A 57,671-nucleotide genomic window follows, 5' to 3' on the forward strand; every position below is an offset into this window, starting at 1 on the left:
CATTTGCTGGCCCCATCGACCTCGGCGGCTTCGTAGACGTCAGAGGAGATGGTTTGCAGTCCAGCCATGTACAGGATCATGTTGTAACCGAAGTAACGCCAGAACACCAGGAGGCAGACCAGAGGTTTGGTGTATTCCTTTTCGTAGAGCCACTTGATGTAGTTTTCGCCGGTTTTGTCAGGGATGAGCCAGTCGAAGAGGGGGAACTGGTTGAGGTAGAGCAGGAACTGGTTGATGGCTCCGCTGCGCTCACTGAACAGCACGGTGATCACCAGGGAGATGGCGACGGTGGAGGTGATGTAAGGGACGAGAAAAGCAGCGGTGTAGAAGTGCTTGAGGCGTTTGACCTGGGTGTGCAGGACGTAAGCGAGGGGGATGGCAACGAAGTGCTGTGGGAGGCCAGAGACGATGGCGATCCAGAAGGTGTTGTAGATGGATTTGAAGAACTCGGGTTCGGTGAAGATGAACTGGAAGTTGCTGAGTCCGACCCATTTGAAGCTGGTGATGCTGGAGGCGGAGTCCCACTGTCCGAAGGCAAGCATGAGGGAGAAAACGATGGGGAGGAGGCCGAAAATGGCGAAGGAGATAAAAAAGGGACTGGCGAAAACATAGGGTGCTGCGGCAAGGTTGAATTTGCTCCAGCTCCATTTCTTGTGTTCTACGTTTGTTTTGGTGGTGGTGGTCATAAAACTCCTTACACGAAAGCCTGTCCAGAACTGTCCGGAAGGGGAACGCTGTGATGGGGTTGCGCTCCGACAGCTTCTAAGCGTTTTCCCAGAAGCCTCCCAAGGGAGGCTTCTGGGAGGGAGCTCATTCGGATTTAGATCAGTTTCCGCGCTTGACGCGACGTTCAACGGCGGTCTGGGCTTCGTCCAGAGCGGCCTTGATGTCGGCACCATCGTTCAGCACTTTGTTGATGGCTGCACCCAGAGCATCGCTGGCCACTTGGTCAAACTTGTTGGCATCGATGGCTTTGGTTTTGTTGGCGGCATTCACCCACATGGGGCGGGCTTTCTGGTTGCCCAGGAAGGCCACGGGTTGGCTGAAGATGGGGTCTTTCTGAGCGGCTTTCAGGGAGGGCAGGGCGCTGATGGTTTTGAAGGAGTTCAGCTGCACATCTTTGTTGAGGGCGAAGAACTTGATGAATTCCCAGGCGAGGGCTTTGTTTTTGCTCTGTTTGGGGATGGCCATGAAGCTGCCGCCCCAGGTGGCGTAGTTCTTGCCGGGCAGGTCAGCAGCGCGCCATTTGCCAGCGGTGTCGGGAACCATGCCGCGCATGGTGCCTTCGAACCATGCACCAAAGGGTTGGGTGGCGACTTTGCCTTTGTTCAGGGCGTCGGTCCACTCGGGGCTCCACTCACCGATGTTCATGTCCAGTTTCAGATCGCGGGCTTTTTTGGCAAGGGTCAGGGCCTGCACGAAGCGGGCGCTGTTCAGGACAGGGTTGCCTTTGGCGTCGAAGTAGAGGTTCTCGCCAGCGGGGATGTTGGCACGGATGTAGGTCTGGGCAATGAAGCCCGCGTTGTGGAGCAGGTAAGCGCCGGTTTTGTCTTTGATTTTCTTACCAGCGTCGATGAAGCTGTCCCAGCTCTTGGTCAGGGCACCGGTGCTGACGCCTGCTTTGGAGAGGATGTCAGAACGGTAGAACAGGGTACCAGGAGCAATGTCCACAGGCAGCACGAACATGTTGCCGTCGGGGTTGGTGGCTTGTGCCCAAGCGTAAGCAGTCACCTGGTTTTGGTACTGTTTGGCGTTGTAGGGGGCTTTGGACAGGTCTTCCAGACCGCCAGACTCACCGAAACGGGCCACGAAGCCGATTTCCACGCAGGCCACGTCACCGGCACCGTTGCCAGAGGCAAGGGCGGTGGTCAATCCGTTGTGGTGGTCGCCGTAGTTGAGGGCGTTGACTTTGATGTCCACGTCGGGGTTGGCTTTTTTCCACAGGGGAATGGCGGCTTCAACGGACTCGTTGAGGTTGGTGAAGCAGGTGATGGTGAGGGTTTCTTTGGCAAAGGCGACACTACCAAGGGCGAGAACAGCGAGCAGACCAAGAGCTTTTTTCATATTTTCCTCCACTTCATTCCTCTGAAGTATTTGAAACGACTTGAAGAGCAAACGTTTGACCAGTTGAAACCGCTTTCAGGGGCTTTTATGTCATGGACCAAACAACCTCCGTGAAAGATCCTGAATGTCAGCGCAAAAGCGCCGTGGATTCACGAACAATCAGCTGGGCTTGGAAATTGTGCAGGGTGTAAGGGCGATTTTCCAGCATGAGCAAGATCACTCGGGCAGCTTCACGACCAAATTCAAGGGTCGGAAAGCGCACGGTGGTGAGGGGGGGCGTCATGTAAGAGCAACCGGGAAGATCATCAAAGCCAACCAAGGAAATGTCGTGGGGAACGCGAATTCCTCTGCGGTACAGGGCCAGTTTGGCCCCGAAGGTCATCTGGTCGTTGGCACCAATGATGGCCGTGAAATTGCGGGTTTTGCTGAAGAGGGCATCCATGGCCAGCACGCCGGATTGTTCGGTGAAGTTGCCTTCAACCACCAGATCCAGATCCAGCTGCAAACCGGCTTCCTGAATGGCTTTTTTATAGCCCTGGTAGCGGTCGTGGGCAGCTTTGTTGTGGAGGGGACCAGAGATGTGGGCAATGCGGGTGTGCCCGAGTTCGATCAGGTGCCGGGTCCCCACATAAGCGCCCAGGGTGTGATCGATGTCCAGACAGTGCCGTTCCATGCCTTTGATGCGACGGCCAATCACGATGATGGGCATGGATTTGGCCAGCAAAGCCAATTCCCTCTCGGGGACAAGCCCGTCCAGCACGATCATGGCATCCACACGTCTGCCACTCAAAACACGCAGGGCTTCTTTCTCACGGTCTGCACGCCAGTGCCCACTCGCAAAGATGGGGTGGTAAGGGCTGCCATCCAGACCCTGCTCGATGCCTTTCAGGATTTCTCCATAAAAAGGACTGGAGATTTCCTGGGTCACCACACCAATGCTGAGGGACTTTCCCTGTGCCAGTCCTTTGGCGAGAACATTTGGGCTGTATCCAAGTCGCTGGATGGCTTCCAGAACAGCTTTGTGTTTCTCGGGAGCCACTTGAGCGGTACCGTTGATCACCCGCGAGACAGTGCTGGGGGAAACTCCAGCTTCTCGGGCAACATGATTTAAGGTCACAGTTTCGCGCACAGGTCCTCCCTAAGGAACTTGCTTCAGGATTGGTTCAGTTGGTGTGCATCTAGTGAATCACGATTTGAAAGCGTTGTCAAGAGAGCGTTTGCTCAAACCATCAAAATTGCAGAGGGATTTGGTGGTTTCGTCGTGTAGAACAATGAATGTGGTTTTTCATGAACGTGGTGCAAAGGACGTTGCATGATGCGGTTTTCCGAAAGAAATGGAATCATTCAGAAATCCTTTCAAAGTTTCATTCTGTTTTTCATGGAATGTCTTTTGAAAGACTCGTGCTGGACGCAAGAGGTTCTGGGGCTGGGCTTTGGAGCTTTTGGTGAAAAGCTGAGGACCAGATGAAAGTCTGGTTTTTCAGAGGCAATCCATCTGTCAAAATTCGTTTTTCCAGGCTACAAAGTTTCTGTTGTGTAAAAACGTTACAAAATGTTAATCCAATCTTAATCCAATCAGGCATTTTTGATGAAGTGTGCGAGGACGGTTTAAGCCATTGTGATAGATGATTTCGATTTCATAAAGCCTGTACCAGCATCAAAACAACTCCACTTCATGCTCTGTACAACAGTGAAAAACAAGGAGGGGTTCGGGTGGTTTCACCACAAATGCAAGACATAAAAAAATTAACTTACACAAAGGTTTTCAGAAACATCATGAGAATAATGATAAAACATTGGATATATGGAAGCCTTTCCATTTGATGCTTGACTTCGTTCTGGTGCAGGTATTTAATCAATTCATACCAAATCACAAATGGCAAACACCTGTCCGAGGTGACAGGCTCGCTGTGGCCGTCTGAACCAGCAGAACGGCTGAAAGGGAAAACATGGTTTCAAAGCGCATGATGGGAGGGTTGCTGACCCTCGCACTGATGGTCAGTTCTTGTGGAAGTCAAGTCCCCGCTCCTGTAGAGCAAGTTCAGCCTGCTGCGGCAGGTGGATTGCAAGTCTATTTCAAAAAGCCAACCACCTGGGGAACCGCCAACATCCACTACTGGAACACGGTGGCTTCTCCTGCACTGGCTGCAACCACCTGGCCTGGTGTGGCAACCACTGCGGCTTCTGGTGGCTGGGTCACTTACACGCTTCCCAATGCCACATCCAGCAACTTGCTGTTTGTGAATGCCAGCAACACCACCCAGAAGACCGTGGACCTTTCCCGCAACCGGGATGGCTGGTTCAATGGAACCACCTGGTACGAAACCAACCCTGACGTGGCAGGTGCTGGTCTGACTGTGCATTTCAAGAAACCCACCGCCTGGGGCAAAGCCAACATTCACTTCTGGAATGTGGCAGCCCAACCTGTGATTGCCAACACCACTTGGCCCGGTGTTGCCATGGTGGACGAAGGCAATGGCTGGTTCAAATACACCTTCGCCAATGCATCATCGGCCAACTTGGTGTTTGTGGATGGCAACAACACGGCCAACAAAACCGGTGACCTGTTTCGTGTGGTGAAAGAAGGCTGGTACGATCCAGCCACCAGTGCCTGGAGTGACACCTCTGGGGTCTGCTCCAACACCACCACAGTGGGCAATCCCACCGCTCTCACCAGCACTGCTGGTGACAAGCAAATCAGACTGACCTGGACCCCCTCCAGCGACTGTCAGGTGACGGGCTACAGGGTGTACCAGAAAACCAGTGCCCAGACCACCTACACTTTGCTCACCACCACCCCTCTGGCCAAAACCGCCAACACCTTCACGGCCACAGCCCTCACCAACGGCACCACCTACAATTACAAAGTGGTGGCCATCAACAGTGCAGGCACAGAATCCACGGGAGCCACTGCCTCTGGAACCCCCGTTGCTCCCCCGAGTGGCATCACCCTGAATTTCAAAAAACCCAGCAGTTGGAGCAATGTCAATGTGCATTACTGGAGTGTCACGGCCAGTCCTGCGATTGCCAACACCACCTGGCCAGGTGTACCCACCACTGCCATTGGTTGCGGCTGGTACCGTCAGACCTTCTCTGGAGCCACCAATGTCAATGCATTGTTTGTGGATCCGGCCAACACGGGGGTCAAGACTCCGGACCTGACCAACCGCACAGCAGATGGCTGGTATGACGGCAATACCATGAGCTGGGTGGCTGCCCCGACCATCCCTTCAGGCGCATTGACCAATCCTGCTTCCCTTGCAGCCGTGGGTGGAACCGGACAGGTGGCCCTGAGCTGGACGGCACCCAACGACTGCCGCCTCACCAATGTGAGGGTGTACCAGAAAACCAGTGCCCAGACCACTTACACCCTTGCCGCCACCTTGCCTGCCACCGCAACTTCATACACCGCCACAGGGCTGACCGGAGGCACCACCTACAACTTCAAAATTGCCAGCACCGATGGCAGTGCTGAATCCTCTGGCGTTCTCGTCAATGGGACGCCCACCGTGTGCGCCACTGGACCTGTGGGCAACCCCTCCGGTCTGACAGGCTCTGCGGGACCCAACAGCTTTGCCTTGAGCTGGACGGCATCCACCGACTGTCAGGTGACAGGTTATCGGGTGTACCGCAAACTCAGCACCGAAACCAATTACACCCTGGTGACCAGCACCCCTCTGGCCAAAAATGCAACAAGCTATACTGCCAGTGGCCTGACTGCGGGTCAAACCTACAATTTCAAAGTGGTTGCCGTGAATGCTTCCGGAACGGAATCCACAGGTGTCACCACCAGTGGCGTGCCGCTGCAGCAAGCCCCGAGAACCGATTTCCGTGAAGAGTCCATCTATTTCGTGATGACCACCCGTTTCTACGACGGAGACACCACCAACAACACCGCCTGCTGGGACGATTCGGTGGCAGGCAATGTCGGTGATCCTTGCTGGAGAGGGGACTTCAAAGGCCTGATCGAGAAGCTGGATTACATCAAGGCTCTGGGTTTCTCGGCGATCTGGATCACGCCAGTGGTCAAGAACATCTCGGGTTACGACTACCACGGCTACCATGCCAGCAACTTCAAGGAAGTGGACCCCCGCTACCTGTCTCAGGGCATCAGTTACCAGACCCTGATTGACGAAGTGCACAAACGGGGCATGAAGATCATTCAGGACGTGGTGTTCAACCACACAGGCAACTTTGGTGAAGAGAACCTGTACCCCCTCTTCAAGAAAGACCCCACCAAAGCAGACACGGCTGCCAACTTGCTGAACATTGCTCCTGCTGGACTTTTGCCTTCCAACTACAGCACGCTGACGCCTGCTGCACAGTATCAGGCACGGATTGCTGCCATGAAGGAAGACACCAAGGACACCACCTTCAAATACCACCATGAGAAGTCCCTGTCTTGGGAAAGCTACACCGTCCAGACCGGACAAATCGCTGGGGACGCAGTGGACCTGAACACCGAAAACCCCACCACCTACAACTACCTGATCGATGCGTACAACCGTTACATCGACATGGGTGTGGATGCTTTCCGCGTGGACACCGTCAAACACATCTCCAGACTCACTTTCAATAAAGTGTTCAATCCTGCGTTCAAAGCCAGAGGCGGATCCAATTTCTACATGTTTGGTGAGGTGGCGACCCGTTACCGTCAGGTCTGGAACAGTGGCATTCCGGCCATTTCCACCCCCTTCTACACTTGGGCAGAAAGCAAAGCCTACCCTTGGAGCAGCACCGACCGCACAGTGAACGAAGCCGCTGTCTTGCAGCACTGGAATGAGAACACCAATGTGGCCACCCAGCCCACCAGCACCAACCACCTGCTCAACGGAAACGCTTACAGAGCGGTGAACAACAGCTTGCGCAGTGGTCTGGATGTGATTGACTTCCCCATGCACTGGAACTTCGCCAATGCCAGAGACGCCTTTGGTGTGGCCGTTGGGGGAGACCAGTACTACGCCGATGCCACCTGGAACGTCACCTATGTGGACAGCCACGATTACGCTCCAGACGGTGCTCCAGAGAACCAGCGTTTCTCCCTCGGGCAGGACGTGTGGGCCGAGAACCTCAGCCTGATGTTCACCTTCCGTGGCATTCCCACCCTGTACTACGGTTCTGAAGTGGAGTTCCAGAAAGGAATGGTCATCGACGTGGGCCCCAACAAACCCCTCGCACAGACCGGACGTGCGTACTTCGGAGACCGCATCACAGGTGCCATCAGCGTCAGCAACTTTGGCAAATACAGCGGTGCCACGGGCAACATTGCCACCACCCTGGAATACCCTCTGGCACAGCACATCCGCCAGTTGAACCTGATTCGCCGTGCGGTCCCTGCACTGCAAAAAGGACAGTACAGCCTGGATGGGGTTTCGGGAACAGCCATGGCCTTCAAACGCCGCTTCACCAGCAGCAGTGTGGACAGTTTTGCTCTGGTTGCAGTGTCCGGCGATGCCACCTTCACTGGCATTCCCAACGGCACCTACACCGATGCGGTCACTGGTGACGTGAAAACCGTCACCAACGGCACCCTCACGGCCAATGCTGCGGGCAAAGGCAACCTCAGGGTGTACGTGCTCAGCACCAGTCTGACCCCTGCCCCCGGCAAAGTGGTGGACCGTGCAGGCCTGACCTACCTGAAATAACTTCTTCTGAGAAAAGCCCCCTTCACTCCGGTGAGGGGGGTTTGTTTTTGGCCATGGGAATGCCAGAGATCTCTAGAATCCTCTGAAAACTTTCCTGTTTCAATTGTTCAATCCAGCGCTGAATTTCAGGGGTGCTTTTTGACTTTGCAGAGGGTTGCTCCAGCAACTGAAGCCACCTGAGGTGGGCCAGCACATCAAACACCTCCAGATGGTCTGTGGACTCTGGGTTTTGCTGACCATACTGTGCTGTGAAGGCTTCACACAGCTCTGGTTGCTGGGATTTTTGCAGAATCAAGCGGGTCCATGCCACATCCTGACGGGGATCTCCAGTGCTCCAATCCCAATCCAGCACCACCAACTGGTTTTCAGGGGTCAGCAGCACGTTCCAGGGGTGGTAGTCCTGATGAAGCAGAACCCGAGTGACGCTTTGCACATCTTGCTTCCGCAGCCAATCAAAGGTTTGCTGATGTTCTTTTTGAAAAGGACGGTCAAACCGGGAAATCAGACTTTCGAAAGCGCTTTCAGAAAGAAGGATGCTCTGTGGTGTTTGCTTCGCTTCAATCTGGTGAATTTGAATCAACTGCTTCACAAACCGCTCCAACCAGAGTGTTTGGTCTGATCCTGACAAGACCTCCATGATGGGACGGCCTTCGATCAGCTCCATCAAGACACTTGAACCAGAGTTGTCTTGAAATGCTCCCAACAAATCTGGAACGGCAACACCAAGTTCGTTCAAATGCCCCAATGCCCAGCTTTCCCGAAAAAAATGTTCCTCAAAGCCAGGAGGATACCTTTTCAGCACCCCCTGCGTTTGGACGCCATGCTGCTCCCATGTGACATTGTGGATGGGAAACGCCATGCCACTGGAAAAGGTGCTGGATTCCAGAAGTTTGACCTCTGGACCAAGCATGTCTTGCAAGAGCCGTTCAAGGTCTTTCACAGCAACTGAACCACATACACCCGAGCGGTTTCAAAAGCCACACCCAGACCGAACAGCATGATCAACCACATGAAGCGGGAACCCACTTTGGGATCGGTGAGTTTTCCTGCACCGAGCAGGTGGGCTGCAACCACGGTCAGCAACTGGCAGATCACATAACGCAAATGCCCGCCAGAGCGCCCAGAAGGAATCTGGTGACCAGAGGCCACAGTGTAGAAGTGCAGCAGCACTGCAACTCCAGTGAACAGGTACATGACCAGACTGGACACCAGAAAAGCTCTGGAAACCCGGGGCTTTTGAAAAAGGAAAACACTCCAGACGAACAGGATCAGAAACAGGCCGGTGTTGACCAGTGCAAGGTTGATGTTCAGGTAGTCCAGAGGGACAAGGGGATCTGTTCCATTCATGCTGCTGCCCATTATGGCACCCTGAAGAACAAAAAACAGAGGATGCTCTTGCAAAGAACATCCTCTGGGAAACCCGGTTGTGGGTTGGGAGGTTTATTTGAGGGCTTTGATGACCGCTGCGGTCAGGTCGGTGGATTTCTCCTCGGCGTAGACCACCAGTCCAGAAGAAGCAGCCACATTTTTGCTCATCACAATCTGGAAACCCTGGGCTTTTGCCACTTTTTGTACAGCGGTGTCAATGCTCTTGGCCATGGCGTCCAGTTTCGGTTTGAGCTGCTTCTGGTACTTCTCAAAGGTGTTGTTGTACTGGGTTTGCAGGTCCTTGTATTGCTTTTCCTGGGCTGCAGTGGGCTTGCTGGAGCCTACGGTCTTTTGCAGATCGGTAATTTTTTTGCGGATGGGGTCAAGGGCACTGCTGGCTTCCTTCTCCAACTGGGTGATGGTTTTGTTGGAAGGATGCTGGGCCTTGATCTTCTCCACATCGATGAAGCCGATTTTGGTGGCAGAAGCAGCCAGACCCGAGCCTGCCAGCAGCAGGGTCAGTGTGAGAAGGGATTTTTTCATGGTTACTTGAGGGCTTTCATCACATCAGAAGTGAGGTTGGTGGCCTGTTCATCGGCATAGATCACCAGACCGGATTTGGCAGCAGATCCACGGTTCAGGATCACACTGAAACCCTGTGCTTTGGCCACATTGGCGATGGCACGGTTGACATCGGTGTCAACAGGCTCTTGCAGTGCAGTGATTTGCTTCTGCCATTTTGCCCCAGCCGCATCATAGGTTTTCTTGGCGGTTTCGAAATCCTGTTTGTCCTTGGCAGAAGCATTGGCAGCTTGTGCTTTGGCAGCCAGATCATTGATTTTCAGTGTGGTTCTGAGCTGCTCCATTTCGGCGTTGGCTTTGTCTCCGAGTTCAGACAGATCTTTGTATTTGGGGTGAGATGCGAAGACAGCATCGACATCCACCAGACCCACTTTGGTGGGTGCATTTTGCGCTTTGAATGTGGACCCCATGAGGGCGAGACCAGCAATGGCCGTGACAGCAAGCAGTTGAGAACCTTTCATGTTCTGGAGCATACTTTACGGCTGTTTGAGGAACATGAAGTGTAAATGTACTTGCTTCCCCCTGCCTTCATCTTTCATGATTGTGTTATACAGGACAAGCTGAAGGAGGCGCATTTTATGCTCGTACGTGACTGGATGACTCCGAACCCGACTGTCATTTCGCCAGATACCCCTGTGCTGGAAGCCCTGAAACTTTTGGGGGCCCACCATTTCCGACGTTTGCCCATTGTCAAAGATGGGGCCCTGATTGGGATGGTCACAGATAAAGACCTCAAAGATGCCATGCCATCCAAAGCCACCACGCTCTCGGTGTGGGAATTGAACTACCTGCTGTCCAAATTGACGGTGGATGAAGTGATGGCTTCTCCGGTGGTCACGGCTTTTGACCATGAATTCATGGAAGATGCCGCCTTGCGTTTGCAGGAACACAAAATTGGTGGCATGCCTGTGCTGGACAAGGAAGGCAATCTGGTGGGCATGATCACCATCACCGATGTGTTGCGGGCTTTCACGCAGATTATGGGCTTGCAAGAAGGAGGAGAGCGCATCACCATTGATGTGCCTGATGTGCCGGGCAGTCTGAACCGTGCCATTGAGGCCATCAAGCCCTCCAACATCATTTCGGTGGCCACCTCGGGCAGCCAGTTCCAGAGGCGCCGTTTTGTGATCCGTGTGGTGGGGGAAGGCAGCGATCAGGTGCGAGACCGACTCACCGACGCTGGCATTCTGGTTTACGAGTAAACAACCACAGAAAGTACACCGTTTCCCGCTCCTGTCCTCAGGGAAATCCCCAACAAATCGCCCAATTCGGGCGGTTTTTCATTGTGTGGCATGGTTCATGTGCAGAGACCCGGGACGATCCGCCCTTGAGTGGTTTACCGCAGGTATAGTACACTGCGTTCACCCAATCAGGAATGCACCGTCAAAGGGGGAAGGTTATGCCCGCTACGATCCGTTTATTTGGTCATGAAGCCACTTACCACTCTGGCAAGTGGGAATGCGCAGATGTTTCACTGCAGGCCATGCTGCAAAGCCTGGTCAATCCACTTGAAGCCCACTCACCAGAAGCAGACATCCGCAACGCAAAATACGCCATCAAACGCTTCGGTGGGGTGTGGGTGTCTCCAGAGTTGCCTCCAGAGCCAGAGCCTGTTGCCGAGCAAGCTCCAGCCCCTGAGCTGGCAGCCCCCAAACCCAGGCCCGGATTTGGCGCATTTTTCCGACGTCTGGTCAGCCGGGCATGACCCCTTGAGCTCACCCTGATTCCTGATTGATTTTGCCCCTGCTCAACAGCAGGGGTTTTTTGTTGAGGTTCAGAGCGAACGGTTTGCATTTTTTGCTGGCATTCTGACCTCGGGCTTTCGGTATGATCTTGGCATATGGTTGACCCTGACCTGCTTGCCATCCGCAAAACACGGGCCAAAAAAGTGCTCAAAGCCATGAAAACCCTTTATCCAGATGCCAAAACCGAACTGGAGTACGGCAGTCCATTCCAACTGCTGGTGGCTGTGGTGATGTCGGCACAGGCCACCGACAAGAGCGTCAATGTGGCCACAGAGAAACTGTTTCAGGTGTTTCCAGATGCTTTCAGCATGGCCAGAGCCTCCACAGAAGAAGTGGAAAGCCACATGATGAACGTCAATTTGCACCACAACAAGGCCAGAAATGTGGTGCGGCTTTCCCAGCTTCTGGTGGAAAGGCACAATGGCGAGGTGCCCAACGACTTTGATGCCATTCTGGCCTTGCCCGGTGCGGGGCGCAAGACAGCAAATGTGGTGCTCTCCAACATCTATGGCATGCCTGCGATTGCTGTAGACACCCATGTGGGTCGGCTTTCCAGACGCCTCGGGCTTTCAGAGGAGATGAATCCAGACAAGGTGGAAAAAGACCTCATGCAGGTGTTTCCCAAAAAAGAATGGATCTTTCTGCACCATTCGTTGATTCTGCATGGCAGAAGGGTGTGTTTTGCCCGAAAGCCCAACTGCCCTGGGTGCCTGATGAAAGGTTTTTGTCCCAAAATTGGTGTGGATGAGATGGCCAGCGGACAACCCCAGAAGGACTGAACTCTGGTTGAATTGGGGAAGATGTGCGGAATTTCCCATGTTTCTCTGGCACTCTGGCGGCCTTCACGGTGTAAAGTAAAAGAGATGAATGCTTCTTCGATGCTGGAAACGCTCTACGTCATTCAACAGATGGACCTGGAGCTGGATCGTTTAAAGAGCGACGAGACGCGCATTCCGGGTGACCTTGCCAGTGCACGCAGTGAACAGGAAGACCTTCAAGAGAAACAAGAAGGTTGCCGGAACCGTCAGCGTGAGACCCGCAAGGAAATCCAGAGGAATGAACTCGAACTGGAAGACTACCGCCAGAAGCTCGGCAAAGCCAGAGAAGAGCAAAGCAAAAATGCCTTCGATGCGCGCACCCAGGTTCAGTACGAGAACCAAATTCAACAGTTGTCAGATCGGGTGACCGATCTGGAAGAAATCCTCGCGCCTCTCTATGCCCGTGCAGAGGAACTGACCGCAGAGTGGAACAGCCTGGAGGAACAGGAAGACCGCCTGAACCCACGCCTCACCGAACTGGAAGCCATGGATGAGAACCGCATTCAGGCCCTGCGCGATGAACACGACACCAAAATGGCCAAGCGCACGGAACTCCTCAAGACCATCGACATCCGTCAGGTCAAGGAATACGAGATGATCCGCAAAGCCCGCAAGGGTCTGGCGGTGGTGGCCATCCAGAACAGCCGGTGCACCGGTTGCAATGTGCAGTTGCCCGTCACCATCCAGCAGCAGGCCAAAGCCAAAAAAATCCCTGCCGTGAAGTGCCCTTCTTGTGGCCGCATTCTGGTCCACCTGTAAGGGATGCCCATGCACATCCGACTTGCCAACCGCAAAGACAGCCAGATCCTGACCGAGCTTTGTCTCGGTTGGGAAGGGGCTCCGGCCACCCGGAATCCCGAGCTGCTGGAAGAACTCTGGTTTCAAACCCTCACCGATGACGACAGCAGTGTGTACATTGCTCAAGACGATCAGGTGAGGGGTTTTGTGCATGTCACCTATCAGGCCAGACCTGCCCGTCTGGGTTGGCGGGCCACCATCGAGGAACTGCACACCCTGTCAGACCATCCCGAGGTGTACCACAAACTCCTGGAAGCTGTGGTGGCAGAATGCCGCCGCAGGGGAGATGTGATCGCCCTGTACCTGCTGACCCAGCCAGATCTGGAACCCAGCCTGAGCACCCAGCAGGTGTATCAGGATCTGGGATTCAGGAAAAGAGGCAGAGACGTGCTGATCTGGACTGGAGAGCTTTAGGGGTTCTGAAAAGCCACGACATCTTGGAGGCTTTCTCGTGCGAGAAGGCCTTTTTCTTTGCAGGCCCTCAGGATTTGATGGGCAAAAGTCAGAGTCAAAACTGAAGATCAGCTGAATTTCGGTCTGGACATCATCCGAGGTCTATGTAGAATGGTCGTGGAGGCAAAACACATGAAAAAAACCACTCTCATTCTCGGGGCCGGTCTTCTGCTCAGCGTTGCCCACGCCCAGGACTTCTCTGCAAACGTCGCTTTCCATGCCCCCACTCTGGGTGGCAGTGTTGGCCTGACCGCCAAAGGTCTGGTGGCTTTTGACGACCTGAGCGTGGATGCCCGTCTGATTGGCGACATCACCACCAAAGGTTTTGCTGTGCAGGCTGATGTGCTGCCCAACCTGTATGTCACCGATGACGTCAACCTGTACTTTGGTCCCTCTCTGGGCATGGGTTTCAGCAACGGAGGCGCCAGTTTCCTGTTTGGTGGTGTGGGCGGTCTGGCTTACCCGGTCACCGATGCTTTTGATGTGTTTGCCGAAGGCAAATGGAACAACCTGAGCGGTTTTGGTCTGCGTGTGGGCCTCAGCTACTACTTCTGATTTGAATGTTTTGCACAGAAAAACCATGGGTCTGATGCCCATGGTTTTTTGTTGGTTTTCTGGCTTTCAAGGTTCTGAAGATGCAAACCCTTTCATGCTGCGCAGCACTTCAAAAGCCCCAATCACCCTTGGAAAACCCAGATAAGGGATGGCAAACAACAAGGCTTCTTCGATGTCTTGCAATGTGCCTCCAGCGGCCACCACACCCCTGAAGTGCGTTTTCAATTCCTGAGGGTTGCCCAGAGACACCAGCATCACGATGGCAAGCAATTCTTTGGTTTTCAGGTCCAGACCCGGACGGTCATACACTGTTTCATAGGCAAAGCTGGCAATGTATTTTTCGAGGTCCGGGTGGAAAGCCTTCAGGCGTTCTTCGATGGCCTCCTTGTGGGTGCCCCAGATGGTGTCTCTGGAGCTCACAGGGGTTCCTGTGCGGCCCACCTTGCCTGAACCGCCTCATTGAGCCAGACCACAGGTTCATCCAGACTGCTGCCCGGCGTGAAGACTCTGGAAACCCCCAGCTCGGCCAGAGCAGGCAGGTCCTGATCGGGAATGATGCCTCCACCAAAAAGCAGGATGTCGGTGGCCTGTTTTTCTGCAAGCAATTGATGCACTTCCCTGAAAAAATGCATGTGGGCTCCGGAGAGCACAGAAAGTCCAATGGCATCCACATCTTCTTGCAGTGCGGTGGCCACGATCATCTCTGGGGTTTGCCTGAGGCCGGTGTACACCACTTCCATTCCAGCGTCCCTGAGCGCCCGTGCCACAATTTTGGCCCCACGGTCATGTCCATCCATGCCGGGTTTGGCGATCAAAACCCGTATTTTGCGGTTCATGTTGTCCTCCTTTTTGGGGTATCTTAACGTTTTTGCCTGAGGTTTGTCAGTGAATTTCTAAGGTCAGCACTGCAAATCCACTTGAGAATTCACAGGCTGCGGTCTTGCCTTCCAAATGTACGGACTTCATGGTGGGTGCAGGGTACAGAAAAACCCTGTCCACAGGTATACTGATGGGCGTGAAGCGAGTTTTCTCTGGCATTCAACCCACCGGTGAAATCCACATCGGGAATTACTTCGGAGCCATCCTCAATTACGTCAAGCTTGGTGAGGAACTCGGCAAGAATTCCATTTACTGCATTGTGGATTACCACGCCATCACCATCCCCCACGAACCTGAACTGCTCAGAAAACGCACCTTTGACGCTGCCCTCGTCAACATGGCTGCGGGTCTGGACCCCAACAAAGTGATCCTGTTCGCCCAGAGCGACGTGCGAGAGCACACCGAATTGGGCTGGATTTTCTCCACCCAGACCCCCCTCGGGGATCTGGAACGCATGACCCAGTTCAAAGACAAGTCCAGCCAGCACAGCGTTCTGGCCGGTCTCTTGATGTACCCCACCCTGATGGCCGCAGACATCCTGCTGTACAAAGCCAACACGGTGCCTGTGGGCGAAGATCAGGTCCAGCACATCGAACTGACCCGAGAAATTGCCCGCCGGTTCAATGGCCGCTTTGGTGAACTGTTCCCAGAGCCTCTGGCGGTCCACAACAAGGATGCTTTGCGGGTGCCCGGCGTGGATGGACAGGGCAAAATGTCCAAGTCCAAAGGCAACACCATCGGTGTGCTGGAAGACATCGAATCCATCTGGCAGAAACTGCGGGTGGCCCCCACCGATCCTGCCCGTGTGCGCCGCACCGATCCGGGCAACCCCCATGTTTGCCTGATTTTTGATTACCACAAACTGTTCAGCGATCTGGACACCATCCAGATGGTTGAAGTGGGATGCAGCACTGCTGGCATCGGATGCATCGACTGCAAAAAGACCCTGATGAAAGGCGTGGAGCGCACCCTTGTGCCCATCCAGCAAAAAGCACAGGAGCTTTACAGCACCCCCGATGTGGTCAAAGATGCCCTGCATGAAGGGGCCAGAGAAGCCAGAACCATCGCCCAGCAAACCATGCAAGAAGTGCGGGATGCTCTGGGCCTCCTGAACCCCTGATTTTGATGGAACCCCTCACCCTGGACTTCCCCGGGTTTTCTGGCAGCCTTCCAGAGCTTTTGCAAGCTCTGAAGCAGCATCGCCTTGAGCCCGGGGGTGTTCCCCTCACCACCATCACCGAAGCGGTTCTGGGCCGCTTCTATGCCCTCAGGGCCATGGATGCAGAGTTGGCAAGCGAAGCTTTGCCTCAACTGGCTGCGGTCATTGCCCTGAAGACCTCGTTGCTGTTGCCCAAAATCCCCAGAGATGAACCTGAAGACTTCACCGAAGACTTCGACGACATGCCTTCCGATGTGATCAACAGTGTGCAGGCTTTGCAAGAGTTGGACGCTCTGGTGCGTTTTCTTTCTGAAAAACGCAAAGGAAGAAGCCAGATCATTCCCGCCAGAGGCCTTGATCTGCCTTATGAGCGCAAGAAACCCAGAGAGCGGATGGTGCTCACCCAGCTTCTGGCCGCCGCCAAAAGCGCCGTGCGAGAGGTGCAGGCTGCACACATGGTCAAAGACCGCCTGACCCTTGAAGACGCACGCAAGGCCATTCTGGCTTTTGTGAAGAACATCCAGACCTTTTTCTTTGGTGCTATTGTCACCAAAGACTGGGGTGAAAAAACCGTTTACTTTGCAGCCCTCTTGGAATCGGTCCGGCTTGGCGAGGTGGAACTCACCCAGGAAACCCCTTACGGTGAAATTCACGTCGAGGCCCTTCAGGTGCCTGAAACCCAGCCTGAGCAGGTTTGACTCAGATCTCTGGGGCGTCTTCGGTCACGATTTTCAGGTTGTTGAAGACCCTCAAGGCGGCTTCAACGATGCGGGGATCGAAGTGGGCTCCGCTGTGTCTGGACAGTTCCTCCAGAGCATTTTTCAGGCTCCACGCCTGTTTGTAGGGCCTGCGGTGGGTGAGGGCATCAAACACATCGGCCACAGCCACAATCCGGCCAGAGAGGGGGATCATTTCACCCATCAGGCCAAAAGGATAGCCCCGTCCATCCCAGCGTTCATGGTGCGAAATGGCAATTTCCTGTGCCAGTTGCAGCAGTCTGGATTTCCCCCCTGAGAGGATGCGCCCACCAATCACCGTGTGGGTCTTCATCTGGTCGTATTCCTCTGGGGTCAGGACACCATGCTTCATCAGGATGCTGTCCGGGATGCCAATTTTGCCCACATCGTGCAATCTGGCAGCCAGACGGATGATTTCCACTTCTTCTCTGGGAAGGCCAATCTCCTGAGCAAGCATGGCGGCATTGCGACCCACGCGCCAGGTGTGGGCTCCGGTCACATCGTCTCTGGACTCTGCTGCAATGGCCAGACGGGTGACGATTTCCACCTGGGACTGTTCCAGCTCTTGGGTGCGCTCAAACACCAGAGCCTCTGCGGCTTTGCGGGCCAGTTCGTTGGTTTCGTTCTGGAGGCGGTACATTTCGGCACGTTGTTCGGTGCGTTCCAGTTCAAAACGCATCTTTAAATAACGTGAACGCCGTTCCCCTTCTTCGTTCTTCAATTCCTGATCGATCCTGTGAAAGGTTTTGAAGTGTTCCAGAGCGGCTCTGGGGTTGCCCATTTGCTCAAAACAACCCGAGAGGCATTCGTGCACGCTGGCCATGGCTTTCATGCGGCCACTGTTTTCTGCGAGGGTCAGGGCCTGCATGAAATACCCGTGGGCTTCGTTCAGTTTCCGGAAGGCCAGATACTGCTTGCCCAAGCCAATCAGGGCATCCAGTTCTGACTCTTTGTCCGAAGACTGTCGTGCCAGAGCCAGCGCATCATAGTAGGTGGTCTGGGCCTTTTTGTGGTTTCCCTGCCAGTTGTAGATGTGCCCCAGATTGTTGAGGGCAGAGATGATGTTGGAGGTCAGGTTCAGGCGGGTGCTCAGCCGATGGGCCCGTTCAAGGTGATCCATGGCTTCACGGATGTTCCCTTTGATTCTCAGGGTTTCACCCAGATTGACCAGAGCCGTGGCATGCAAAGCGGGGATGTTGGCCCCCACGCCGATGTTCAGGGCATCTTTGAAATAACGCAGGGCATCTTCATGGTCACCCAGTTGCTGGTAAAGCACCCCGATGGAAATCAGGCAGACCCCCTGTGTGCGGGGGTCATGGTCGGTTTCGGCCAGCAGTTGGTGGGCACGGGTCAGGTAAGAAAGGGCTTCAAAATACTGTCCAATCTGGGTGTGTAAGGCCCCGAGATTGGACAGCAAATTCACCACTTTGGTGGGGGTGTCCAGCTTTTCACGCAGCGGCAAAGCGGTTTCCAGAGCTTCAATGGCTTTGATCTGGTCGCCCTGAATGGCATACAAACTGGCAAGTCCATTCAGGCAGTCTGCTTCAGCTGTAAAATGACCAGACTCTCGGGCCATGTTCAGGCCGTGGCTGAACATGCCGTTGGCATAATCGTATTTGCCCTGATCCCGATACACTTTGCCCATGGCGATCAGGGCTTCGATCTGGTCCTGGGTGTTGTGGTTGATGGTGAAGCGGTTCAGGGCCTGAATCAGGTATTTCTCGGCGTTGCTCAGGTCTGAAAGCTGGTAAGAGGCCATGCCAGCCACCAGCATGGCACTGGCATACAGGTCTTGCAGGTTTGCTTCAAGCGCAATTTTGGCCGCTTGCAAGGCCATTTTTTGTGCTTCGGAATAATTCGAGCCCATGAACCTGCGGGCCAGATCCAAAATGCCCTGTGCATTTGAAGCAGAGTCCAAACCGGTGGTCATGATTCAGGGCCTGGTGGTTTCCACGAAAGTGTGAACATTCAGCAGACCTGCACCCAACTGATTCTGGAACGTTGGATTGTAAGCGTTGAGGGGGATTGCTGAATTTTTCAGGGCTTGGACAGCAGATGAACTGGAGAGGTTAGCATTTTGACCCAGCGCCAGAGCCAGCGCACCTGCCACTTGTGGAGCTGCAAAGGAAGTGCCGTAGCCTCTGGACTTCAAGCCACCGGGATAGGCCACATAAATGTTTTCTCCCAGTGCAGAAAGGGTCAAGGTTTCGTGGTAATTGCTGAAGATGGATTTTTGGAGGTTGGTTTGTACACTTCCCACACTGACCACCAGCGGATTGCTGTCAGAGTAACGGGCAGGGGAGTTCAGGCCATAAAGGTTGCTGTTTCCTGCACTGCTGACCACCAGCACGTTTTTGGATGCTGCATAACTCAGGGCCGCTTGCAAGGCTGCGGATTTCTCGGGCAGACCCACACTGAGGTTGATGATTCTGGCACCTCGGTCCACCACGTGGTAAATGCCACGCACCAGGTCTGACAGGTCGCCTTTTCCATCTGAATTCAAGATGCGCACGGGCAAGAGTTTGATTCTGGGTGCCACTTGCAGCACAATGCTGCTCACCGCTGTTCCGTGACCATAACCGGTGTTGCCCGGAACGCCCACTTCTTGTGGGAGGTTGTCGTTGTCCACGAAATCTTTCCAGGCGTTCTGGCTGGTCAGGACCTGTGAGGGAAAAGCAGGGTGTTGAAAATCCAGCCCTGAATCCAGCACCGCCACAGTGATGCTGTTTCCGGCAGATGGGGTGCTGAGTTGCGCTTCTTTCAATCCCAGTTGAGACCATGAAGCCGTGTTCTCTGGAACAGGACCATACAGCCCATCGCCCCAGAGGACTGGACCATCGCCCCAGAGCACTGGACCGTCACCCCAGAGGACCGGACCATCGCCCCACAACACTGGACCATTGGCGTAGATGGTGGATTCCGGAACCTGAACCACACCTTGATCGGGTTCGAGGGTGCCTGATGTGCTTTGCTTGAGCAGTGCAGATGTTTTCAGACCCACCAGCAAAGTACGGCTTTCAGGATGCCAGAAGACCACCTGCCCTCCCAACGCATGGGCCACCTGAACGGGATCTTCAGAAGCCGAGAGGGTTTTTTGCTGGATGTAATGTGTAGGCTCTGATGAAGGTCCAGAGTCTGGCATCCGGGAAGTGGAACATGCGCTGAGGGCGAGGGTAAGCAGACAGAGGGTGGAGAGATGAGAAAGTCTGGACATGGGGAACCTCGATGGCTGGCGCGTTTGAAGCATCACGTCAGGAAATGCGTACTTAAGAGAAGTTTAACAGGTATTTCGCATTTGCAAATTGTGAGTGTAAAAAAAGTGTAAAGCAATCGTGCTGGATTCACAAGTTTGGCATCTGTACAAAACACTCTCTCTGGTCTCCAATGGGCTGCACAATTCTGTCGCGCCAACCCCCTACAATGGTCATCATGCGCATTCTCCACACCGGGGATTTTCATGCCGGACGACAGCTTCGTGGTCTGGACCGCACCCCCGAAATTCGAGCCACCCTCAATGAAATCCTTTCCATTGCCAGAGATGCCCGCGTGGATGCGGTGCTGGTCTCTGGAGATGTCTTTGACACCGTCAACCCGAGTGCCGCCGCCGAAGACGCCATCTATGAATTCTATCTGGGCCTCAAAGAAGCGGGCATTCCCAGCGTGACCATTGCTGGAAACCACGACAGTGCAGAACGCCTGCGGAGCATCCGTGGCCTCCTCAGGCATGTGGGTGCCCACATGGTGACCCACGTGACCCCCGACCTGAAAGAACTGGTGTATCCTGTGCAGGCCAGAGATGGAAACGTGCTGCAGGTGCTGGCTTTCCCGTTCCTGTCTGAGCGCAGACTGGTCAAGTTGGCCGATGTGGCCGAAGGCAATGTCAGCCAGTGGCGTCAAAAGTATCAGGAAGGCATGAACTTTTTCCTGCGTCGAATGGGCTCTTTGTTGAAACCTGACGCTGTCAACATGTTGATGATGCACCTGACCTTTGATGGCAGTGCCCCTTCAGGCAGCGAGCGGAACTTCATTTTTGACATCACCAACAGCTATACGGTCAGTGCCCGCATGCTCCCTGAAGCGTTGCAGTATGTTGCGCTAGGGCACATCCACAAGCCCCAGCAGGTGTCGGAGTTGCCGCCAGCCTATTATGCAGGAAGCATCATCCAGCTGGATTTTGGCGAAGCAGGCGAGAAAAAATACGTGAACCTCATCGAAGCCGAGCCGGGCCGTCCCATCAAAATGCAGCAGGTGCCCCTCACCAGTGGCAAGCCCTTGAAAACCGTGCGGGTTCAACTCGACCAGATTGAGCAGATGGACAGTCTGGTGCACTTTGAAGGCTTGCTGCGTGTGATTGTGGAATTGCCTGCCGGAATGGGATCTGCAGGCCTCAAAGAACGGGTGGCCAAGGTGCTGCCCAATGCTCTGGCCATCGAAATTGAGGTGTCCCAGCAGGAAGTGAAGTCCAGAGCGGCGGCCCGTGCCCACCTGTCGGATGTGCAGCTTTTCGAGCAGTATTATCTGGACCGGCATGGTGCCTTGCCAGAGGACATCCGTGAAGCGTTTCTGGAAGCTTCACGCCTGATTCAAGAAGGAGAAGAGCCGTGAAGCCCCTGAAACTCACCCTGCAAAACTTCACCTGCTTTCGGGAGCACACCGAGGTGGATTTTTCAGAGTTGTCCCTGTATGCCATTCAGGGACAGACCGGCAGTGGAAAGAGCAGTTTGCTGGATGCCATCTGCTTTGCCCTGTACGGTGAAACCCCCCGTCTGGGTGCCAAAGGACTGGATGCCCTGATTTCTCAGGGGGCCCAGAGCCTTTCCGTGCGTTTTGAATTTGAGGTGGGACAAGAGCGTTTCGAGGTGGCCCGTTCCAAGGGACGCAAAGCCAGCGAAAGCGAAACCCGCCTGTCCAGAATTCAGGATGGCAAAGCCGTGACGGCTGTGGAAGGCAACAAGAAAAAAGACATCCAGTCGGAAATCGAGAAAGTGGTGGGATTGTCCTTTGACTCGTTCACACGGGCCATTTTGCTTCCACAGGGTCAATTTGACCGTTTCCTGAAGGGCAACAGCCGGGAAAAACAGGAATTGCTCGGGAAGTTGATCGGACTGGACCGTTTCACCCGCATGCAAAAAGTGGCTTCTGAAAAAGCCCGTTCTGCACGCACCCAGCATGACCTCCTGCAGCACCGGCTGGACACAGAGTTTGCCGAAGTGACCGATGAACGCCTGAAGGAACTGGCCACCCAACTGGACACCACCCTGCACACCTTGCAGGAGCAGGAACAACAACAAACCCAGTTGTCTGAGGCTCTGGTGGTGCAAGAAGAACTTGCAGCCCTGCATCAACAAGAAACCCGGCACCAGAGGGACATGCAAACCCTGCTCTCCAGCCAACCTGCCATGGAAAAGCTGGAACAGCAGGTGCAAGCCGCTCTGGAGGTGGCAGGCGTCCTGACCTTGATCCGAACCACAACCTCTTTGCAGGAAAAATGGCAACAGGCCAAACTGAACCATCAGAAAAGCCAGCAGGCCCATCAGCAGGCCACCCTGAAACTTCAGGAAGCTGAAAAAGCTTACCAGCAAGCCAGAGGGCAAGCGCTTCAGGTGCCAGAGCTGGAGAGCCAGATGTCTGCTTTGCAGGACGCTCAGGGTCTGTATGCCCGCTTGAAGCAACTCGGGGGGCAACTCAAAGCAAGCCCTGTGGTCTTGCCATGGTCTGAAGACGCGTATGCACAGGCCCGCAACATGGTGGAACTGAAAGCCCAACTGGAAGCAGAAGCTTTGCAGATCGGGCAGGAACAGCAGCGCATCCAGCAGCAAAAGCAGCAACTCCTCAAAGAGCAAAAAGAACAGCAACGCTTGCGTGACCTGATGGAGCAATTGATTCCACAAGGCAAAGAAGCCCGCACCGAAGTGGAGCGCCTGAAAACCCTGCTGGAAACCTCCAGAGTGCAGCATCAGGCATTGCACCTCAAAGCCCATTTGAAAGTGGGAGAACCCTGTCCGGTCTGCGAACAACAGGTGCGGTCCTTGCCTGTTCATGTTCCGCAAGACATCACGGCCCTTGAAAAGCAGGTCAAACAAGCCGAAAAACATCTGGAAACCATCGTTGAAAACTATCAAAACGCCAAAAACCAGTTGCATGCCGTCACAGCCCGCATGCAGCAGGGGCAGGAGTTTCTGACCGAACGGGAAACCGAACTCAAGAAACGACAGCAGGGTTTTCAAGCCAAACAGGGTGGGCTCACCACCAGTGACCCACAGCAACAGATGCAGGCGTTGCTCTCTGGCTTGGCGCAAACCATTTTGCAAAAGAGTGGGGGAGACGACCCCGAGAAACGCTTCAAGGCATTGCAGCAAGAGAAAGCCCGTTTCCAACAAATGGAGCAGAACAGCTATCGCCTGCTTTCTGCTGCAGAAAGCCAGACCTCTGCCCTGAAAGCCCAACTGGACCTCCAGAGCCAACAGGTGACCGAGCGTGAACAGGAGTGGCAGGAAGCCCACCGTGGCTTGCAAGAAGCCCTGAGCACCCTTGCCATGACGCAAGAAGAGGCTCTGGCCTGTGCCATGACGCCAGAGCAGATGCAAGAAGCCAGACAAAAAGTTCAGCAGTGGCGAACCCGTTTGGCTGGTGTGCAGGCCCAACTGCAAGAAGTGCAGGAAAAAAAGGCCGGACGTGAGTACCAACCAGAGCTGCACCTGCAACAAAAGTCAGCGTTGCAGACCCTGACCGTTTCTCTGAAAGGGCTCAGTGTGCAGGTCGGACAGTTGCAGTCCCAGCAAAGCCATCTGAAAGAAAAGCTGGACCTGAAGCGCACGCTGGTCAAAGAAGCAGCCCTGCACCAGAAGACCCTGAACACCTGGGATGCTCTGGCCAAAAACCTCCAGTTGGACCGCTTTCCCAAATTTTTGCTGGAAGAGGTCGAGGAACAGTTGCTGATTGGTGCTGGAGCCCTGCTGACCGACATCAGCGATGGCCGTTATGCTTTGCACCTGCAAGATGGGGAATATGTGGTTTCAGACCACTGGAATGCCGGCGAGACCCGCCCGATTCGGACCCTTTCTGGCGGAGAAACCTTTCTGGCAAGCCTGTCTCTGGCCATTGCCCTGAGCGATTATCTGGCTGGCAACAAACTGCTGGGTGCCCTCTTTCTGGACGAGGGTTTCGGAACCCTTGATCCACAGGCCCTGGATGCTGTTGCCCGAGCACTGGAAAAGCTGCAGATCTCTGGTCGCATGGTGGGGGTCATCACGCACGTGCCTGCTCTGGCGGCAAGGCTTCCTGCCAGAGTGTTGGTGGAAAAACGCATGTCGGGCAGTTTTGTGCGCATCGACAGTGAAGAGATTTCAGCCTGAACATCAAAGGCAAAAGTCCTGTCTTTATCGGACTTTTGCCTTGATTTATGGCATGGGGATCTGTCAAACCTGAAGAATAGCTTAAGACCAAAAAATGAAGAAAAGTGTAAGAAAAATGAAACCAAACTCATGAGAAAAAAGCAGAGGGCTTCCTCTGCTTTTTAGCATGTTCTGGTGAAGAATGCTGTGACGAAGGTCTTACATCACCCGTTTGGCAAGGGCTTTCAGGCTGTCGGTTTCTTGCCACTTCAGGCCTTGCTGCACGTATTCACGGGCTTTGGCTTTGTCGTTTTGTTGCAGACGCATGTAAGCCAGTTTGGCAGCGGTTTCGGCAGCCCAGACTTTTTCTTCGTCGGTCAGGTCGCCAAGCTCAACCCAGATGCGGTAGCCATTGATCCACCACTGGGTGGTGGTGTACAACTGGCCCAGGTAAGAGCGGTACTCGCGGTTGGCATCGCCTTTGACGGCCATGTCTGCTTCCGAGACGGCGGCTTTCCAGAGGTCGCGGTCATAGAAGGGAATGGGGTAAGCCACTTCTGCCTGTGCAGCAAGCTCCTGAGCACGGGCATAGTGCTCTTCAGGAGAAACCGCAGCAGTGGTGGTGGCCACATCGGTGGTGGGGGCAGTGGTGGAGTCAGAGGTTTGAGCAAAAGCGCTGCCAAAGACGATCATTAAACTGGTGATGAGAATCTTTTTCATACACCTGCATTATATATTGGGTATGCTCGTTAGTACTGTGAGAAATATGCTTCCACGTCTTAGCGTAAAGAAACCATTAACCTCTCTGGGAAGCGCTTTGCTCATTTGCACTTCCTGCCTCACAGGCTCAACCCTCGCCAAACCAGCAATTTCATGGAGCAAAAACCTTGGAGCGCTCAGTGCACCCACAGCGATGCCAGACGGTTCTACTTTGCTTCTCATCAAAGGAAACCTCATCCAGAACCTCAGTCCAAAGGGACAGAAGAACTGGGAAGTCGCCATCACCGACATTGCCCGGGCGCCTGGCGTCCGCACGCTGGACGGAACCATTTACTTTGGGGCCTACAACGATCACCTGCAGGCCATCTTGCCAGATGGTCGCCTGAAATGGCGTTACAACCTCGATGGTGACCTTTTCGCCACCCCCCTCTTGCGTGACGATGGCACGGTTGTGGCTGCCAGTGTCAAAGGGCAAGTGGTGGCGGTTCAAGAAGGCAAAAAGCTCTGGGAATTCCGGGCCGGAGAGGGCGTGTATTCCAGTCCTGCACAGGCTCTGGATGGCACCATCTATTTCGGAAGTCAGGACGGCAAAATGTACGCCCTGACCCCCGAGGGCAAACTCAAATGGACCTTCAAAGCAGGTTCCACCCTGTTTTCCAGCCCAGCCATTGACGAAGATGGCACGGTTTACATCGGCAGCAGTGACCGCAGCATTTACGCCATCAACCCTGACGGCTCTCTGAAATGGAAATACGCCACCCGTTTGTTTGTGAACGCTTCTCCGATCATCACGGAAAAAGGCCTGATCGTGGTGGGTTCATTTGACAGCGACCTCTATGCCCTGAACAGGGACGGCACCCTCGCATGGAAAACCGACCTCAAGAAAGCCATTGCTGCCCCTGCAATCCAGACCAGCAACGGAGAAATCGTGGTGGGCAACTATGCAGGCATGCTGTATGGGGTCAGCGAAACCGGAGAAATCCTCTGGCAACTGGAACTGGACAGCAAAATCGACACCCCAGTCTCCCTGACCGACAACGGTTACGCCTACGTGATCACCAGCAAGGGCACCCTGTACCAGTTGGTGGGACTCGGATCCCAGAGCCTCGGGCACTGGTCCAGTTACCGGGGTGTGTCTCTGGGATGGGGCAGACAACTGAACACCACCGAGTGGGAAAACCTGCAACGCATTGCCAGCAACACCCCCCAACAGGTGCCCAGCACTGTGACCCCCAGCAAACCACCCGTGGGCAGCACCAAGCCAACTGCGCCTGCCAATCCAGCTCCTGTGGCGTCTGGGAAAATCAAACAGCCCCTCAAGCAACTGGCCCTCAGGCTGGTGCTGTTCTCCATGGAAGCCCAGCCTGCCAACCGTCTGGACAGCCTGTTGCGGTTCCAGCAAGCTGTGGCTCCCGGCGTGAAGATCGGCTGGGACAGCCAGAGCCAGCAGTTCAAACTGGATGTGCTCGGGGCTTTGCGCAACCTCAAGAAATGAGGCTTTACTGACCAAAGAAGCAATGCCCCTTCTGGATTTCAGAAGGGGCATTTTTGGAAAGGGTTTTACTGTGGCGGATTGAAAGCCACGATGGCAATCACGCCAATCACCAGAATGGTGGGGGCCACCAGAGCACGTCGGGTTTGTGGGGTGGGTGCAGATACCCACTGAATCACGATGCGCAGCACCAACAACAAACCAATCACCCAGAACGGCACGGTGGGACCACCGAGCAAAGGCAACATCAACAGAACAGCCAGAACAGCCAGAATGCCAAGGGCAGCGTACTTCATCTTCTTCAGGTTACCCAATCAAAATGAGGAGGCCTTGATACGGACCTCCTCTGGTTTCTCTGTCCAATGCTCTGAGCCTGTACTGGAAATCAGACTTCTTTTTTGAGGATCACCACGCCCAGAGCTGGAATCAGCACTTCCATGCTGTGCTGGAAACCATTGAAAGGCTGATCGGTGCTGTGCACCAACCCGAGGTTGCCCCGGTTTCCGCCTCCATAAATTTCTGCGTCGGTGTTGAGGAGTTCGCGGTAAGAGCCAGCCTCTGGAACCCCAATGCGGTAGGCGGTGCGCTCCACAGGGGTGAAGTTGGTCACCACAATCACCTGCTCCTGAGAGTCAAGGTCTTTGCGGATGTAACTGAACACGCTGTTTTCGGAGTCAGAGACATTGATCCACTGGAATCCGCCGGGAATGCAGTCGCTGGTGTGCAGGGCTTTTTCGTAGCGGTACAGGTGGTTCAGGTCACGGATCAGCAACTGGGTGCCTTTGTGCTCGGGGTACTCGGTGAGGTGCCAGTCGATGCCTCTGGCCTCGCTCCACTCCTGCCACTGGCCAAACTCCTGACCCTGAAACAGCAGTTTCTTGCCGGGCATGGTCCACATGTAGGCGAGGAACGCCCGGTGGTTGGCGTGTTTTTGCCATTTGTCGCCGGGCATTTTGTCCAGGAGGCTCTTTTTGCCGTGCACCACTTCGTCGTGGGAGATGGGCAGCACATAGTTTTCGTGGTAGGCGTACACCATGAAGAAGCTGATCTTGTGGTGCTCGAATTTGCGGTACAGGGAATCTTTCTCGAAGTAGGCCAGAGAGTCGTTCATCCAGCCCATGCCCCACTTGTAATCGAAGCCCAGACCTCCGGCGTACACAGGACGGCTGACCCCTGCAAAAGCAGAGGATTCTTCCGCCATGGTGAGGATGCCGGGGTGGTACTGGTGGGTCAGTTCGTTCAGGCGCTTCAGGAAGTGGATGGCTTCGAGGTTTTCGTTGCCCCCATAAATGTTGGGGATCCATGCATCGTGGGGTCTGGAGAAGTCCAGATAGAGGATGCTGGCGACGGCATCCACACGCAGCCCATCGATGTGGTACTCCTCAATCCAGAACAGGGCACTGGCCAGCAGGAAATTGACCACTTCGGTGCGGCCATAGTCAAAGATGTAGGTGCCCCAATCGAGGTGTTCCCCTTTGCGTGGGTCGGCGTATTCGTAAAGGGGGGTGCCATCAAAGCGCCCGAGTCCGTGGGCATCTTTGGGGAAGTGGCCGGGCACCCAGTCCACGATCACACCGATGCCCCGTTCATGCATGTGGTTCATGAAGTACTTGAAGTCGTCAGGGTTTCCGAAGCGACTGGTGGGGGCAAAGTAGCCTGTGACCTGATAGCCCCATGACCCATCAAAGGGATGCTCACTGACAGGCAGCAGTTCCACGTGGGTGTACCCGAGGTCCACCACGTAGTCTGCAAGCTTGTGGGCCAGTTCCCGGTAATTCAGGAATTTGCCTTCTGGACCGACCATCCATGACCCGAGGTGAACCTCATAGATGCTGATGGGGTCTTTGCGGGTGTCTTCCTGGCGGCTCTGGATCCATTCTTCGTCGTTCCAGTCGAATTGTGTCAGATCGTACACAATGGAAGCGGTTCCGGGACGCATTTCAGAAAACCGGGCCAGAGGATCGCTTTTCAGGAAAACGCTGCCATCTCTGGAGCGAATTTCGAACTTGTAGTACTCTCCATGCCCGATGAAAGGCAGGAAAATCTCCCAGATGCCTGAGTCGCCCAGTGTGCGCATGGGATGCTGCAAACCGTTCCAGCCGTTGAAGTTGCCCACCACACTGACCCGCTCTGCGTTGGGTGCCCAGACTGCAAAAGACACCCCATGTGCCCCCTGATGCTCCATGCAATTGGCCCCCAGTTTTTTGTGCAACTGGTGGTGTTCGCCAATCTTGATCAGGCTCAGGTCAAACTCGCTGAGGGTGGGCCAGAACGAGTAAGGGTCACGGGTGGTTTGCACATTGCCATCTTGATAGGTGATCTGGATTTGATAAGAATGCGCGTTTTCTTCCTGCTCAATGTGCTCATGGACAAACAGACCGCTGGGGTCCAGTTGTTCCAGAGCGTAGGTTTTCCCGGAAGGGAAAAGGGCCACAATGCTGGCTGCCGGGGGGGACCACACCCTCAGGGTGCCGGTTTCGCCTGCAAAATGCAGGCCCAGGAAGCGAAAAGGATCGTAATGCTTTCCGTTTTGGAGCAGTTCCAGATCAGTCATGGTGTGTTTCCTTCATGGGTATGGTACCGAATTTACAGGTCATTTTGGCAATATCTCACGCCCGAGACCCCTCGAACAGTATGTTCTGAGACGCTTGAGCGGTGTTTCAGAGGTGGGATTCCACCAACTGGCGGAAGTTCCTGAGGATGTGGAGGCCCACCGCCTGAGACTTCTCGGGGTGAAACTGGGTGCCGTGCAGGTTCCCCTGAGACACCACACTCCAGAACGGCACCCCATAATCGGTGAGCGCTCCGGACTGAACCCCTCCATCTTCGGGAACGTAATAGCTGTGCACGAAATAGGCCATCGATTCTGCGGTCAGACCGTTCAGGATCGGGCACTCGCCGACCTTTTGCAGGGTGTTCCATTGCATCTGGGGCACAGCAAGCCCTTTGGGAAACTTCTTGAGTTGGCCGGGCAGCAACCCCAGACCCCGCACCTCTGGAGACTCTTCAGAGCCTTCAAAAAGCAGTTGCATCCCCACACAGATGCCCAGAATGGGCAAGCCTGCTTGCAGGGCTTCACGGATGGGACCTTCAAAACCAGAGTCTTTGAATTCGGTCATCACCTGTCCGAAGTGACCCTGTCCGGGAATCACAATCGACTGGGCCTCTTCCACGTCCTGAGGGGTGGAGGAGACCTTCACCTCGAAGCCTGCCCGCTCCAGGGCTTTGGCGGCAGAGCGCAGATTGCCGCTGCCATAATCCACCAGCAAAGTTGAGGTCACAGCAATCCTTTCGTGCTGGGCAAGCTCTGGCTGGTGATGCGGGTCGCCAGATGCAGTGCCCGTGCAAAAGCTTTGGTGATGGCTTCGATGACGTGGTGGGCGTCTCTGCCCGAGAGCAGGCGCACATGCAGGGTCACCCCGGCATGGTTGCAGAACCCCCGCAGGAATTCGCGCAGGTGGTAAATGTTGTAACCGTTGGAATCTCCAACCACGTCCAGCTTCTCGGGTTCAAATCCTAGATGGGGACGGCCCGAGAAATCCAGCACCACATGGGCCAGTGTTTCATCCATGGGCACGAAAGCATCGGCGTAACGTTCAATGCCTTTCATGTCCCCCAGAGCCTGTTTGAAAGCCTGCCCCAGTGCAATGCCCACATCTTCAGCCAGATGGTGCACGTCCACATGCAAATCTCCGGTGGCTTCAATCACCAGTCCGAAGCGTCCATGTTTGCGCACCTGATCCAGCATGTGCTCCTGAAATCCGTGTCCGGTGGAGAGGGGGCCTGAGAGCGGCTCATCAAGGTTCAGACGGATCTGAATCTGGGTTTCATTGGTGTTGCGTACGATTTCGCTGCTGCGTGTCACAGTGCCACTTTACCCTATTTATGTTGCAAAGCATACAAACCTGTACAGGACCATTTCATAGAAAAACGTGTCTGACAGCGAAAACCTCAAATCATGAAGATTTGTGCTTTTTATCACGCACCCTTTCCCTTGATCCAGAAACACAAAAGATGCATCCAGTCAAAAAGGGCCATTTGCCAGAAGGTTTGGGGCTGTTCTGCTCTGGTGCAACAATCTTTTTGCATCCAGAGACAACACAGAAAGACAATATTGGTTTTGCTCTGGAAGATTTTGAAAAGTTGAGATGGGACCTGGCTCGGGGCAGATGTTTCTTCTCAGGTGACAGGTCTTTGCCTTCAGACAAAGTGCAGCTTGTGCGGTGTGATGCTGGGCAGTCAACCAAAGAAGACAGCCAGAGAAAAACGGACCAGAAGGGTTTTCCTTCCAGTCCGTCGCTTGACAGGGGTTTGCGTTTTCAGTGGTTCTGTGACAGGGCTTTTTCGAAAGGCACACCTGTGATCCAGTAGTGGATGCGTTCTGAAATGTTCACCATGTGGTCCCCGAGGCGTTCAAAGCTGCGGGCCAGACGGGTGAGTTTCAAGGCAGAGGAAGTCATCCTCAAGTCTTCCATGACCCTTGTGAGTGTGGAGCGCTGAAGCTGCTCATAGAAGGCATCCACTTCCAGATCCATTTCCTGCAGGTCTTTGACCGAGCGCAGGTTTTTCTCTGCAAAGGCGTAAGCCAGCGTTTCCATCATTTCGGTCAGTTTGGACACCAGAGGCTGAATGTCCGAATAGAAACCGGTGGTGATGGTTCCTGCGAGTTGCTCCAGATCGGTGGCCACATGCACCGCATAATCCCCAATGCGCTCCGCATCGGTGAGGCTTTTGAGCACCAGCACAATAAAACGCAAATCTCCAGCCACCGGTTGGTGCAGGGCAATGGCAGTCAGGCACATGCTTTCCAGATCGTGCTCCAGCTGGTCCACTTCCAGATCCAGTTTTTTGGTGTGCTCAGACAGGTGATGAAAATTTTTGGTGATCAATCCCTTTTGCACCAGACTGAGCTGTTCCATGTTGATGGAAAGCATCCGCAAAAAGCTGGCTTTGATGTCTTGAATGCTGTGTTCCAATTGGTCGCGCATGGCCTGAAAAGCCTCCTTAACCGAAACGCCCGGTCACGTATGCTTCGGTGCGTTCATCTCTGGGATTGGTGAAAATGCTTGCGGTGACTCCATTTTCCACCAGATCTCCGTTCAGGAAGAAACTGGTGGTGTCGCTGACCCGGGCGGCTTGCTGCATGTTGTGGGTCACGATCAGGATGGTCACCTCTTTTTTGAGGGTGGACAGCAAATCCTCAATCCTCGAGGTGGATGCAGGGTCCAGAGCAGAAGTGGGCTCGTCCATCAAGAGGACTTCGGGCTCCACGGCAAGGGCTCTGGCGATGCACAGACGCTGCTGCTGACCTCCAGAGAGACCGGTTGCAGGGGATTTCAGGCGGTCTTTGACCTCATCCCACAGGGCGGCCTGACGCAGAGAACGCTCCACCACCTGATCCAGGTAAGACTTCTGTGTCACCCCAGAGAGCCTCAGGCCACTGGCCACATTGTCGTAAACGCTCATGGTGGGGAAGGGGTTGGGCTTCTGGAACACCATCCCGATTCTGCGGCGCACAGCCACAGGGTCCATGTCTGTGGCATAGATGTCCTGACCGTCCAGGGTGATTTTTCCGGTCACTCGGGCTCCGGGGGTCACGTCGTGCATGCGGTTGATGGCACGCAGGAAGGTGGTTTTTCCGCAACCAGAGGGTCCAATCAGGGCATTCACGGTGTTGGGCTGGATGGACAGGGAGACTTCATTGACGGCACGTTTGGGACCGTAGTAGATGGAGACATTTTCAGCATTCAGGATGGGTTGCATGGGCACTCCTTGAAGGTCAGGCGTTATTTCTTGCGGGTGGCGATGCGGGCAATCAGGGTGGTGGCAAAGACCATCAGCACCAGAATCAGCGAGGCCGCGTAAGCCAGAGGCAGTGAGGTGGGGAAGGGGCTGTTGGCCCGGTTGTAAATCTCCAGAGGCAGGGCAGACATCCCGAGGCTGGAGAAGGGGTTCAGTTGCCAGAACTGGGAACCCAGAGCGGTGAAGAGCAGAGGGGCAGCTTCACCGGACACCCGGGAAATCGCCAGCATGACCCCGGTGATGATCCCAGAGCGGGCAGCAGGCAGCACGATGCTGACAATCACACGCCACTTGGGAAGGCCCAATGCCAGTCCAGCTTCACGCACCGTTTGAGGCACCAGTTTCAACACTTCCTCGGTGGTGCGGACCACGATGGGAATCATGATGAAGCCCAGAGCCACCGCAGCAGCCAGACCCCGGAAGGATTTGAATTCGGCAATGATCAGGGTGTAAGCCACCAGACCCATCACGATGGCAGGGATGCCAGAGAGCACGTCGCTGATGAGGCGCACAGCGGGAACCAGACGGTGCTCGGGGTATTCGGCGATCATCACACCGCCACCGATGCCCACAAAAACCCCCATCAGGGTTGCCATGCCCACAATGATCACCGATCCAACGATGGCGTTGGCGAATCCGCCCCCTTCTTCACCCTCGGGTTTGGGCAACTGGGTGAAGGTTTCCCAGCTGATGCTCTGGATGCCGTTGACAATCAGGAAGTAGAAAATCAGGACCAGAGGGGTGAGCACGATCAGGGTGGCCAGCACCATCAGGGCAGCCATGAAGCTGTTTTTGAACTTGCGGCCAGAGCTGAGCCCGGTGCCTTTGATCTGGTGGGATTTGACGCCAGAGGACATCATTTGATTCCTTTCGGGGTCAGTCGGGCAATGATCAGTCGGGCAAGGTAGTTCACAATCACGCTGATGATGAACAGCAACAGACCGATGCCGAGCAGGCTGGACAGTTGCAGGTCGCTGGTGGCCTCCTGAAACTGGGTGGCAATCACAGAAGCCATGGTGTTGGTGGCACTGAACAGGGTGTTGGGGATGATGTTGTTGTTGCCGATCACCATGGTGACGGCCATGGTTTCACCGAGTGCACGACCCAGACTCAGGATCACACCCCCGAAAATACCGGCTCGGGCGTAAGGCAAAATGGCCATGGAAATCACTTCCCATTTGGTGGCACCCAGAGCGTAAGCGGCTTCACGCTGGTCTGAGGGAACCAGACGGATCACATCGCGGGCCACCGAGGCGGTATAGGGAATCACCATGATCGACAGCACCAGAATGGCAGTGAACAGACCGCGTCCAGTGGGGGCAGAGACCAACCATTGGATTTTTTGCAGCTCTGGCTGTGTGAAAATCCAGACCTGCAGCTTCTGAACCAGAGGCACCAGAGTCACGATGGCCCACAGGCCGTAAATCACACTGGGGATGGCGGCCAGCAACTCGATCAGGTAACTGACGGGCTCGGCAAGCCATTTGGGGGCATATTCGGTCACGAAGATGGCAGCAGGAACGGCCAGCATCACGGAAATCAAGAGTGCAGCAATGCTGGTGATCAGGGTGCCTGCAATGAAGGTGAGGGCTCCGTATTGTTCATTGGGAACATCCCAGGTGGTGCTGGTCAGAAAGCCCAGACCGAAGGTTTTCAGGGCGTCCCATCCACCCACCAGAAGCTGGTAGAGGGAGACACCGAAGATGGCGATGATGGCCACGCCCAGCACCAGAATCAGTCCTTTGAAGTACTGGTCGGAGCGTGAAGAGAACACTTTGCGGCTGTTTTGCATGGGTCAGGTCACCTCTGCCTCTCGGGCAATGCCCCCATTAGACTGTCTTTTTGTCATGGGAACGTCATCGGATCTCTTGAGAAAGTGGGGTTTGAATCTGGTGCTTTTATCCTGCAGGACACCATTCAGCCCCATGTCATGAAATGGACAGGTCATGTCAGGTGACCTTTTGCCTGACCAAACTTCCAGAGCGTGACTCCTTCAGGAACACCCTCAAGCCCCCAGCGCAGGCCACAGAATTTTGATCCAGGTTCAAAACAGACAGGTTATGATGAACCCCATGCTGATCCCCATCACAGACAGCCTGTATGCCTTGCAGGTTCCGATTCCCTATCCCATGAAGTACGTCACAGTCCTGATTGACACGACATCACCCGTGACCCTGATTGACACCTCGCTCAACACCCCAGAGGCGGTGGCCACTCTGGAAGCCGGACTGAAAGAACTGAACCTGACTTTTCAGGATGTGGAACGCATCATCGTCACGCACCACCACCCGGACCACTACGGTCTGGCAGGATGGCTGCAACAACAGAGCAATGCCCCCATCCTGATGCTGCAAGAAGAAGTGGACCGTGGAGAAAAATACTGGTCCAGATGGGATTACTGGCGAAACGAACACGACCAGCATTTGCTTTCACACGGCATGCCCGAGCAGTCCCAGAATGGCCTTGGGCACGCCATGACCCAATCCAGAAACCGCATGGTGCTTGGAGAAGTCACCCCAGTTCAAATCGGAGACCGACTTTCCCTGAGTGGCACGGAATTTGAAGTGCTCTGGTTGCCCGGACACGCCGATGGGCACCTTGGACTCTGGAATCCAGAGCTTTCCTTGCTCATCGCTGGAGATGTGATTCTGGAACGCATCACCCCCAACATTGGTCGCTACGCCTACACCCGGGCAGACCCTCTGGGCGACTACTTTGAAACCCTCAAAAAAGTGGAAGCCCTGCAGCCCGAGCGCACCGTGATTGGGCATTATGGCCCGGTGATTTTCAATGCTGCCGAACGGGCCAGAGAAATTGCAGACCACCACCATGAGCGCCTCGAAGAGTGCCTTGAGCTGCTGGCTACCCCCATGAATGCTTACGACCTGTCTTTGAAACTGTTTCAGCGTGAACTGGACACCTTTGGCAGGCGGTTTGCTCTGGCCGAGGTGATTGCCCATCTGGAACATTTGCGTTTGCGTGGGGCTTTGAAAATGGAAAAAGTGGACGGGGTGTGGCAGTACTGGAGGGCTTGATTTCTCCTGCGCCACATGAAGATCCCCCTCCATTTGGAGGGGGATCTTTTTGAGTGCAACGAAAAGCAGGGGGTTGACCGAGGGTTACAGTTTCTTGTTGCCGAACTTGATGCCATTGATCAGGCTGATGGCAATTTTCTGGGCTTTCTCGGGAAGTTCTGCATAACCGAGGCCTTCGTTGAGCTTCTGGCCGTCGGTGACGATCCACTTCAGCATGTTCTTGACGGCTTTGGCTTTGGCTTCGGTTTGCTTGCCGTAATCCTGATTCTGGTACACCAGAATCCAGGTGTAACCGCTGATCGGGTAAGAGCCAGCGCCAGATGCGTCGGTGATGCTCACCCGGGTGTCATTGGACATGGGTTTGGAGGCGGCAGCAGCAGTGATGCTTTTCAGGTCGGCCTTGATGAATTTTCCGGCTTTGTTTTTGACCTGACCGTAGTCAATGTTGTTCTGCTTGGCGAAAATCAATTCCACGTAACCGATGGAACCGGGGGTTTGTTTGACCACGCTGGTCACCCCGTCATTGCCTTTGCCACCAATGCTGGTCTGGGGCCAGTTCACAGTGGTGCCTTTGCCCACAGTGCCCGAGAAGGTTTTGCTGACTTTGGCAAGGTAGTCGGTGAAGATGAAGGTGGTGCCACTGCCATCGGCACGGCGGGCAATGGTGATGGGAAACATCACCCCCTTCAGTTCGGGGTTGTCCTTGACCAGAGCAGGATCGTTCCACTTGGTGATTTTGCCAGAGAAGATGTCCGCGAGGACTTTGCCATCAAATTTGAGGCTGGCATCCACTCCGGGGATGTTGTAGATGGGCACCACTGCACCAAGGGCGGTGGGGATGTGCAGGATTTTGTTTTTGTCTGGAGCCTTGGCCATGTCGCTGTCAGACATGGGGCCGTCGGTGGCTCCGAAATCCACGGTTTGTTCGAGCATTTGACGCTGTCCACCGCCCGAACCGATGCTCTGGTAGCTGACTTCGGTGCCAGTGGCTTTTTTGTATTCAGCGAAGTATTTGAGGTACAGGGGGTAGGGGAATGAAGCGCCCGCACCTTGCAGGGACACTGCAAAAGCAGGGGTTGCGAGTAAGGTTGCGGTCAGGAGCACTTTCTTCATGCCTGACACCATATCGGTCTTGTGTCAGGAAAACTTCAGTGAATGGTCATGGAATTGTCAGCCCATGTCTGACGGCCCTCTGCGTCTTGAGAGGGTCTTCAGAATTTTCCCATGCCACACAAATTTCCATTCAAACAGATGGGCTGACAAAACCATCATTTGAAACTGACAATGTCAGGCAATGTCAAATTCAGGTGATTGAAAATTCAGATGGCAAAGCCTGAAAAGGGGCAGCAGGGTCAGCGCAAAGTCTGACCTCTGGCATGTCATTTGAGAAAGCATTCAGCGGTCAGCTTTCAGCAAAAAGCTCACCTTGAGGCTTTTGCTGTAGGAAACAGCCAGACACAAAAACGACAAGTGAAACCACTCAGACTTGAAGCTCAAAAGGCAGCAAGAAAACTTTCCTTCTGGCTGACGGCTGAATGCTGATGGCTGACTGCTCTTTCTGTTTGCATGGTCCAGCATCGACTTTGCGCTGACCCTGAAAGGTGTAGTCGAGCAAATGTTTCTGCTCACCCCGAGTGGGTATACTCCCTGTATGCAACCCACAGAAATCATCGCTGACTTCTTGAAACGCAAAGGGTGGGACGTGGAGGTGCAGGATGAACTCATCACCCTGGACTACCAGACCGAAGCGGCCATTGGAACCCTCGCTCTGGCCGTGGCCCAGCAAACCCCTTACCTGATCACCCGATTTGATTTGACCCTCGATATTTTTGTGCATGAAGACAGCCTTGCCGAAGTGATGATGGGCCTCAACCTGATCAACCAGCAGTTTTCCATCGGTTGCATGTATCTGGACCTTGTTGAAGTGGAAGAAGAAGGCCCAGAGGACGACATCAACGACCCCGACCTGCTGTTCATGCTGGGTGCCCGTGGCAGCACCGTGCTGGAAGGCACCGAAGACCACCATCTGGAACTGTTGCACCATGCTCTGGAAGTGTTCGTGGAGGAGGTCTCCGAAGCGGTCACCAACGACATGGGAGACATGCCCAAAACCTTGCAGGCTTGAAGGCCAAGCAGAGTCCATTTCAAGACAACAATCAAAGAAAAGTCCACAGCCAAATTCAAGCAACCTGCGGGTTGCTTTTTTCTTTTCGCAAATTCTATTTTTGTTACGTAAAAAATGGTTTAATTTTCGAGAAAATGATTTTATTTGGGTTTAGGAAACTCCAAAAAACCATTTTCAGATTTTTTCGGCTCAAATAGAGCTTTTTATTGGATTTGTAATTGAAATGTGCTGGACAATTTTGAATTGTTTCAGTAACATGTCTCTACCTCAAACGAAAATACTGCTTTGCCGGGATGGTTTCATCACCGGAAGGTCCTGACTTCTCAAGGAGTGCCATGAAAAAACACTTTGCCCTGAGCTTCCTCACTTTGTGCCTGATGGCCTGCAACTCGGGTCCCGTTTCCCAACCCGAGCACCATGACCATTCTCAGATGGACATGGCCAATGTTGAAATGGCTGAACAGGCTGTTGCGCCCGTCACGGTGGGCATCACCGGACAATGGACGGGGACCCTCAACGGTTTTGTGCAGTTCACCAACACCACAGGCCAGAGTGTCAGCAGCTTCAAACTGCGTGTGAAACTCTCTGGCGTGACCCGCATCAGCAATTCCTGGAACGGCACCGTCACAGGTCCTGATGCACAGGGCTATTACACCGTGACTTCTCCCACCTACATGGGCACGCTGGCCAATGGACAGGCTTACAAAGTGGAATTTTCAGCAGATGGCACGGGGCTGGTGCTGCAAGATGCGCAGGTGATCTCTCCTGCACCTGTGGTCACCACCGAAGCGCTCTGGTCACAGGCCTCCACATGGGGTGGAACCGTTCCTGCAGCAGGATCCAACGTCACCATTCCAGCAGGAAAAACTGTTTATCTGGACAGCAACATTGACCTGAACAGCCTCACCATCAATGGGACCCTGATTTGCAAAGACAAAGACCTGAGCATTCGGGCAGGATACATCATGATTCATGGTGGCCGGTTGCAGTGCGGAACAGCCACCCAGCCTTTCACCCGCAAGCTGACCCTCACCCTGAAAGCCCGCCCTGCCGATGAAAACATCATGGGGATGGGGACCCAGTTCATCGGAATCATGGGAGGTGGAACACTGGACTTGCACGGCATTCCTCAGGCTGCGTGGGTCAGGCTGGCCCAGAGTGCAGCAGCAGGAAGCAACACCATCACCCTCGATCAGGCCGTCAACTGGAAAGTCGGCGATCAAATTGTGGTCACCTCTGGCGACTACGATCCCTTGCACGCCGAAGAACGCACCATTCAGGCCATCAGTGGCAGCACCATCACCCTGAGCCAGCCCCTGACTTATGGTCACGCCATTGGACAGAGAAGCTTTGATGGCATGACCGTCAAGAAACAGGTCGAGGTCGGGCTTCTGACCCGAAACATCGTGGTGCAGGGACAGGTGAGCACCGTTACGTTCAGTGGTCACACGGTTTCCAGCAAAATGGGCGGTCACATCATGAACGGGCATGGTGATGTCCCGGATGGAGGCACCCTCAGGCTGGCCAACGTTGAACTCAAAAACCTTGGGCAGGAAGGCAAACTCGGGCGATACCCGGTGCACTGGCATAAATTGTCTTCTGCAGCAGGGCAGTACATCAAAAACAGCAGCATCCACCACAGCTTCAACCGCTGCGTGACGGTGCATGCCACCAACAATGTTCTGGTGGATGGCAACTTCTGCCACGACACCATCGGACATGCCTATTTTCTGGAAGATGGCAACGAAGAAGGCAACACCTTCGCCAACAACCTCGGGGCAGTGGTTCGCAGACCCAACGTGCAGAACACGGTAGAAAGGGACAAAGCCCGGATTCTGGGCAAGGTTTATGATGCAGATGCCGACTCTGACATTGGTGCCAGAGGAAATGAACCCACAGGCCCCACCACCTACTGGATTGCCAATGGCAACAACAAATTCATTGGGAACGTGTCGGCTGGATCCGAAGGCTCGGGGTTCTGGTTTACCCCCCAGGACCGCACCGATTACATCCGGGCTGGAGATTTTGACCGCAACATCTCCCACTCTGAAAAAGGCTTCACGCTGGTGGTCACCAACAAACAGGGCGGCATCGTCACCACCGACACACCCAGCACCTTCAGCAATTACACCTTTTACAACACCAACGCCAGAGGCATCTGGGCGCACTCCAACCGCATGAATTTCTCTGGGGTTCGTGCAGCAGACAACGTGCGGGCCATCTTCTTCTCCTTTGACAGTTACATGAAGGACTCTCTGATGATTGGGCGCAGTGGCATTGGGCCAGACGATACCCGCCCACACATTGCCTACACCCTTTATGACGGGGCAGGCATGCTGGAAAACGTCTCCTTCACAGGGTTCCGTGCTGGAGATGTGCTTTTCCCCACACAGGGAGCAGCCACCCGTCGCATGAACCACAGGCTGAGTGCCATCAACATTGATGCCTCGGTGCCTGTGAACACCTATTTCAATGGCACATGGACCCAATCCAGAGCTCTGGACGACAACGGGGTGATCAGCAGTTTCATTGACACCAACAAATACTTCGCCCAGAGGGCTGGAATTGCGCAAGATGCCACCAAACCCACTTACGTGGTCAGCAACCTGCCGATCATGAAAAACGGCAACTGCAAAGACACCTCACTCTGGCCGGATGTCTCGATTTGCCAGAACACCTATGCCAAATTGAAAATTTCCAGTGGAGCGGTGGACCGGTATGCCAGTGTGCGTCGCAACGATGGGGCCACCCAGAGGTTCATCAGTGCAGATCCGGGCCTTCCTGCATGGCAATTGCCCATCATTCTGAACAACAACTACACCTATACCTTCACTTCAGAATCGCCCATGATCAAGCCCTTTACCGTGGACCCCACAGAAATTCCTGCTGGACAGGGGGTCACTCTGGCCTTCGCCAACCTGACTGGAACCCCAAGTGCAGGCACCCGTCTGGATTCGCCTGAGAAGGTGCAAAACAGCACCAGCACAGCCTACTTCCAGTCTGGAACCACCCTGTACCTCAAGATTGTGGGAGACCAGTCGGTCAAGATCAACTGAATTTGCAATTCCACGGAGCTTCACTTCCTTCTTCTGGCACCCCTGCGGGGGTGTTTTTGCTGGCTTGCAAGGGTTAGAATATCCACGCCATGCATCTTCCACTGACCGGAGTCACTGTTGCGGACTTCACACGGGTCCTGACCGGACCGTACTGCACCATGCTGCTTGGAGACCTCGGGGCAGATGTCATCAAGATTGAGCCTCCACAGGGAGATGACACCCGCCTCTGGACCCCTCCAGCCCGAGGCAGCGAAGCCACCTATTTTCTGAGTGTGAACCGCAACAAACGTTCGGTGGTCCTCAACCTCAAAGACCCCGAGGACCTGCGTCAAGCCCGCAAGATCATTGCCAGAAGCGATGTGCTGGTCGAGAACTACCGCCCCGGAACCATGGATAAACTGGGTCTCGGGTATGAAAATCTGAAAGCGGAAAACCCCAGACTGATTTACGCGGCCATCAGTGGATTTGGTCAGAGTGGTCCTTACGCGCACCTCAGTGGTTACGATGTGATCGCGCAGGGCATGGGTGGTCTGATGAGCTACACCGGAGAGCAAGACGGGGAACCCATGAAACTCGGGGTGGCGGTGGCTGATGTGTTCGCTGGATCATTGCTCACGCAAGCCATCTGCGCTGTGCTTTATGAAAGAGAAAAAACTGGGCTGGGCAGGCGCATTGATGTAAATCTGCTGGAAGGAATGCTCTCTCTGGGCACCTACCAGATCTCCAGATACCTGAACGCCTCGGAGGTCCCAGAGCGTCTGGGCAACGAGCACCGTTCCATCGTGCCTTACGGCATGTACGCCTGCAAAGATGGGCATTTCAATCTGGCGGTCGGCAATGATGCCCTGTGGATCAAATTCTGTCAGAGCCTCGGATTTGAAGACCTCCTGACCGAAAAACACCGCACCAACGCATCCAGAGTGGAACACAGAGACACCCTGATGCCCGAACTGCTGCGCCGATTTGCTCTCTTGACCCGTGCTGAACTGCTGGAAAAATTGCAAACAGCCGGGGTTCCCTGTGGCCCAGTTTATGATGTGCGTGAAGCCCTTGAAGACCCCCATGTGACCGCCAGAGGACTGGTGCAAGAAGTGCCCCATCCGACGGTTGGAAGCATCAAAACCACCCTGCCCCCGTGGGAACTGGACGGCCAGCATCCACCCATCCGACTGGCCCCCCCGACCCTCGGGCAACACAACAAAGACCTGCTGGAAGAGGAGACCCATGCTGGATTACCTGAACGTCCGTGACCTGCTTTCCAATGAAGAACGCCTGATCCAGTCCACCGTGCGTGACTTTCTGGACCGCGAAATTGCACCCCACATCGAACACTGGTGGAATGAGGGCCTCTTTCCAAAAGAGACCATGCAAAAACTTGGGGAAATGGGTTTGCTGGGCTCCAACCTTCCAGAGCAATATGGTGGGGCAGGGGTCAGCAACATCGCATATGGCGTGATGATGTATGAAATCGAGCGCATCGACTCTGGTCTCAGGTCTGCGGCCAGTGTGCAGGGTGCCCTCGTGATGTACCCGATTTATGCCTTTGGCAGTGAGGAGCAAAAACAAAAATACCTGCCTGAACTCGCCTCTGGACGCATGATTGGTTGCTTTGGCCTGACCGAACCAGATGGAGGTTCAGACCCCGGAGCCATGCGCACCCGGGCCAGACTGGATGGAGACCACTACGTTCTGAATGGCAACAAGATGTGGATCACCAACAGCCCTCTGGCAGACATTGCTGTGGTGTGGGCCAAAGACGATGAGGACACCATCCGGGGTTTCATTGTGCCCACAGACACCCCCGGTTTCTCTGCCCCCAAAATCACCAGCAAAATGAGTTTGCGTGCCAGCGTCACAGGCGAGATTGTGCTGGAAGATGTGCGGATTCCAAAAGACCACCTCCTGCCCCTCTCTGGCGGTCTTAAAAGTCCCCTGATGTGCCTGACGCAAGCCCGATACGGCATTTCGTGGGGCGCTCTGGGCGCTCTGGAAACCGTCTACACCTGTGCTCTGGAATACGCCAAAACCCGCACCACTTTTGGCAAACCCATTGGCAGCAGACAACTGGTGCAAGAGAAACTGGTGTACATGCTCTCTGAACACCAGAAAGGCTTGCTGTTGGCTTTGCGTCTCGGGCAACTGAAAGACCAGAACCAGTTGAAATTCGGTCAGGTGTCCATCGCCAAAAGAAACAACGTTCGGGTGGCTCTGGAAAGCGCCCGCCTTGCCCGAGAAATTCTGGGAGGCAACGGCATCACCACCGAATATCCAGTGGTCCGACACATGCTCAATCTGGAAACCGTGGACACCTACGAAGGGACCCACGACATTCACACCTTGATTGTGGGACGGGACATCACGGGGTTGAATGCTCTGGAGTGAGGTGCTGAGCGCTGAGGGCATTGTAGGGGCGAGGCGTGCCTCGCCCTTGGCAGAAGGCAGAAGGCAGAAGGCAGAAGGCAGAAGGCAGAAGGGTTTGCAAGGATGCAAATTCACCATCTCTGAAGTTTTTTCTGGCTGTCTTGCCCTTAAAACGTGCTTGCGGGGCGGCCCGCGTCGCACTGGGCGCTGTGAACTGTTGACTGAGAACTGTAAACTTCCCAGATTTCCATATCCATTGCGTGACTGTCTCCATCACCACCCACAAATCACAATTCTGTTACCATGAAATCAAAAGGCTGTCTCTGGTCCAGAGACAGTTTTTGTTGCAACCGGGCAAATGAAGTCCGCGTAATGAAAGGCATATGAGCATGAAAAAAAGCGCACAAATCAGTTTGGTGGTGCTGGCTTCCATCACCCTCACCGCCTGTTCCGATGATGATGAATCCCGCATGCAGTACAACAATCTGGCCGATTGCGTTCAAGAGTGGGGAGATTCCACCCTCTGCGAACCGGTGAACAATGGAGGGGTGTCTGCAGCTTACTTCCTTGGACCCTACTTCATTTACAAGGCAGGCAAGTACTATTACAAACGTTCTTCCCAGAAAAGCTACACCCCAGCCCCGAGTTTTGGTTCCCTGAGCAAACCCGGCAGCAGCAGCCGTTCCACCACCGTGATCCGCAGCGGATTTGGGGGCTCGGGCTCCAAGAGCAGCAGTTCCTGACATGCACAGGCACACCCTAGACCCCAGAAGCAACTGGATGGCCCGCTGTGAGCAGCTTGGCTTCACCTTTCATTCGGTGGGTGGTGTGTACTGGGACGAAAGCGTGTTTTATTCTTTCGATCTTGCCCAGATTGAAGCTCTGGAAAAAGCCACCAACACCCTGAATGAAATGTGTCTGGAAGCAGTCCAGCATGTCATTGACCACAGACGTTTCCGAGAGCTGGACATCGATGCCCGCATGGAAAACCTGTGCATCGACAGCTGGGAAAACGATCAGCTGGACATCTATGGCCGATTTGATTTCTCTTATGATGGCATCAACCCGCCCAGAATGCTGGAGTTCAACGCAGACACGCCCACAGCCCTTTTCGAGGCCAGTGTGATCCAGTGGGACTGGTTGCAGGGGGTTTTCCCTCACCACGATCAATTCAACAGCATCCATGAAAAATTGATTGCAGCATGGAAACGGTTTCCCAGACGCTCCACCCACTTTGCCTGTGTCACCGAATCTGAAGAGGATTACGTCACCACCCTTTACATGCAGGATGTGTGCACGCAGGCTGGACACATGACCCACACCCTGTTCATGAAAGACATCGGCTGGGATGGAGCAAAATTTGTGGACCTCCACAACCAGCCCATCGAACGGATTTTCAAACTCTACCCCTGGGAATGGATGGCCGAAGAAGCTTTCGCCCAGCACTTGCCTGTTGCCAAGACCCAATGGATTGAACCTGCATGGAAACTGATCCTGACCTGCAAAGGCATCCTGCCGATCCTCTGGGAGATGTTTCCCAACCACGAAAACCTGCTGCCTGCCAGCTTCAACCCCATGCCTGAAAGTGTGCGCAAACCCCTGTACTCCAGAGAAGGGGCCAACGTGGAATTGCCCACAGGCCTGTCCTCTGGTGGAGATTACGGCCTTGGCATGTGGATTTACCAGCAGTACCAGCCCCTCCCTGAATTTGACGGTTTTTACCCGGTGGTCGGCAGCTGGGTGATTGGTGGCGAAAGTGCTGGAATCGGCATCCGCGAGGACGACACCCTGATCACCAAAAACACCTCCCGATTTGTGCCCCACATCATCATGTGAAAAAGCGGTCGGTGGTCAGCGTTCAGCCCTCAGCAAAAACCACACAGCTGCACTTTTCTTGAGCAGGAGGCGATCAGGGAAAAGCTTCCTGCTCCCGGATGGTTTTTTCCGAGGACAGTCCCAATCTGTAGTCCTGTGCACGGATCTCTCAGCAAGTGCACGATTGGACACCACAAAAATCCCCTCTGGCGTGATACTGAAGAGGTATGTTTCCACTCTCTGACCTCAAAACCCATCACGCCAGAGTGAACCGCTGGATCATTGCCATCAACATTCTGGTGTTTCTGTGGGTGATGCTGGTGTCTGGCGGTTACCTCGGGCAACAGAGCATCAACCTGCTGGAAAAGCAAATTCCTTATCTGGTGTTCACCCCTGCGGTGTTTTCAGAAGATCCGGTGCAAGGGGTGGTCAGCCTGTTTGGCTCGATGTTCATGCATGCCGGGATTTTGCACCTGCTGGGCAACATGTGGTTTTTGTGGGTTTTTGGAGACAACATCGAAGACCACCTCGGGTCTTTCCGTTACCTGATGTTTTATCTGGCAGGAGGCATTGCTGCTGCACTGACGGAAACATACATGGGCGGAGATCCCGGCCTTTCCATGGTGGGGGCCTCTGGAGCGGTGGCTGCTGTGCTCGGGGCCTATCTGGTGATTTTGCCCAGAGCATGGATTCGCACTTACTTGCCACCCATTTTCATTTTTCACGTCCCTGCCTACATTTACCTGCCTTACTGGGCCATCGTGCAGTATTTTTCCATTCTGGCCGGAGAAGCAGGGGTGGCCTTTTATGCCCACCTTGGAGGTTTTGTGTTTGGCTTTGTGGCCATGCTGTTGTTGCGACGGCGTCCCACTTCACCTGTGACCCATCCTTCCTGAATTTGTGGTCCTCTTTTGGAGGGCCATTTTGGTCAGCGCAAAGTCTGACTTTTGGCATGTCACTTGAAAAAGCGTTCAGCGATCAGCCCTCAGCTTTCAGCAAAAAGCTCACCAAAAGGCTTTTGCAAACAGCAAAACAAAAAGCCACTCAGACTTTCCGTTCAAAAGGCAGCCAGAAAACTGTCCTTATGGCTGACGGCTGATCGCTGACGGCTGATGGCTCTTGGTGTTGGCATGGCCTGACAGTGACTTTGCGCTTACCCTGCCATTTTGGTGCATCACCCGTTTTCTTCGGACCAGAGTGTTGTACCCTGTTCGTTATGGTGACATTGAAAGTTCCATTGGGCGACCCGATTGAGTGGAAAGCCGACACCCCCGAGGAATTTCTTTCTCTGGTGAAAGCCAACTGTGAAGAAAAAGCGGTGCTGATCACCTCCAGAGGACAGGCAGAAGGCCGTGCCCGTTTCTTCTTCTACGATTCCAGCCAGTATGAAAAGCTGACTGAACGCGGAGCCGTGGCGGTGGGCAACGGCGTGTTCTACGCCCTGACCGAAGAAGTGCATCCTGTGCTGGATGGGATTTCTCTGGAAGACCCTTCTTTGCAGCTGGAATTCTCTTACAAGCGCGAAATCAACAAGATGGAGTGCGTCTTGCAATACATCGGCACCATTGATGGGTTCAATGTGTACCGTGTGCTGGTGCTGCAGGACGAAGAAGACATTTTGTTGGAACCGTTTTAAAGCATTTGATAGAGAAATAAGAGGTTGATGCTTGAGGTCATGTTGTTTGAAATAGAAGAATTCTTTTGAATCCTTCTATTTCACTGTTAAACGCAGTAAATCCCCCCGTTGCTCCTTTCACTCCAGGCGATACCCTTAACGAAGGGGTAGAAGGACCCATAGCTCGGAGGACTTGCCAGCGACTTCAGCTGTGCACTGTGAACTTCTTCAAGGCAATCCCCCCAGATGGTTTTTCTCAAGGTTTTTGAGGATGCCTCTGGGGGTTCTTTTGTAGCGCACGGTGTTTTGCTGGTCGGCCAGCATGATTTCGCCCTGCTCGATGAGGTCCAGAAAAGCCGGGACCAGAGCTGGATCAAAGTGGGTGCCACTGTGGTCTTTCAGGTACTGCATGGCCTCTGGGAGGTCCAGAGGGGTGCGGTAGGTGCGGTGGCTGGTGAGGGCTTCAAAGACATCCACCACGGCCAGAATGCGACCAAACAGGGGAATGTCTTCGCCTTGCAAACTGTCCGGGTAGCCTGAGCCGTCAAATTTTTCGTGGTGTGCCCGCACCCCTTTGGCAATGTTGCTGAAGAAAGGGGAGACGGCGTTCAGGATGTCGTGACCATAAATGGTGTGCCTGCGCATCAGGGCGTATTCCATGTCATTGAGTTTGCCGGGCTTCTTGAGGATCACCTCTGGGACACTGATTTTTCCGAGGTCGTGCATCAGACCCGCCCAGTACAATTCATCCAGCTCTTCGCTTTTCAGGCCGACTTTTTGCCCGAGCTGGAAGGCATTGTAGGCCACCCGCTCACAGTGGCCCACCGTCTCGTTGTCGCGGCTTTCCACCAGACCCACGAAGGTTTTGAGGTTCTGCTCGTAGGTTTCGGCCAGTTTGAAGGCCAGTCCCTGAGAACTGCGGATGCGTTGTTTGAACAGGCTGGCAAAAGTGCCCACCACCGATCCAGTCAACATGAAAAACACTGTGCGGAACACCCATCCACCCAGAGACTGCATTTCTCCGGTCAGGGTGTTCAGGGGCATGAATGGCCCAATGGAAAGGCCTGCCAGCAGCCCAAAAAACAAACCTCCACGCACCCCAAAGGAAATGGCACCCAGCACCACAGGAATGTACATCAGGTGGACGTAAACAAAACGGGTTCCGGTGGTCAGGTACACCAGCAAGGTGGTCAAAACCAGAAAACAGCCAATCACCAGCATGATGATGATGCGGGTGCGCGGTTTGCCAGACATCAGGATGTCGGTCAGTTGGATCATCTGGTGTGAAGTCAGCATGAACTCCTCTGGTGGACCTGAAAGTTGGGATGGCAGAAAGGGTGGAACTGTTTCCCATCTTAGCCTGAAGCACTGCTGAAGTTTAAGCACAGAACACAAAAAACCCGTGCATGGGCGCACGGGTTTGGGGTTCAGAGGGGATTATCTCTGGTCGATGTCCACGTAGTGCTGGTCCACAGGACCGGTGTACAGGGCGTTGGGACGGAGCAGACGGTTGTGCTCAACGTACTCCAGCACACTGGCAACCCAACCACTGATGCGGGCCAGAGCGAAAATGGGGGTGAAGAACTCTTTCTTGATGCCCAGGTCGGAGTACACCACACCGCTGTAGAAGTCCACGTTGGGGTAGAGCTTCTTGGCGCTCAGTTTTTCCAGCACGATGGCTTCAATGCGCTCGAGCATCTGGTAGTAGTTGCTCTTGCCCTGTTTTTCGGCCACCAGAGCAGCGTAGTCGCGGAGCACGCGGCTGCGGGGATCGAAGTATTTGTAGACGCGGTGACCCACACCCATGATTTTTTCTTTGCGCTCCAGCTTGCCGCCAATGTATTCATCGACGTGGCTGAGGCTGCCAATGTCATCGAGCATGTCCATGACGGCCTCGTTGGCGCCACCGTGCAGGGGGCCTTTGAGGGAGCCCACAGCGCTGGTGATGGAACTGTACATGTCCGAAAGGGTGGAGATGGTGGCAATGGCGGTGAAGGTGCTGGCGTTCATGCTGTGGTCGGCGTGCAGAATCAGGGCCATGTCGAAAAGACGGGCCTCTTCTTCGGTGGGTGCGTGGCCTTTGAGCATGTACAGGAAGTTGGCAGCATGGCCGAGGTCGCGCCTGGGAGCGACAGGCTCTTTGCCTTCCTTGACGCGGGCAATGGCAGCGATGATGGTGGCAAACTGGGCAATCAGGTGAATCCCGATGCGGTAACGGCCTTCAGAGGTGTCGTCTTCGCTGTGGGGATCCAGCAGACCCAGATGGCTGACTGCGGTGCGCAAGGCCTGCATGGGGTTCATGCGGCGTGGGTAGTGTTTGATGGTTTCAATCAATTCCTGGGGAACGTAACGGTTCTGGCGCAGGGAGTGGTCAAACTGCTCCAGTTCTTTGCTGTTGGGCAGTCTGCCATGCAGCAGGGCATAAGAGAGTTCTTCAAAGCTGGACTTCTCTGCCCATTCCTGAATGCCGATGCCCAGGTGGGTCAGGATGCCTTTTTCACCATCAATGAAGGTGAGTTTACTTTCGGTGAAGACCACGCCTTCTAGTCCTCGGGCGATGGGAGTGGTAGTCATTGCACAAACTCCTTTAATGAACCTTTTTGAAGGTTCGAGAAATCAAAAAAGGGCCGCTCGGGTTTCCTGAGTGTCAGTTTAACACCTGCTACACCACTTGTTTACCCGAGCCCTTAAACAGTTGTACACAGATAAAACTGCGAGCCATAGGGCAAAAAACTTCAAAAAAAAGTGGTTTACTTGATTTTGTTTTTTTTCATCCAAAATCGGTACTGCCTCAGTAACGATTCACGCAAGGGGTTTCTCAAAAAAGCGTCCCCTCCGAAAACAAAGTTCCAGAGGGGCATTGGCTTCACAAATTCACTTAAGTGGCGAATTTGATCAGGTCGATCAAAGTTTTGGGCGGGGTGTTCACAATCAAACGGCTTGCTCTGGGGTTGCGTTTTGCGGTGTTTTCCACCCGGTTCAGCATCTCGTTGAACACCTCCTCGGGCATGGTGAGGGCAGGGGTCAGGCGCAGGGTGCGGGTGCTGTTGAGGCTCAGGTTCAGGATCAGACCGTTCTGGTAAAACTGCCTGAGGGCCAGAAGGCCAGAGGCTTCTGACACCAGTTCTGCCAGATCCTTGTTGGACTGGATGATGCCCAGACGGGAAATGTCACGGAAGACCATCGCCATCAGCATGCCTTTGCCCCGCACATCGGTGATGAACTCGGGGTAACGTTGCTGGATGCCTTTCAAGCGGTCCAGTGCCACTTTCCCCAGCCGTGCAGAGCGCTCGGGCAGGTTTTCATCGATCAGGATTTCCAGCGATTTGAGGCCCACAGCCATGGCCAGAGAGTTGCCCCCAAAGGTGTTGGAGTGGCGTTTGCAGTCCAGACCGCCCAGCACCTTGTCAAAAATCCATTTGCGGTAGATGGTGGCTCCCACCGCGCTCATTCCGCCACCCAGAGGTTTGGCAAGCGTGATGATGTCTGGCTTCATGCCTCCGTCGATGCTGGCAAACCAGCTTCCCGTGCGACCCAGACCGGACTGGATCTCGTCCACAATGAGCAGGATTCCGGTGGCTTCACACACTTCACCGATGCCGGGCAGGAAACCCTCTGGGGGCAGGATCACTCCGGCTTCGCCTTGCAGGGGCTCCAGAATGATCGCAACCACCTGATCTGCGCCGAGTTTCTTGATGGTGGTTTTGACGGCGTCCAGATCCCCATAAGGCACCGTATGAATGTTCGGTGCCAGAGGCCCAAAATCCTTCTGGATGGCAGGGTTGGGCGTCAGGGACATGGTCATCTGGGTTTTGCCGTGGTAAGCCCGACGGAAATTGATGATGTGTTTGGCTTTGGGACGTGCAGCTTTGGCGAATTTCACGGCGGCTTCGTTGGCTTCTGCCCCCGAGTTGGAGAAAAACACCTTCGAGTCGCTGTGGCTCGGGTCCTGCTGGGCCAGCAATTTCACCAGATTGAACTCAAGAGCTGCCCTCCATGTGGAGGCAGACTGCTGAGGCAAACCAATGGTGTGCAGGTTTTCCAGATAACTTTGCAGAAACTGCACCAGAGGAGGATACCCATCCCCAAAAGGCACAGCAGAATAACCGCCGGTGTTGATCAGACGCTTGCCACTCGGGTCTTCGTATTCCCAGGGGGTGACGGTTCTGAAAGGACCCACACAACCCAGAATGCTCAGGGCACGGATCAGGTCGGTGTTCCCGTGTTCCATTTCGTGCGTCAGGGCACGTGCGCTGCTGTAGCGCTCTGAGAGGACTTCATCGGTTCGGATGAAAGAGGCAGACATGGTGTTCATCATACGCCGAATTTCTGAAAAGATAAATGACTCTGGGTCGGTTAAGTAGGTGGGCCATGCCTTGTCCTTCCACTGCCCGTTTTCGCAGTGTTTCTGAAATTCTCGGGTGACTGATCTGAGCAGATGTTGCTTCAACCTCGTTGTCGTTTCCTGACCTTTCCATTCGCTTTGCTCAAGCAGAAGTCCGTTCAACTGACTTCTGCTGAAAGCAGTAGAATACTCCCAAAATCCAACCTGAAAGAGGCTGACCATGCGCATTGTTCGTTTTGAAAAAGAAGGCCACATCCACTGGGGAGAAATTGACCAGCAACTGGTGCATGTGCTGACAGGCTTCATGGGTGAAAAAACCGCTGTGGGCTTCGACCTCACCGAAATCCAATTGCTGGCCCCCGCCACCCCGAGCAAAATCGTCTGTGTGGGCCGCAACTACGCCGACCACATCAAAGAAATGGGCAACATGGGACCGGGGGGCGATCTGCCCAAAGAGCCCGGCTTGTTCCTCAAAGCCCCCAACACCCTCGCCAACCCCGAGCAAACCGTGTTGTACCCCTCCTGGACAGAGAACCTGCACTTTGAGGGTGAACTGGGTCTGGTGATTGCCCGGAGAGCCCAGAACGTCAAGAAAGAAAACGCTCTGGATTACGTGTACGGCTACACCTGTGCTCTGGATTTGACCGCCAGAGACCGCCAGAAGTCCGACTTGCAATGGTTCAGGGCCAAAGGTGCAGACCATTTCTGCCCTCTGGGGCCATGGATTGAGACCGAACTGGATCCTTTCCACTTGCAGGTCATGACCCGTGTCAATGGTGAGACCCGCCAGAATGGCAACACCGAAAACATGATTTTTGACATCCCCACCGTGCTGGAATACGTGACGCAATTCATGACTCTGGAAGCCGGAGATGTGGTCATCACAGGCACACCCGATGGGGTTGGCCCACTGAACAGGGGAGACCGTGTGGAGGTCGAAGTGGAAGGCATCGGTGTGCTGGTGACGCACATTGGATGAGGCAGAAGGCGGAAAGCTGAAGGCATTTTCATGTCGCTGGAGCTGAAGTTTGATCCGTCAGCAAGGCCAAAACTTTGATTTTTGAGCAGGGTTTTCTGCCTTCAATTTTTGACCTTCTGCAAAAAGAGAGACGGCTTTTCAAAGCCGTCTCTCTTTTGATTTGCTGATTGTTCATTCCCAGATTTCTGCAAAATCCACTTTCAACTCGTTTCCGTTGGATGGACTGTTGGACAGTGGAACATCGCTTTTGATGCGCTCCAGAGAGGCCACCAGACATTTTTTGCTTTCTTCATTGTGGATCACAGTGACCGGTTTGGAGTACACCATGCTGTCGTGAAGAATGTTGGTGGTGAGGTTGCTGGCCAGAATCACGAATTCTTCTTCGGACAGTTCCTCTTTGACTTCGACATTGTAGTTGTTGATCTTCATGCGGCCAGCTCCTATCCCTCTTGAGATGGTGTGACGCTGTTCATGCGCCTTGTGAAAGTGTTGAGGTGTGGATGATGCGTCCTGAAGTGGATGATCTGAAGAGCATCATCTTCTGTGTAACAGGAGTGTGCTGACAGGGTTCTTACTTTGTACTCAGAATGTAACGAAATTTTCACCAAAAAAGGGACATTTTTCTGCTGTTCATCGGCTAAACTTTGATTTTCCTGCAAACAAAGTGCAATTTTTTCATGAAGAGGGTCTGTTAAGCCACTTCAGGGATGGACCTCCACCTGAAAATGTGCAAGGCTAACCCTCACATGTCTGCCCCTGTCCTGTCTCCTGAAGAACGCAGTTTGTTCAGTCCCAAATACCGCAACATCACCATCGGTTTGTTGCTGGCGATCCTGACCACCGCTTTTGAAGCCATGGCGGTGGCCACCATCCTCCCTGAAGTGGCCCGGTCTCTGGACGGTTTGCAGTATTACGGTTGGGCTTTCAGCGCATTTTTGCTCAGCAACATCATCGGAACCATTGTGGGAGGAGAACTCATTGACCGGATGGGGTCTGCCCGACCCTTCGCCATTTTTCTTCTGATTTTTGCGCTGGGACTGGTGGTTGCCGGAGCCTCTGGAAACATGGGGGTGTTCATTCTGGGTCGCTTCCTGCAAGGATTTGGCGCCGGAGGACTGAACGCTGTCCCTTTCAGTGTGATGAGTCAGGTGTTCCCAGATCACCTGCGGGCCAAATTGCTGGCGAGCATCTCCAGTGCCTGGGTGTTGCCTTCTTTGTTCGGGCCGATTCTGGCCAGCAGCATCGCCAGCGCATCTTCATGGCACATGGTTTTTTATTCGGTGATCCCACTGTTGATTTTGGTCGGCTTTCTGACCATACCCACCTTGCAAAAATCCACCTTCCCGAGCCCCAACCCGGCCCCTTTTGATGTGCGGCGTTTCCGTTACAGCATCCTGATGGCCACAGGTGCAGCCACCTTGCTGGCAGGTTTGACTTTGCAGCAAAGTTTCTGGATGGTGCCTGTCGCTTTGCTGGGTGCGGTGCTGACGGTTCTGGCCTGCCGGGTGATTCTGCCCACAGGGATTTTTCGGTTTGCCAGAGGCATTCCCTCAGGCATCATTGTACGCGGATGCAGTGCCTTTGCCTTCTTTGGCGCAGAAGCCTTTATTCCTCTGGGTTTGGTGGAGATCCAGAAATTCAGTGTCACACAGGCAGGCTGGCTTCTGACCGTGGGGGGCGTGTCGTGGTCCATCGGCTCGATTGTGCAAGCCCGCATGGATTCCAGAACCGGACCCTCTGGCCGGGAATTCCGGGTGAAATTGGGCATGTTTCTGCTCAGCATTGGCATTTTGCTGGTGGGTCTGAGCATCACTGGCATTCTTCCTGCTCTGGTTTCTGTGCTGGGATGGACACTTTCAGGACTTGGGATGGGTCTGGGTTATGCCACCAACAGCCTGATCATCCTTGCGCAAGTCAAAGAAGGAGAATCTGGCAAGGTGTCTTCTCAGCTCAACAGTGCAGAAGTGCTGCTGGCGGCACTTGCAGCAGGCATTGGGGGTGCACTGGTGGCATGGGGCAAGACCCAGGAATTGTCTCTGGCCTTGCCACTGCAACTCACTTTTTTGGTTCTGGTGGGGGTCTCCCTGCTGACATGGATTGCAGGAAGTCGGGTGATTCAACCCGCCCGGAAATCCAGCATGTGATGGTCGTTCAGGAACAGGTTCAGCTCCCAGATGCCAGAGACATGCCTGAACTGGCTGTCAATGCGGACAATGGGCATCGGAGGGTTGTTGCCGAACACCTGTTCCAGAGTGCTGGCCCCCTCCGCATTCTGAGCGTCCATGTAGGTGTACCGGATGCCCACAGTTTCCAGATAAGCACGCAAGACTCTGGCCGTTTTGCATCCCGGCACACCGTAAACAGTCACTCTGGGAGGGGTTTTGTGCATCTCTTTCCTTGTGGATGCCTCAGAGTCTGGGAACGTCCAGTTTTTCCTGTGCCTGTGTCACCAGAGCGTGGCTGTTGTGGTTCACCGAACCGTCCGGAGTCAACTGGTCAATGAATTGAGGCAGGTTCTGTGCCAGCAGGCCCAGCAGGTCCTGACGTTCCATCCCGGTTTGTTCGGAGACTTTGGTGATGGTGTCTGGCCCCAGAGCATTTTCCAGCTCTGGCACACTGATCTGGGCATTGGGGCCTGTGTTGACCCAACTCCCCACAGCGTGGCGGGTGCTTTCGTTGCCCCTCTGGAGTTTGGACAGCAGGTTTTCCAGTCCTCCAGATTGTTGAAGGAGCATGAACAGGATTTTCATGATGTTGGCGTTGTTGCCCAGCAGTTTTCCAAGTGAATCCAAGAGTCCCATAGGGGCAGTGTAGGGGGCTTCCTCTGGTCACTCTTGGCGCTTTTTTACAGTTGCAGGTCTGGAAGGGTTGAGGTTTTCCTCATGATGTTGGAGCAGTTTTCAGTTCACAGTTGACAGTTCACAGCGAGAATATGGATTACAAGTTTTACAAAATCAAACAGAACACCCCGCATTCTCGATCCCCGGCTGGATTGACTTTGCAATTTGAATAACACACGATGCTCTCGGCTCTCGGCTCTCGGCTCTCGGCTCTCGGCTCTCGGCTCTCGGCTCTCGGCAACAGGGCGACGCATGCGTAGCCCCTACAAGGCTCTGGGCCTTTGGGCGAGGTACACCCATGACTCCTCTGGACAAATGTCTGTAGACCGCATAAAATTATACTTAGTTCAATTTTCAAAAGAGGAGATGACCTCATGAAAGTAAAAACCGCCGCCGTCATTGGGGCAGGAACCATGGGTGCTGCCATTGCTGCGCACCTTGCCAATGCTGGCATTCCGACCCTGCTGCTCGACATTGTGCTCCCCGACCAGAAAGACCGCAATTTCCTTGCCAAACAGGGCTTGGACCGTGCCCTCAAAGCCAGTCCTGCTGCCTTCATGGACAAGGACCGGGCCAAACTCATCAAGATTGGCAACCTCGAAGACAACCTGAAAGACCTTGCAGGTGTGGACTGGGTGGTGGAAGCCATCATCGAGAAACTGGACGCCAAAAAATCCCTCTGGGAGAAACTCGATGGACTGGTGAAACCCACCACCATCGTTTCCAGCAACAGCTCTGGAATTCCCATGCATCTGCAAGTGGATGGACGCAGCGAAGGCTTCAAACGCCAGTTTGTGGGCACCCACTTCTTCAACCCCCCGAGGTACCTGCACCTGCTGGAAATCATTCCCACCCCCCACACCAGCCCTGAAGTGGTGGAGGCCATCTCCGAATTTGGAGACAAGGTGCTCGGAAAAGGCATCGTGAATGCCAACGATGTGCCCGGATTTGTGGCCAACCGCATCGGGGTGTACGGCATGGTGCGGACCCTGAAACACATGCAGGACACCGGCATCTCCATCGACGAGGTGGACGCCCTGACCGGACCCATCATGGGACGCCCCAAAAGCGCCACCATGCGCACTGCCGACCTGACCGGTCTGGACGTGCTGTTCCATGTGGCCTCCGACCTGCAGAAAGCCACCCCAGAGGATGAAGATTTCACCCTCACACCCATGTTCTTGCAGATGATCGAACAGAAGCGCCTCGGAGACAAAACCGGACAGGGCTTCTACAAGAAGGTCAAGGAGAACGGCAAGAGCGTGATCCTCACCCTCGATCCCGAGACCATGGAGTACGTCAACAAGGGGAAAACCCGCCTTGCGGTGCTGGAACCCCTGAAGGGACAACCCCTCTCTGAGCGCATCAAGGGCCTGACCCAACTGCCAGAGAAGTACGGCGAATTCATGCGCAAGGTCATGATGGACACCTTCTGGTACTCCGCCAAGATGGCTGGAAATGTCTCCAACACCATTGTGGACATCGACAACGCCCTGAAATGGGGTTTCGGCTGGGAGATGGGTCCATTTGAAACCATGGATGCTCTGGGCGTGCAAAACGTGGTTGCCTACTTTGAAAAAGAAGGCCGCACCCTGCCCCCTCTGCTGCAAGGCATGAAAGACAGTGGCCGCACCTCCTTCTATCAGGACGGTGAAGTGGTGGATGTGAAGGGCGCTCCAGAGAAGTACGAAGCCCCCTACATGATCCTCAAGGACCTCAAGAAAGACGCCACCAAAGTGGTCAAATCCCGCCCCGGTGCCAGCCTTGTGGACATCGGCGATGGGGTGCTCTTGCTGGAATTCCACAGCAAGATGAACAGCCTCGGGGAAGATGCCATCAACATGGTTTTTACCGCACACAAGGTCATTGAAGAGCAAGGCTTTGTGGGCCTCGTGATGGGCAACCAGGGGGACAACTTCAGCGCTGGAGCCAACCTCCCCCTGATCCTGATGAACGCCCAGAACGGCGACTGGGATGAAATTGATATGGCGATTCGCCAGTTCCAGCGTGCCACCACCTCTTTGCGCTTCAGCCCTCACCCCACGGTGGTGGCCCCCTTCAATCTGGCCCTCGGTGGAGGCTGCGAATTTTCCATGCACGGCGATCACACCCAGGCCAGTGCCGAAACCTACATGGGCCTCGTGGAAGTGGGCGTCGGTCTGATTCCCGGGGGTGGCGGAACCAAAGAACTGTACCTGCGTTTCGCAGATGAACTGCCCGCAGGTGCACCCCTGCTGCCTGCCCTGCAACGCGCCTTCGAGACCATCGCTCTGGCCAAAACCAGCACCAGTGGACTGGAAGCCAAAAAACTCGGGTACCTGCGCGACAGTGACGGCATCAGCATGAACCGCGACCGCCTGCTGCAAGACGCCAAAGCCAAAGTGCTGGAGCTTTCCCGCAACTACGTGGCCCCCACCCCCAGACAGGACATCCCGGTGATGGGTGAAAACGGCTACGCAGCCATCCGCAGTGCCCTGTACGGCATGGTCGAAGGTGGATTCGCCAGCGAACACGATCAGGAAGTCTCTCTGGCTGTGGCCCGGGTGCTCTGTGGTGGCCGAACCAACAACCGCAATGCCCGCGTGAGTGAGCAATTCCTCCTGGATCTGGAACGGGAGAATTTCCTGTACCTGTGCGGGAAGCGGAAAACACAGGAAAGAATTGCTCACATGCTGAAGACGGGGAAACCGCTGAGGAATTGATTGGGGATCAGCCGAGGGCCAAGGGCCGAGCGCCGAGGGCAAAATGCTAGAGATGAAGCGACTGAGTGCTGCAGGATATTTTTCCTTTGAGGATTACGAAGTCTATCACCTCGCACTGGACCTTTCGGCAATGGTTTACAGGCTCACGGCGGATTTCCCAGAAGTGGAACGTTTTGGTTTGACCAACCAGTTGCGCAGGGCAGCAAACTCAATTGCCCTGAACATTGCGGAGGGACGAGGCAGAGGAACAGATCGAGAGTTTTCAAGGTTTTTGTTGATCAGCAGGGGTTCTCTTTTTGAAGTGGTGAGTGGTTTTCATCTGGCAGTCAAACTGGAATTTCTTCAGGAAAAGGAAGTCAGCGAAGTCTTCCAGAAAGCCCACATCCTGTCTGGAAAAATCACCGCCCTGATCAACAAGCTCTCGGCCCTCGGCGCTCGGCCCTCGGCCTGAACAAGGAGAAGTTATGCGCGAAGCTGTCATCGTCAGCGCCGTCCGCACCCCCGTCGGTCGCGGCATCAAAGGAACCCTCGCCAACACCCGCCCGGATGATCTGGCTGCCCTCGTTCTGGAGGAAGCCGTCAAACGTGCCGGAATCGACAAAGCCCTCGTGGAAGATGTGTACCTCGGGTGCGCCATTCCAGAGGCC

The 57,671-nt window shown here is 54.4% G+C and carries 53 protein-coding genes (1 of these 53 running past the window's edge); 26 read left to right on the top strand and 27 right to left on the bottom strand.

Annotated elements, in window-relative coordinates:
- The 3 genes from Q371_RS08615 to Q371_RS08625 form a co-directional block, all read right to left on the bottom strand.
- Positions 1–686, bottom strand: a 686-nt coding sequence (locus tag Q371_RS08615; RefSeq protein ID WP_034339041.1) for a carbohydrate ABC transporter permease, incomplete at its 3' end; no start/stop codon positions are given.
- Positions 687–825: 139 nt separating this feature from the next.
- Entirely contained in the window at positions 826–2,064 is a 1,239-nt protein-coding gene (locus Q371_RS08620; RefSeq protein ID WP_034339044.1) for an extracellular solute-binding protein, read from the bottom strand.
- A gap of 127 nt (positions 2,065–2,191) precedes the next feature.
- Positions 2,192–3,193 (bottom strand): LacI family DNA-binding transcriptional regulator, encoded by a 1,002-nt coding sequence (locus Q371_RS08625; protein ID WP_034339047.1) that lies wholly within the window; start codon positions 3,191–3,193, stop codon positions 2,192–2,194.
- A gap of 820 nt (positions 3,194–4,013) precedes the next feature.
- Between Q371_RS08625 and Q371_RS08630 the strand changes: the two genes are divergently transcribed.
- Positions 4,014–7,709 carry a starch-binding protein gene (locus Q371_RS08630; protein WP_084571341.1) on the top strand — a complete coding sequence of 1,232 codons (3,696 nt, stop codon included), beginning with the start codon at positions 4,014–4,016 and terminating at the stop codon, positions 7,707–7,709.
- Positions 7,710–7,731: 22 nt separating this feature from the next.
- On the opposite strand, the gene Q371_RS08635 is transcribed toward Q371_RS08630, so the two are convergent.
- From Q371_RS08635 to Q371_RS08650, 4 genes are all read right to left on the bottom strand, one after another.
- Positions 7,732–8,649, bottom strand: coding sequence for a phosphotransferase family protein (locus Q371_RS08635; protein ID WP_034339050.1), 918 nt, complete (start codon positions 8,647–8,649; stop codon positions 7,732–7,734).
- A complete protein-coding gene (locus Q371_RS08640) occupies positions 8,646–9,056 on the bottom strand; it encodes a hypothetical protein (RefSeq protein WP_157442601.1) in 411 nt (136 codons plus the stop codon). The genes Q371_RS08635 and Q371_RS08640 overlap by 4 nt, the downstream gene beginning before the upstream one ends.
- A gap of 93 nt (positions 9,057–9,149) precedes the next feature.
- Positions 9,150–9,620, bottom strand: coding sequence for an OmpH/Skp family outer membrane protein (locus Q371_RS08645; protein WP_034339056.1), 471 nt, complete (start codon positions 9,618–9,620; stop codon positions 9,150–9,152).
- A 2-nt stretch (positions 9,621–9,622) separates the two neighbouring features.
- Positions 9,623–10,120: an OmpH/Skp family outer membrane protein gene (locus Q371_RS08650; protein WP_034339280.1), complete on the bottom strand. Its 498-nt coding sequence runs from the start codon at positions 10,118–10,120 to the stop codon at positions 9,623–9,625.
- 117 nt (positions 10,121–10,237) lie between these two features.
- Here Q371_RS08650 and Q371_RS08655 point away from each other — a divergent pair, with 117 nt between their 5' ends.
- The 6 genes from Q371_RS08655 (at position 10,238) to Q371_RS08680 (ending at position 14,028) form a co-directional block, all read left to right on the top strand.
- A complete protein-coding gene (locus Q371_RS08655; protein ID WP_034339059.1) occupies positions 10,238–10,861 on the top strand; it encodes a CBS domain-containing protein in 624 nt (207 codons plus the stop codon).
- 197 nt (positions 10,862–11,058) lie between these two features.
- Positions 11,059–11,364 (top strand): hypothetical protein, encoded by a 306-nt coding sequence (locus Q371_RS08660; protein ID WP_051963810.1) that lies wholly within the window; start codon positions 11,059–11,061, stop codon positions 11,362–11,364.
- A 135-nt stretch (positions 11,365–11,499) separates the two neighbouring features.
- Positions 11,500–12,183 (top strand): endonuclease III, encoded by a 684-nt coding sequence (gene nth / locus Q371_RS08665; protein WP_034339062.1) that lies wholly within the window; start codon positions 11,500–11,502, stop codon positions 12,181–12,183.
- A gap of 84 nt (positions 12,184–12,267) precedes the next feature.
- The gene (locus Q371_RS08670) at positions 12,268–12,981 is read left to right on the top strand and encodes a zinc ribbon domain-containing protein (protein WP_034339066.1); all 714 of its coding nucleotides are present in this window, start codon (positions 12,268–12,270) and stop codon (positions 12,979–12,981) included.
- Between the two features lie 9 nt (positions 12,982–12,990).
- Positions 12,991–13,434, top strand: coding sequence for a GNAT family N-acetyltransferase (locus tag Q371_RS08675; protein WP_034339069.1), 444 nt, complete (start codon positions 12,991–12,993; stop codon positions 13,432–13,434).
- Between the two features lie 171 nt (positions 13,435–13,605).
- A complete protein-coding gene (locus tag Q371_RS08680; RefSeq protein ID WP_157442602.1) occupies positions 13,606–14,028 on the top strand; it encodes a hypothetical protein in 423 nt (140 codons plus the stop codon).
- 66 nt (positions 14,029–14,094) lie between these two features.
- Here Q371_RS08680 and Q371_RS08685 read toward each other — a convergent pair whose 3' ends face one another.
- Complete coding sequence (locus tag Q371_RS08685) at positions 14,095–14,448, bottom strand: carboxymuconolactone decarboxylase family protein (protein WP_051963813.1); 354 nt, start codon at positions 14,446–14,448, stop codon at positions 14,095–14,097.
- Complete coding sequence (locus Q371_RS08690) at positions 14,445–14,864, bottom strand: cobalamin B12-binding domain-containing protein (RefSeq protein ID WP_034339076.1); 420 nt, start codon at positions 14,862–14,864, stop codon at positions 14,445–14,447. The genes Q371_RS08685 and Q371_RS08690 overlap by 4 nt, the downstream gene beginning before the upstream one ends.
- Positions 14,865–15,043: 179 nt before the next feature.
- Here Q371_RS08690 and trpS point away from each other — a divergent pair, with 179 nt between their 5' ends.
- Together trpS and Q371_RS08700 are read left to right on the top strand one after the other, a co-directional pair.
- On the top strand, positions 15,044–16,027 hold the full coding sequence (gene trpS, locus Q371_RS08695; RefSeq protein ID WP_034339282.1) for a tryptophan--tRNA ligase: 984 nt from the start codon (positions 15,044–15,046) through the stop codon (positions 16,025–16,027).
- A gap of 5 nt (positions 16,028–16,032) precedes the next feature.
- Complete coding sequence (locus tag Q371_RS08700; RefSeq protein ID WP_034339283.1) at positions 16,033–16,764, top strand: segregation and condensation protein A; 732 nt, start codon at positions 16,033–16,035, stop codon at positions 16,762–16,764.
- Between the two features lies 1 nt (position 16,765).
- Here Q371_RS08700 and Q371_RS08705 read toward each other — a convergent pair whose 3' ends face one another.
- Complete coding sequence (locus Q371_RS08705; RefSeq protein WP_051963815.1) at positions 16,766–18,733, bottom strand: tetratricopeptide repeat protein; 1,968 nt, start codon at positions 18,731–18,733, stop codon at positions 16,766–16,768.
- 3 nt (positions 18,734–18,736) lie between these two features.
- Positions 18,737–19,945, bottom strand: a complete 1,209-nt coding sequence (locus Q371_RS08710; RefSeq protein ID WP_169743811.1) for a S8 family peptidase — start codon at positions 19,943–19,945, stop codon at positions 18,737–18,739.
- A 287-nt stretch (positions 19,946–20,232) separates the two neighbouring features.
- Between Q371_RS08710 and Q371_RS08715 the strand changes: the two genes are divergently transcribed.
- Both Q371_RS08715 and Q371_RS08720 read left to right on the top strand, forming a co-directional pair.
- Positions 20,233–21,408, top strand: coding sequence for a metallophosphoesterase family protein (locus Q371_RS08715; protein WP_034339288.1), 1,176 nt, complete (start codon positions 20,233–20,235; stop codon positions 21,406–21,408).
- Complete coding sequence (locus Q371_RS08720) at positions 21,405–24,158, top strand: SbcC/MukB-like Walker B domain-containing protein (protein ID WP_034339079.1); 2,754 nt, start codon at positions 21,405–21,407, stop codon at positions 24,156–24,158. Before Q371_RS08715 ends, Q371_RS08720 begins: the two co-directional genes overlap by 4 nt.
- A gap of 198 nt (positions 24,159–24,356) precedes the next feature.
- On the opposite strand, the gene Q371_RS08725 is transcribed toward Q371_RS08720, so the two are convergent.
- Positions 24,357–24,857, bottom strand: coding sequence for a hypothetical protein (locus tag Q371_RS08725; RefSeq protein WP_034339082.1), 501 nt, complete (start codon positions 24,855–24,857; stop codon positions 24,357–24,359).
- Between the two features lie 193 nt (positions 24,858–25,050).
- On the opposite strand from Q371_RS08725, the gene Q371_RS08730 reads away from it, so the two are divergent.
- Positions 25,051–26,352 (top strand): outer membrane protein assembly factor BamB family protein, encoded by a 1,302-nt coding sequence (locus Q371_RS08730; protein WP_051963820.1) that lies wholly within the window; start codon positions 25,051–25,053, stop codon positions 26,350–26,352.
- A gap of 65 nt (positions 26,353–26,417) precedes the next feature.
- Here Q371_RS08730 and Q371_RS08735 read toward each other — a convergent pair whose 3' ends face one another.
- From Q371_RS08735 to pstC, 8 genes are all read right to left on the bottom strand, one after another.
- Positions 26,418–26,645, bottom strand: a complete 228-nt coding sequence (locus tag Q371_RS08735; RefSeq protein ID WP_034339084.1) for a hypothetical protein — start codon at positions 26,643–26,645, stop codon at positions 26,418–26,420.
- An 89-nt stretch (positions 26,646–26,734) separates the two neighbouring features.
- Complete coding sequence (glgB, locus tag Q371_RS08740; protein ID WP_034339086.1) at positions 26,735–28,903, bottom strand: 1,4-alpha-glucan branching protein GlgB; 2,169 nt, start codon at positions 28,901–28,903, stop codon at positions 26,735–26,737.
- Between the two features lie 106 nt (positions 28,904–29,009).
- Positions 29,010–29,636, bottom strand: coding sequence for an imidazole glycerol phosphate synthase subunit HisH (hisH, locus tag Q371_RS08745; RefSeq protein ID WP_034339087.1), 627 nt, complete (start codon positions 29,634–29,636; stop codon positions 29,010–29,012).
- Positions 29,627–30,214, bottom strand: a complete 588-nt coding sequence (gene hisB / locus Q371_RS08750; protein WP_034339089.1) for an imidazoleglycerol-phosphate dehydratase HisB — start codon at positions 30,212–30,214, stop codon at positions 29,627–29,629. Before hisB ends, hisH begins: the two co-directional genes overlap by 10 nt.
- 454 nt (positions 30,215–30,668) lie before the next feature.
- Entirely contained in the window at positions 30,669–31,337 is a 669-nt protein-coding gene (gene phoU, locus Q371_RS08760) for a phosphate signaling complex protein PhoU (protein ID WP_034339093.1), read from the bottom strand.
- 16 nt (positions 31,338–31,353) lie between these two features.
- Positions 31,354–32,112 (bottom strand): phosphate ABC transporter ATP-binding protein PstB, encoded by a 759-nt coding sequence (gene pstB / locus Q371_RS08765; RefSeq protein ID WP_034339096.1) that lies wholly within the window; start codon positions 32,110–32,112, stop codon positions 31,354–31,356.
- A 23-nt stretch (positions 32,113–32,135) separates the two neighbouring features.
- On the bottom strand, positions 32,136–33,011 hold the full coding sequence (gene pstA, locus Q371_RS08770) for a phosphate ABC transporter permease PstA (RefSeq protein WP_034339098.1): 876 nt from the start codon (positions 33,009–33,011) through the stop codon (positions 32,136–32,138).
- A complete protein-coding gene (gene pstC, locus Q371_RS08775; RefSeq protein ID WP_034339099.1) occupies positions 33,008–33,943 on the bottom strand; it encodes a phosphate ABC transporter permease subunit PstC in 936 nt (311 codons plus the stop codon). Before pstC ends, pstA begins: the two co-directional genes overlap by 4 nt.
- A 280-nt stretch (positions 33,944–34,223) precedes the next feature.
- Between pstC and Q371_RS08780 the strand changes: the two genes are divergently transcribed.
- The gene (locus Q371_RS08780) at positions 34,224–35,186 is read left to right on the top strand and encodes an MBL fold metallo-hydrolase (protein ID WP_245618295.1); all 963 of its coding nucleotides are present in this window, start codon (positions 34,224–34,226) and stop codon (positions 35,184–35,186) included.
- A gap of 84 nt (positions 35,187–35,270) precedes the next feature.
- Here Q371_RS08780 and pstS read toward each other — a convergent pair whose 3' ends face one another.
- Positions 35,271–36,299 carry a phosphate ABC transporter substrate-binding protein PstS gene (gene pstS / locus Q371_RS08785; RefSeq protein ID WP_034339292.1) on the bottom strand — a complete coding sequence of 343 codons (1,029 nt, stop codon included), beginning with the start codon at positions 36,297–36,299 and terminating at the stop codon, positions 35,271–35,273.
- Between the two features lie 538 nt (positions 36,300–36,837).
- Between pstS and Q371_RS08790 the strand changes: the two genes are divergently transcribed.
- The 8 genes from Q371_RS08790 to Q371_RS08825 all read left to right on the top strand — a co-directional run bounded on the left by Q371_RS08790 (position 36,838) and on the right by Q371_RS08825 (position 46,179).
- The gene (locus tag Q371_RS08790) at positions 36,838–37,311 is read left to right on the top strand and encodes a hypothetical protein (protein WP_034339107.1); all 474 of its coding nucleotides are present in this window, start codon (positions 36,838–36,840) and stop codon (positions 37,309–37,311) included.
- Positions 37,312–37,646: 335 nt separating this feature from the next.
- Positions 37,647–40,367 carry a G8 domain-containing protein gene (locus Q371_RS08795; protein ID WP_034339110.1) on the top strand — a complete coding sequence of 907 codons (2,721 nt, stop codon included), beginning with the start codon at positions 37,647–37,649 and terminating at the stop codon, positions 40,365–40,367.
- An 89-nt stretch (positions 40,368–40,456) separates the two neighbouring features.
- The gene (locus tag Q371_RS08800; protein WP_034339113.1) at positions 40,457–41,617 is read left to right on the top strand and encodes a CaiB/BaiF CoA transferase family protein; all 1,161 of its coding nucleotides are present in this window, start codon (positions 40,457–40,459) and stop codon (positions 41,615–41,617) included.
- A complete protein-coding gene (locus tag Q371_RS08805; RefSeq protein WP_034339294.1) occupies positions 41,592–42,749 on the top strand; it encodes an acyl-CoA dehydrogenase family protein in 1,158 nt (385 codons plus the stop codon). The genes Q371_RS08800 and Q371_RS08805 overlap by 26 nt, the downstream gene beginning before the upstream one ends.
- 368 nt (positions 42,750–43,117) lie before the next feature.
- Positions 43,118–43,471, top strand: coding sequence for a hypothetical protein (locus Q371_RS08810; RefSeq protein WP_157442604.1), 354 nt, complete (start codon positions 43,118–43,120; stop codon positions 43,469–43,471).
- 1 nt (position 43,472) lies between these two features.
- A complete protein-coding gene (locus Q371_RS08815; protein WP_034339120.1) occupies positions 43,473–44,564 on the top strand; it encodes a glutathionylspermidine synthase family protein in 1,092 nt (363 codons plus the stop codon).
- 206 nt (positions 44,565–44,770) lie between these two features.
- A complete protein-coding gene (locus tag Q371_RS08820; protein WP_034339122.1) occupies positions 44,771–45,439 on the top strand; it encodes a rhomboid family intramembrane serine protease in 669 nt (222 codons plus the stop codon).
- A 320-nt stretch (positions 45,440–45,759) separates the two neighbouring features.
- The gene (locus tag Q371_RS08825; protein WP_034339125.1) at positions 45,760–46,179 is read left to right on the top strand and encodes a hypothetical protein; all 420 of its coding nucleotides are present in this window, start codon (positions 45,760–45,762) and stop codon (positions 46,177–46,179) included.
- Between the two features lie 207 nt (positions 46,180–46,386).
- Here Q371_RS08825 and Q371_RS25530 read toward each other — a convergent pair whose 3' ends face one another.
- The 3 genes from Q371_RS25530 to Q371_RS08840 form a co-directional block, all read right to left on the bottom strand.
- Entirely contained in the window at positions 46,387–47,454 is a 1,068-nt protein-coding gene (locus tag Q371_RS25530; RefSeq protein ID WP_051963823.1) for an HD-GYP domain-containing protein, read from the bottom strand.
- Positions 47,455–47,595: 141 nt separating this feature from the next.
- Entirely contained in the window at positions 47,596–48,732 is a 1,137-nt protein-coding gene (locus tag Q371_RS08835) for a citrate/2-methylcitrate synthase (RefSeq protein WP_034339128.1), read from the bottom strand.
- Between the two features lie 304 nt (positions 48,733–49,036).
- Positions 49,037–50,464 carry an aspartate aminotransferase family protein gene (locus Q371_RS08840; protein ID WP_245618296.1) on the bottom strand — a complete coding sequence of 476 codons (1,428 nt, stop codon included), beginning with the start codon at positions 50,462–50,464 and terminating at the stop codon, positions 49,037–49,039.
- Between the two features lie 259 nt (positions 50,465–50,723).
- On the opposite strand from Q371_RS08840, the gene Q371_RS08845 reads away from it, so the two are divergent.
- A complete protein-coding gene (locus tag Q371_RS08845; RefSeq protein ID WP_034339131.1) occupies positions 50,724–51,482 on the top strand; it encodes a fumarylacetoacetate hydrolase family protein in 759 nt (252 codons plus the stop codon).
- 171 nt (positions 51,483–51,653) lie between these two features.
- On the opposite strand, the gene Q371_RS08850 is transcribed toward Q371_RS08845, so the two are convergent.
- A complete protein-coding gene (locus Q371_RS08850) occupies positions 51,654–51,911 on the bottom strand; it encodes a hypothetical protein (protein ID WP_034339133.1) in 258 nt (85 codons plus the stop codon).
- Positions 51,912–52,228: 317 nt separating this feature from the next.
- On the opposite strand from Q371_RS08850, the gene Q371_RS08855 reads away from it, so the two are divergent.
- Complete coding sequence (locus tag Q371_RS08855) at positions 52,229–53,626, top strand: MFS transporter (RefSeq protein ID WP_169743812.1); 1,398 nt, start codon at positions 52,229–52,231, stop codon at positions 53,624–53,626.
- Here Q371_RS08855 and Q371_RS08860 read toward each other — a convergent pair.
- Both Q371_RS08860 and Q371_RS25535 read right to left on the bottom strand, forming a co-directional pair.
- A complete protein-coding gene (locus Q371_RS08860; RefSeq protein ID WP_034339135.1) occupies positions 53,599–53,871 on the bottom strand; it encodes a thioredoxin domain-containing protein in 273 nt (90 codons plus the stop codon). The two genes, Q371_RS08855 and Q371_RS08860, sit on opposite strands and share 28 nt — an antisense overlap.
- A 19-nt stretch (positions 53,872–53,890) precedes the next feature.
- Positions 53,891–54,283, bottom strand: coding sequence for a YidB family protein (locus Q371_RS25535; RefSeq protein WP_051963829.1), 393 nt, complete (start codon positions 54,281–54,283; stop codon positions 53,891–53,893).
- 413 nt (positions 54,284–54,696) lie between these two features.
- Here Q371_RS25535 and Q371_RS08870 point away from each other — a divergent pair, with 413 nt between their 5' ends.
- The 3 genes in view from Q371_RS08870 to Q371_RS08880 are tightly spaced (at most 52 nt apart) and all read left to right on the top strand, a layout consistent with a single transcriptional unit that may run on beyond the window.
- The gene (locus Q371_RS08870) at positions 54,697–57,024 is read left to right on the top strand and encodes a 3-hydroxyacyl-CoA dehydrogenase/enoyl-CoA hydratase family protein (RefSeq protein ID WP_034339137.1); all 2,328 of its coding nucleotides are present in this window, start codon (positions 54,697–54,699) and stop codon (positions 57,022–57,024) included.
- Between the two features lie 52 nt (positions 57,025–57,076).
- On the top strand, positions 57,077–57,475 hold the full coding sequence (locus Q371_RS08875; RefSeq protein WP_034339140.1) for a four helix bundle protein: 399 nt from the start codon (positions 57,077–57,079) through the stop codon (positions 57,473–57,475).
- A 13-nt stretch (positions 57,476–57,488) separates the two neighbouring features.
- Positions 57,489–57,671: the start of a thiolase family protein gene (locus Q371_RS08880; protein WP_034339143.1), read on the top strand. 990 nt of this gene lie beyond the right edge of the window; 183 of the gene's 1,173 nt are visible here — the first part of the coding sequence; the start codon lies at positions 57,489–57,491; the stop codon falls past the right edge of the window.

It is taken from the genome of Deinococcus misasensis DSM 22328 (assembly GCF_000745915.1).
Lineage (GTDB): Bacteria > Deinococcota > Deinococci > Deinococcales > Deinococcaceae > Deinococcus_C > Deinococcus_C misasensis.

Bases quoted from the DNA above. Each gene is read 5' to 3' on its own strand.
- Q371_RS08620 (WP_034339044.1), bottom strand. From the start codon at position 2,064: ATGAAAAAAGCTCTTGGTCTGCTCGCTGTTCTCGCCCTTGGTAGTGTC.
- Q371_RS08630 (WP_084571341.1), top strand. From the start codon at position 4,014: ATGGTTTCAAAGCGCATGATGGGAGGGTTGCTGACCCTCGCACTGATG.
- Q371_RS08640 (WP_157442601.1), bottom strand. From the start codon at position 9,056: ATGAATGGAACAGATCCCCTTGTCCCTCTGGACTACCTGAACATCAAC.
- Q371_RS08645 (WP_034339056.1), bottom strand. From the start codon at position 9,620: ATGAAAAAATCCCTTCTCACACTGACCCTGCTGCTGGCAGGCTCGGGT.
- Q371_RS08650 (WP_034339280.1), bottom strand. From the start codon at position 10,120: ATGAAAGGTTCTCAACTGCTTGCTGTCACGGCCATTGCTGGTCTCGCC.
- Q371_RS08655 (WP_034339059.1), top strand. From the start codon at position 10,238: ATGCTCGTACGTGACTGGATGACTCCGAACCCGACTGTCATTTCGCCA.
- Q371_RS08660 (WP_051963810.1), top strand. From the start codon at position 11,059: ATGCCCGCTACGATCCGTTTATTTGGTCATGAAGCCACTTACCACTCT.
- nth (WP_034339062.1), top strand. From the start codon at position 11,500: ATGGTTGACCCTGACCTGCTTGCCATCCGCAAAACACGGGCCAAAAAA.
- Q371_RS08670 (WP_034339066.1), top strand. From the start codon at position 12,268: ATGAATGCTTCTTCGATGCTGGAAACGCTCTACGTCATTCAACAGATG.
- Q371_RS08675 (WP_034339069.1), top strand. From the start codon at position 12,991: ATGCACATCCGACTTGCCAACCGCAAAGACAGCCAGATCCTGACCGAG.
- Q371_RS08680 (WP_157442602.1), top strand. From the start codon at position 13,606: ATGAAAAAAACCACTCTCATTCTCGGGGCCGGTCTTCTGCTCAGCGTT.
- Q371_RS08690 (WP_034339076.1), bottom strand. From the start codon at position 14,864: ATGAACCGCAAAATACGGGTTTTGATCGCCAAACCCGGCATGGATGGA.
- Q371_RS08700 (WP_034339283.1), top strand. From the start codon at position 16,033: ATGGAACCCCTCACCCTGGACTTCCCCGGGTTTTCTGGCAGCCTTCCA.
- Q371_RS08705 (WP_051963815.1), bottom strand. From the start codon at position 18,733: ATGACCACCGGTTTGGACTCTGCTTCAAATGCACAGGGCATTTTGGAT.
- Q371_RS08710 (WP_169743811.1), bottom strand. From the start codon at position 19,945: ATGCCAGACTCTGGACCTTCATCAGAGCCTACACATTACATCCAGCAA.
- Q371_RS08715 (WP_034339288.1), top strand. From the start codon at position 20,233: ATGCGCATTCTCCACACCGGGGATTTTCATGCCGGACGACAGCTTCGT.
- Q371_RS08725 (WP_034339082.1), bottom strand. From the start codon at position 24,857: ATGAAAAAGATTCTCATCACCAGTTTAATGATCGTCTTTGGCAGCGCT.
- Q371_RS08730 (WP_051963820.1), top strand. From the start codon at position 25,051: ATGCCAGACGGTTCTACTTTGCTTCTCATCAAAGGAAACCTCATCCAG.
- Q371_RS08735 (WP_034339084.1), bottom strand. From the start codon at position 26,645: ATGAAGTACGCTGCCCTTGGCATTCTGGCTGTTCTGGCTGTTCTGTTG.
- glgB (WP_034339086.1), bottom strand. From the start codon at position 28,903: ATGACTGATCTGGAACTGCTCCAAAACGGAAAGCATTACGATCCTTTT.
- phoU (WP_034339093.1), bottom strand. From the start codon at position 31,337: ATGCGCGACCAATTGGAACACAGCATTCAAGACATCAAAGCCAGCTTT.
- pstB (WP_034339096.1), bottom strand. From the start codon at position 32,112: ATGCAACCCATCCTGAATGCTGAAAATGTCTCCATCTACTACGGTCCC.
- pstA (WP_034339098.1), bottom strand. From the start codon at position 33,011: ATGATGTCCTCTGGCGTCAAATCCCACCAGATCAAAGGCACCGGGCTC.
- pstC (WP_034339099.1), bottom strand. From the start codon at position 33,943: ATGCAAAACAGCCGCAAAGTGTTCTCTTCACGCTCCGACCAGTACTTC.
- Q371_RS08780 (WP_245618295.1), top strand. From the start codon at position 34,224: ATGCTGATCCCCATCACAGACAGCCTGTATGCCTTGCAGGTTCCGATT.
- pstS (WP_034339292.1), bottom strand. From the start codon at position 36,299: ATGAAGAAAGTGCTCCTGACCGCAACCTTACTCGCAACCCCTGCTTTT.
- Q371_RS08790 (WP_034339107.1), top strand. From the start codon at position 36,838: ATGCAACCCACAGAAATCATCGCTGACTTCTTGAAACGCAAAGGGTGG.
- Q371_RS08795 (WP_034339110.1), top strand. From the start codon at position 37,647: ATGAAAAAACACTTTGCCCTGAGCTTCCTCACTTTGTGCCTGATGGCC.
- Q371_RS08800 (WP_034339113.1), top strand. From the start codon at position 40,457: ATGCATCTTCCACTGACCGGAGTCACTGTTGCGGACTTCACACGGGTC.
- Q371_RS08805 (WP_034339294.1), top strand. From the start codon at position 41,592: ATGCTGGATTACCTGAACGTCCGTGACCTGCTTTCCAATGAAGAACGC.
- Q371_RS08810 (WP_157442604.1), top strand. From the start codon at position 43,118: ATGAAAAAAAGCGCACAAATCAGTTTGGTGGTGCTGGCTTCCATCACC.
- Q371_RS08815 (WP_034339120.1), top strand. From the start codon at position 43,473: ATGCACAGGCACACCCTAGACCCCAGAAGCAACTGGATGGCCCGCTGT.
- Q371_RS08820 (WP_034339122.1), top strand. From the start codon at position 44,771: ATGTTTCCACTCTCTGACCTCAAAACCCATCACGCCAGAGTGAACCGC.
- Q371_RS08825 (WP_034339125.1), top strand. From the start codon at position 45,760: ATGGTGACATTGAAAGTTCCATTGGGCGACCCGATTGAGTGGAAAGCC.
- Q371_RS25530 (WP_051963823.1), bottom strand. From the start codon at position 47,454: ATGCTGACTTCACACCAGATGATCCAACTGACCGACATCCTGATGTCT.
- Q371_RS08835 (WP_034339128.1), bottom strand. From the start codon at position 48,732: ATGACTACCACTCCCATCGCCCGAGGACTAGAAGGCGTGGTCTTCACC.
- Q371_RS08840 (WP_245618296.1), bottom strand. From the start codon at position 50,464: ATGTCTGCCTCTTTCATCCGAACCGATGAAGTCCTCTCAGAGCGCTAC.
- Q371_RS08845 (WP_034339131.1), top strand. From the start codon at position 50,724: ATGCGCATTGTTCGTTTTGAAAAAGAAGGCCACATCCACTGGGGAGAA.
- Q371_RS08850 (WP_034339133.1), bottom strand. From the start codon at position 51,911: ATGAAGATCAACAACTACAATGTCGAAGTCAAAGAGGAACTGTCCGAA.
- Q371_RS08855 (WP_169743812.1), top strand. From the start codon at position 52,229: ATGTCTGCCCCTGTCCTGTCTCCTGAAGAACGCAGTTTGTTCAGTCCC.
- Q371_RS08860 (WP_034339135.1), bottom strand. From the start codon at position 53,871: ATGCACAAAACCCCTCCCAGAGTGACTGTTTACGGTGTGCCGGGATGC.
- Q371_RS25535 (WP_051963829.1), bottom strand. From the start codon at position 54,283: ATGGGACTCTTGGATTCACTTGGAAAACTGCTGGGCAACAACGCCAAC.
- Q371_RS08870 (WP_034339137.1), top strand. From the start codon at position 54,697: ATGAAAGTAAAAACCGCCGCCGTCATTGGGGCAGGAACCATGGGTGCT.
- Q371_RS08875 (WP_034339140.1), top strand. From the start codon at position 57,077: ATGAAGCGACTGAGTGCTGCAGGATATTTTTCCTTTGAGGATTACGAA.